General features: G+C 46.7%; 59 protein-coding genes (1 of these 59 cut by a window edge). 48 read left to right on the top strand and 11 right to left on the bottom strand.

The features are described 5' to 3' along the window. Positions 1-361 carry the 5' end (the start) of a hypothetical protein gene (locus tag VRK_RS17220; protein WP_059122518.1) on the bottom strand. It extends 530 nt beyond the left edge of the window, so 361 of the gene's 891 nt are visible here — the first part of the coding sequence; the start codon lies at positions 359-361; its stop codon lies off the left edge, out of view. 118 nt (positions 362-479) lie between these two features. Here VRK_RS17220 and VRK_RS17225 point away from each other — a divergent pair, with 118 nt between their 5' ends. From VRK_RS17225 to VRK_RS17265, 9 genes are all read left to right on the top strand, one after another. Beyond that, entirely contained in the window at positions 480-1,580 is a 1,101-nt protein-coding gene (locus VRK_RS17225) for a glycoside hydrolase family 25 protein (RefSeq protein ID WP_059122519.1), read from the top strand. Next, entirely contained in the window at positions 1,577-2,584 is a 1,008-nt protein-coding gene (locus VRK_RS17230) for a hypothetical protein (protein WP_059122520.1), read from the top strand. Before VRK_RS17225 ends, VRK_RS17230 begins: the two co-directional genes overlap by 4 nt. Positions 2,585-2,919: 335 nt before the next feature. Beyond that, complete coding sequence (gene rbsD / locus VRK_RS17235) at positions 2,920-3,339, top strand: D-ribose pyranase (protein ID WP_059122521.1); 420 nt, start codon at positions 2,920-2,922, stop codon at positions 3,337-3,339. Between the two features lie 69 nt (positions 3,340-3,408). Further along, a complete protein-coding gene (gene rbsA / locus VRK_RS17240; RefSeq protein WP_059122522.1) occupies positions 3,409-4,914 on the top strand; it encodes a ribose ABC transporter ATP-binding protein RbsA in 1,506 nt (501 codons plus the stop codon). Continuing rightward, the gene (gene rbsC, locus VRK_RS17245; RefSeq protein ID WP_059122523.1) at positions 4,911-5,891 is read left to right on the top strand and encodes a ribose ABC transporter permease; all 981 of its coding nucleotides are present in this window, start codon (positions 4,911-4,913) and stop codon (positions 5,889-5,891) included. The genes rbsA and rbsC overlap by 4 nt, the downstream gene beginning before the upstream one ends. 146 nt (positions 5,892-6,037) lie before the next feature. Then, on the top strand, positions 6,038-6,916 hold the full coding sequence (gene rbsB, locus VRK_RS17250) for a ribose ABC transporter substrate-binding protein RbsB (RefSeq protein ID WP_059122524.1): 879 nt from the start codon (positions 6,038-6,040) through the stop codon (positions 6,914-6,916). A 189-nt stretch (positions 6,917-7,105) separates the two neighbouring features. Continuing rightward, positions 7,106-8,035, top strand: a complete 930-nt coding sequence (gene rbsK, locus VRK_RS17255; protein WP_059122525.1) for a ribokinase — start codon at positions 7,106-7,108, stop codon at positions 8,033-8,035. 39 nt (positions 8,036-8,074) lie between these two features. Beyond that, entirely contained in the window at positions 8,075-9,079 is a 1,005-nt protein-coding gene (locus tag VRK_RS17260; protein ID WP_059122526.1) for a substrate-binding domain-containing protein, read from the top strand. Positions 9,080-9,399: 320 nt separating this feature from the next. Beyond that, the gene (locus tag VRK_RS17265; RefSeq protein WP_059122527.1) at positions 9,400-11,064 is read left to right on the top strand and encodes a putative transporter; all 1,665 of its coding nucleotides are present in this window, start codon (positions 9,400-9,402) and stop codon (positions 11,062-11,064) included. Between the two features lie 97 nt (positions 11,065-11,161). On the opposite strand, the gene VRK_RS17270 is transcribed toward VRK_RS17265, so the two are convergent. Genes VRK_RS17270 through VRK_RS17285 form a run of 4 tightly spaced genes read right to left on the bottom strand, consistent with a single transcriptional unit; the run spans position 11,162 to position 14,722 of the window. Further along, positions 11,162-12,037: a metal ABC transporter permease gene (locus VRK_RS17270; protein WP_059122528.1), complete on the bottom strand. Its 876-nt coding sequence runs from the start codon at positions 12,035-12,037 to the stop codon at positions 11,162-11,164. Beyond that, entirely contained in the window at positions 12,037-12,939 is a 903-nt protein-coding gene (locus VRK_RS17275) for a metal ABC transporter permease (protein WP_059122529.1), read from the bottom strand. Before VRK_RS17275 ends, VRK_RS17270 begins: the two co-directional genes overlap by 1 nt. A gap of 5 nt (positions 12,940-12,944) precedes the next feature. Next, positions 12,945-13,844 (bottom strand): metal ABC transporter ATP-binding protein, encoded by a 900-nt coding sequence (locus VRK_RS17280; protein ID WP_059122530.1) that lies wholly within the window; start codon positions 13,842-13,844, stop codon positions 12,945-12,947. Beyond that, positions 13,841-14,722 (bottom strand): metal ABC transporter substrate-binding protein, encoded by an 882-nt coding sequence (locus tag VRK_RS17285; RefSeq protein ID WP_059122531.1) that lies wholly within the window; start codon positions 14,720-14,722, stop codon positions 13,841-13,843. Before VRK_RS17285 ends, VRK_RS17280 begins: the two co-directional genes overlap by 4 nt. Before the next feature lie 528 nt (positions 14,723-15,250). On the opposite strand from VRK_RS17285, the gene VRK_RS17290 reads away from it, so the two are divergent. Continuing rightward, on the top strand, positions 15,251-15,979 hold the full coding sequence (locus VRK_RS17290) for a MaoC family dehydratase (RefSeq protein ID WP_059122532.1): 729 nt from the start codon (positions 15,251-15,253) through the stop codon (positions 15,977-15,979). A gap of 215 nt (positions 15,980-16,194) precedes the next feature. Here VRK_RS17290 and VRK_RS17295 read toward each other — a convergent pair whose 3' ends face one another. Next, positions 16,195-16,659 carry an Lrp/AsnC family transcriptional regulator gene (locus tag VRK_RS17295; RefSeq protein ID WP_059122533.1) on the bottom strand — a complete coding sequence of 155 codons (465 nt, stop codon included), beginning with the start codon at positions 16,657-16,659 and terminating at the stop codon, positions 16,195-16,197. Positions 16,660-16,845: 186 nt separating this feature from the next. Here VRK_RS17295 and VRK_RS17300 point away from each other — a divergent pair, with 186 nt between their 5' ends. Next, on the top strand, positions 16,846-17,862 hold the full coding sequence (locus VRK_RS17300) for a 1-aminocyclopropane-1-carboxylate deaminase (RefSeq protein WP_059122534.1): 1,017 nt from the start codon (positions 16,846-16,848) through the stop codon (positions 17,860-17,862). Positions 17,863-18,630: 768 nt separating this feature from the next. Beyond that, positions 18,631-19,932, top strand: a complete 1,302-nt coding sequence (locus tag VRK_RS17305) for an anaerobic C4-dicarboxylate transporter (protein ID WP_059122535.1) — start codon at positions 18,631-18,633, stop codon at positions 19,930-19,932. A gap of 74 nt (positions 19,933-20,006) precedes the next feature. Here VRK_RS17305 and VRK_RS17310 read toward each other — a convergent pair whose 3' ends face one another. After that, positions 20,007-20,696, bottom strand: coding sequence for a LexA family protein (locus VRK_RS17310; protein ID WP_059122536.1), 690 nt, complete (start codon positions 20,694-20,696; stop codon positions 20,007-20,009). 286 nt (positions 20,697-20,982) lie between these two features. Here VRK_RS17310 and VRK_RS17315 point away from each other — a divergent pair, with 286 nt between their 5' ends. From VRK_RS17315 to lysC, 7 genes are all read left to right on the top strand, one after another. Then, positions 20,983-21,837, top strand: a complete 855-nt coding sequence (locus VRK_RS17315) for a conserved phage C-terminal domain-containing protein (RefSeq protein ID WP_059122537.1) — start codon at positions 20,983-20,985, stop codon at positions 21,835-21,837. Between the two features lie 7 nt (positions 21,838-21,844). After that, the gene (locus tag VRK_RS17320) at positions 21,845-22,519 is read left to right on the top strand and encodes a replication protein P (RefSeq protein ID WP_082671427.1); all 675 of its coding nucleotides are present in this window, start codon (positions 21,845-21,847) and stop codon (positions 22,517-22,519) included. A gap of 3 nt (positions 22,520-22,522) precedes the next feature. Further along, entirely contained in the window at positions 22,523-22,900 is a 378-nt protein-coding gene (locus VRK_RS17325; RefSeq protein WP_059122539.1) for a hypothetical protein, read from the top strand. 89 nt (positions 22,901-22,989) lie between these two features. Then, positions 22,990-23,268: a hypothetical protein gene (locus VRK_RS17330; protein WP_059122540.1), complete on the top strand. Its 279-nt coding sequence runs from the start codon at positions 22,990-22,992 to the stop codon at positions 23,266-23,268. A gap of 26 nt (positions 23,269-23,294) precedes the next feature. Next, positions 23,295-23,831 (top strand): lysozyme, encoded by a 537-nt coding sequence (locus VRK_RS17335; RefSeq protein ID WP_059122541.1) that lies wholly within the window; start codon positions 23,295-23,297, stop codon positions 23,829-23,831. A 43-nt stretch (positions 23,832-23,874) separates the two neighbouring features. Continuing rightward, the gene (locus tag VRK_RS21340; RefSeq protein WP_139344115.1) at positions 23,875-24,159 is read left to right on the top strand and encodes a hypothetical protein; all 285 of its coding nucleotides are present in this window, start codon (positions 23,875-23,877) and stop codon (positions 24,157-24,159) included. After that, entirely contained in the window at positions 24,146-24,355 is a 210-nt protein-coding gene (lysC, locus tag VRK_RS17345; protein WP_197413170.1) for an Rz1-like lysis system protein LysC, read from the top strand. Before VRK_RS21340 ends, lysC begins: the two co-directional genes overlap by 14 nt. A 342-nt stretch (positions 24,356-24,697) precedes the next feature. Here the strand turns inward: lysC and VRK_RS20735 are convergent, their stop codons facing one another. Continuing rightward, entirely contained in the window at positions 24,698-24,949 is a 252-nt protein-coding gene (locus VRK_RS20735) for an Ogr/Delta-like zinc finger protein (protein ID WP_021019862.1), read from the bottom strand. A 64-nt stretch (positions 24,950-25,013) separates the two neighbouring features. Here VRK_RS20735 and VRK_RS17355 point away from each other — a divergent pair, with 64 nt between their 5' ends. The 20 genes from VRK_RS17355 to VRK_RS17450 all read left to right on the top strand — a co-directional run bounded on the left by VRK_RS17355 (position 25,014) and on the right by VRK_RS17450 (position 42,731). Continuing rightward, positions 25,014-25,358, top strand: coding sequence for a hypothetical protein (locus tag VRK_RS17355; protein ID WP_059122544.1), 345 nt, complete (start codon positions 25,014-25,016; stop codon positions 25,356-25,358). Positions 25,359-25,446: 88 nt separating this feature from the next. Next, complete coding sequence (locus tag VRK_RS17360; protein ID WP_059122545.1) at positions 25,447-25,932, top strand: phage tail protein; 486 nt, start codon at positions 25,447-25,449, stop codon at positions 25,930-25,932. 163 nt (positions 25,933-26,095) lie between these two features. Then, entirely contained in the window at positions 26,096-27,214 is a 1,119-nt protein-coding gene (locus VRK_RS17365; RefSeq protein WP_059122546.1) for a DUF2586 domain-containing protein, read from the top strand. Then, complete coding sequence (locus VRK_RS17370; protein WP_059122547.1) at positions 27,211-27,666, top strand: phage protein; 456 nt, start codon at positions 27,211-27,213, stop codon at positions 27,664-27,666. Before VRK_RS17365 ends, VRK_RS17370 begins: the two co-directional genes overlap by 4 nt. A 200-nt stretch (positions 27,667-27,866) precedes the next feature. Then, the gene (locus VRK_RS17375) at positions 27,867-28,148 is read left to right on the top strand and encodes a putative phage tail assembly chaperone (protein ID WP_059122548.1); all 282 of its coding nucleotides are present in this window, start codon (positions 27,867-27,869) and stop codon (positions 28,146-28,148) included. Positions 28,149-28,156: 8 nt separating this feature from the next. Further along, complete coding sequence (locus VRK_RS17380) at positions 28,157-28,336, top strand: DUF6890 family protein (RefSeq protein ID WP_021019856.1); 180 nt, start codon at positions 28,157-28,159, stop codon at positions 28,334-28,336. Positions 28,337-28,362: 26 nt separating this feature from the next. Continuing rightward, complete coding sequence (locus tag VRK_RS17385) at positions 28,363-30,051, top strand: phage tail tape measure protein (protein WP_157371949.1); 1,689 nt, start codon at positions 28,363-28,365, stop codon at positions 30,049-30,051. Continuing rightward, entirely contained in the window at positions 30,041-30,373 is a 333-nt protein-coding gene (locus VRK_RS17390; protein ID WP_059122550.1) for a DUF2590 family protein, read from the top strand. The genes VRK_RS17385 and VRK_RS17390 overlap by 11 nt, the downstream gene beginning before the upstream one ends. Beyond that, positions 30,370-31,575 (top strand): baseplate J/gp47 family protein, encoded by a 1,206-nt coding sequence (locus VRK_RS17395; protein WP_059122551.1) that lies wholly within the window; start codon positions 30,370-30,372, stop codon positions 31,573-31,575. Before VRK_RS17390 ends, VRK_RS17395 begins: the two co-directional genes overlap by 4 nt. Beyond that, complete coding sequence (locus VRK_RS17400; RefSeq protein WP_059122552.1) at positions 31,568-32,137, top strand: phage tail protein; 570 nt, start codon at positions 31,568-31,570, stop codon at positions 32,135-32,137. Before VRK_RS17395 ends, VRK_RS17400 begins: the two co-directional genes overlap by 8 nt. An 11-nt stretch (positions 32,138-32,148) precedes the next feature. Further along, positions 32,149-33,939, top strand: coding sequence for a tail fiber protein (locus VRK_RS17405; RefSeq protein ID WP_059122553.1), 1,791 nt, complete (start codon positions 32,149-32,151; stop codon positions 33,937-33,939). Between the two features lie 89 nt (positions 33,940-34,028). After that, positions 34,029-34,919, top strand: a complete 891-nt coding sequence (locus VRK_RS17410; RefSeq protein WP_157371950.1) for a hypothetical protein — start codon at positions 34,029-34,031, stop codon at positions 34,917-34,919. A gap of 110 nt (positions 34,920-35,029) precedes the next feature. Further along, entirely contained in the window at positions 35,030-36,775 is a 1,746-nt protein-coding gene (locus tag VRK_RS17415; protein WP_059122555.1) for a phage tail-collar fiber domain-containing protein, read from the top strand. A 2-nt stretch (positions 36,776-36,777) separates the two neighbouring features. After that, complete coding sequence (locus VRK_RS17420; RefSeq protein WP_157371951.1) at positions 36,778-37,131, top strand: hypothetical protein; 354 nt, start codon at positions 36,778-36,780, stop codon at positions 37,129-37,131. A gap of 28 nt (positions 37,132-37,159) precedes the next feature. After that, entirely contained in the window at positions 37,160-39,190 is a 2,031-nt protein-coding gene (locus VRK_RS17425; RefSeq protein WP_059122557.1) for a phage tail-collar fiber domain-containing protein, read from the top strand. Continuing rightward, positions 39,187-39,594, top strand: coding sequence for a hypothetical protein (locus VRK_RS17430; protein ID WP_059122558.1), 408 nt, complete (start codon positions 39,187-39,189; stop codon positions 39,592-39,594). Before VRK_RS17425 ends, VRK_RS17430 begins: the two co-directional genes overlap by 4 nt. A gap of 2 nt (positions 39,595-39,596) precedes the next feature. Then, complete coding sequence (locus tag VRK_RS17435; protein ID WP_059122559.1) at positions 39,597-40,484, top strand: hypothetical protein; 888 nt, start codon at positions 39,597-39,599, stop codon at positions 40,482-40,484. Then, the gene (locus VRK_RS17440) at positions 40,472-40,945 is read left to right on the top strand and encodes a baseplate complex protein (RefSeq protein WP_059122560.1); all 474 of its coding nucleotides are present in this window, start codon (positions 40,472-40,474) and stop codon (positions 40,943-40,945) included. The genes VRK_RS17435 and VRK_RS17440 overlap by 13 nt, the downstream gene beginning before the upstream one ends. After that, positions 40,942-42,534, top strand: a complete 1,593-nt coding sequence (locus VRK_RS17445; RefSeq protein ID WP_059122561.1) for a hypothetical protein — start codon at positions 40,942-40,944, stop codon at positions 42,532-42,534. The genes VRK_RS17440 and VRK_RS17445 overlap by 4 nt, the downstream gene beginning before the upstream one ends. Beyond that, positions 42,534-42,731 carry a hypothetical protein gene (locus tag VRK_RS17450; RefSeq protein ID WP_059122562.1) on the top strand — a complete coding sequence of 66 codons (198 nt, stop codon included), beginning with the start codon at positions 42,534-42,536 and terminating at the stop codon, positions 42,729-42,731. The genes VRK_RS17445 and VRK_RS17450 overlap by 1 nt, the downstream gene beginning before the upstream one ends. Before the next feature lie 19 nt (positions 42,732-42,750). On the opposite strand, the gene VRK_RS17455 is transcribed toward VRK_RS17450, so the two are convergent. After that, positions 42,751-43,053 carry a helix-turn-helix domain-containing protein gene (locus tag VRK_RS17455; RefSeq protein ID WP_059122563.1) on the bottom strand — a complete coding sequence of 101 codons (303 nt, stop codon included), beginning with the start codon at positions 43,051-43,053 and terminating at the stop codon, positions 42,751-42,753. Between the two features lie 219 nt (positions 43,054-43,272). Here VRK_RS17455 and VRK_RS17460 point away from each other — a divergent pair, with 219 nt between their 5' ends. The 8 genes from VRK_RS17460 (at position 43,273) to VRK_RS17495 (ending at position 49,810) form a co-directional block, all read left to right on the top strand. Next, positions 43,273-43,500, top strand: a complete 228-nt coding sequence (locus tag VRK_RS17460; RefSeq protein ID WP_059122564.1) for a hypothetical protein — start codon at positions 43,273-43,275, stop codon at positions 43,498-43,500. A gap of 184 nt (positions 43,501-43,684) precedes the next feature. Then, positions 43,685-45,613: a threonine--tRNA ligase gene (thrS, locus tag VRK_RS17465; RefSeq protein WP_059122565.1), complete on the top strand. Its 1,929-nt coding sequence runs from the start codon at positions 43,685-43,687 to the stop codon at positions 45,611-45,613. A 27-nt stretch (positions 45,614-45,640) separates the two neighbouring features. Beyond that, positions 45,641-46,168: a translation initiation factor IF-3 gene (gene infC / locus VRK_RS17470; protein WP_269431948.1), complete on the top strand. Its 528-nt coding sequence runs from the start codon at positions 45,641-45,643 to the stop codon at positions 46,166-46,168. A gap of 103 nt (positions 46,169-46,271) precedes the next feature. Further along, on the top strand, positions 46,272-46,466 hold the full coding sequence (gene rpmI / locus VRK_RS17475) for a 50S ribosomal protein L35 (RefSeq protein ID WP_027694124.1): 195 nt from the start codon (positions 46,272-46,274) through the stop codon (positions 46,464-46,466). A 42-nt stretch (positions 46,467-46,508) separates the two neighbouring features. Continuing rightward, the gene (gene rplT, locus VRK_RS17480) at positions 46,509-46,862 is read left to right on the top strand and encodes a 50S ribosomal protein L20 (protein ID WP_021019837.1); all 354 of its coding nucleotides are present in this window, start codon (positions 46,509-46,511) and stop codon (positions 46,860-46,862) included. A gap of 172 nt (positions 46,863-47,034) precedes the next feature. Continuing rightward, the gene (locus VRK_RS17485; RefSeq protein WP_059122567.1) at positions 47,035-48,237 is read left to right on the top strand and encodes a sugar efflux transporter; all 1,203 of its coding nucleotides are present in this window, start codon (positions 47,035-47,037) and stop codon (positions 48,235-48,237) included. 237 nt (positions 48,238-48,474) lie between these two features. Next, positions 48,475-49,005: a GNAT family N-acetyltransferase gene (locus tag VRK_RS17490; protein ID WP_059122568.1), complete on the top strand. Its 531-nt coding sequence runs from the start codon at positions 48,475-48,477 to the stop codon at positions 49,003-49,005. Positions 49,006-49,234: 229 nt separating this feature from the next. Continuing rightward, a complete protein-coding gene (locus tag VRK_RS17495) occupies positions 49,235-49,810 on the top strand; it encodes a beta-phosphoglucomutase family hydrolase (RefSeq protein ID WP_059122824.1) in 576 nt (191 codons plus the stop codon). Between the two features lie 51 nt (positions 49,811-49,861). On the opposite strand, the gene VRK_RS17500 is transcribed toward VRK_RS17495, so the two are convergent. Further along, positions 49,862-50,338 carry an FKBP-type peptidyl-prolyl cis-trans isomerase gene (locus VRK_RS17500; RefSeq protein WP_059122569.1) on the bottom strand — a complete coding sequence of 159 codons (477 nt, stop codon included), beginning with the start codon at positions 50,336-50,338 and terminating at the stop codon, positions 49,862-49,864. A gap of 259 nt (positions 50,339-50,597) precedes the next feature. Between VRK_RS17500 and VRK_RS17505 the strand changes: the two genes are divergently transcribed. Continuing rightward, a complete protein-coding gene (locus VRK_RS17505; protein WP_059122570.1) occupies positions 50,598-51,212 on the top strand; it encodes an OmpA family protein in 615 nt (204 codons plus the stop codon). Between the two features lie 103 nt (positions 51,213-51,315). Here VRK_RS17505 and VRK_RS17510 read toward each other — a convergent pair. Next, positions 51,316-51,507: transketolase-like TK C-terminal-containing protein (locus tag VRK_RS17510; protein WP_157371952.1), on the bottom strand; the 192-nt coding region annotated here is incomplete at its 5' end.

Consider the following 51,507-nt stretch of genomic DNA (forward strand, 5'->3'; position numbering starts at 1 on the left):
GCCAGCTCTGAAGAATCCCCTTGTTGGTCGCACTTTGATATGACAGTGCTGAAAAGCACTGCTCACGGTTTGCCGCCTGAATGATATTGTCAATCAACCCTTTCGGCGGTTCGATTGCTGTCCATCCTGAATCCGGCAACTGAATATTTTGTTGCAGAATCAGCGCGATTTCTCCGGTCATTTCATGCGGTGTCGTCCCGGAAAAAATACTTTTGGCCGTCGGTGGCGTCGCAAACTCAACATTCGCTACATCCTGTTGGGTATTTTTTTGATTGATGTAGGCAAGCCAAATTGCTCCAACCATGATGAGGCCAAAGAACACAGCTACAAAAGTAATCATCAAAATTGCTGACTGGCTCATCTGAATTACCTATCCATACTGTGCAACCGATAGAGTCATTATATACCTGAATGATTGTATATGCGTATGATTGATAGTTTCGTTGTAACGCCGGTAAGCATGACATCGACGGTTCAATTTGGCGTCAGGAGGGGCGGTTAAATTCGTCGAAAACACCGAGTTTCGAGGCAATGTCGTCGATAACATGGCAAAACTGAGTACAAGATTAACGGTTAGAACGGAACCCATTAGCGGCATCTGTTTATGGCAGGTGACGACAGAAAAAGCAGTGGCAGGGCAAGTGGGACCGGGAGAAGCAATGGCAGGGAATGCGATGACAGCAAGCGTCACGACAGAGAAAGGGATGGCAGTGAAAGCGGTATTATTTGCTGTTGTGGTCGGGCTATTGGTCGGGAGCTATCTGTTCCTCTCCCGGCCGTTGCTTCATTCATTATCAAGCGCAATGCCATCAGCGGCCAAATCGTCCGGTTCATTACCGGCACCAGCGATTCCGGCTACACCCCGTTCACCTCAGACGGAACAATCAATATCGTCACACCCGGAGGATCGTGATGTGGTCGTTTCGCGTGTCACCGCATCACAGGAACAAACCGAGGGAAAACGTCATCGGGTGCATGGGATTGATGTGTCTCACGATCAGGGGCAGGTGGTGTGGCGCGATGTGATTGCATCCGGGATCGACTTTGTCTATCTGAAAGCGTCGGACGGGATGACGTTTCTCGATCCGATGTTTGCCGCCAATATGCAGGCGCTGATGCCGCATCCGATTCTTGTCGGGGCTTACCACTTTTTTGAAGCCGGGGATGACCCCCACCGACAACTGCATAATTTTTTGCGGGCGACCCAAGGGCACCCACTCACGCTGGCACCGATGGTGGATGTCGAAGTGTCGCGGGGTGTCAAACCGAAAGTATTACAAGCCCGTTTGCGGCAGTTTTTAAAAGGGGTTGAAAAAGCGACAGGGTGTATACCGGTGATCTATTCCTATGGTGATTTCTGGCAGGCCTATATCGGGCGCTCGTTCAATGATTATCCGTTTTGGCTGGCTGACTATTCAGCGGAAATATCGCGACCGACAGGATTGCAGCATATTCAGCTCTGGCAGCACTCTGAACGAGGGCGGCTGCCGGGAATTCGCGGTGCGGTGGATCTGGATAAAGCCCTTGATAATATGGCTCTGGAAACGATTCGTTGTCAGGTCCGCCGGGGGGTAATATGAGTACAACCGCAACACCGAAACCGCCCGTTCAACAAAGCGCAGTGGCGGAGAAACCCTCTGTTTCTCATTCGGAAGAATCATCTTCGCCCACTCGCAAGACGGCCGATTCTAAGGCATCATCCGCTTCACAAATCAGCCGTTGGTGGCTGTTGTGTGCCATTGTGTTGATCGGGGGCGCTGCTTTTTTCTGGTGGTCCGCGCCGTCTTCTCCGGCAGGCGGTGACCCGACCGGCGATCCGTTATATCGTGCAAACTTGTTGTATCTGACCCACACGGAGCAGGAAGCCGGTGCAGAACTATTGCACTTGCTGGAGCTGGATGCCCTGATCAATGTCGCCGGTAGCAGTCAGTTCGGGGTGTCGTTTATTGTCGATATGAATGTTGAAGTGGGTCGCATTCTGAAGCGGCTGAATCAGGTTCTTGAACGGGGCTCTGAAGCGGTCGCGGTTGCTCTGGCGGCTATTGCGTTATTGCGGGTGGTGGTGATTGTTGCAGAACTGGCAACGCCTTGGCTGTTTCTGATTTTTATCGGTCTTTGCCTGAGCTGGCTGATACTGGCTCTGGTTCACCGCGCTGTTTTGCAATGGTCCGTTGCCAAAAAGTTGTTACGCCTGACAGCGACGTTGTTTTTGCTCTGCTGGCTGATCATTCCCTACGCGCTGCATTTGAGTGTTGTGGTGAGCACTGTGATTGAGAAGAATTTTACTGAGCCGACTGGCTTCGGGTATTTCTCTGCGGTTGCCGGTGAACTTCAAGGTCATGAACGTCATCATGGCGATCTGAAAGCACATGCCAAAAGCAGTGTGGCGTTGCTGCATAAGGCAACATCCGCAAAACTCCATCAGAAAGTCGAACGCGGTCTGTTGGTGGTGATTCAGTTTGCCATCAAAATGTTGTTGGGGTTGATCGTCGTGCCGCTGGGGCTTGCGGTGTTATTGCATCATCTGTTATGCCGGGTTTTACTGCACCACCTGATGGTTGAAAAACCGTTTGTGCCGGTGTAGTTCGTGGCTGCAGCCCGTATATTGATAGGCGGGAATTGAAACCGCAACAGGGCTGGAAATAGTCATCAGATTCTATACGTTTATTTTCATAATCATGATTCACTCATCAAATCACGTTTATTCAGTGATCTCCTTCAATATTTTTAGTGAGTTTAAGTGACTTTCACTGATCTGCTTCACAGTCTGAATTTTACTGGGATTCAAACTTTTCAGATTCATATATGATTTTATCGAAACGTTTCGATGAGTGTTTTTTATACATTTGATTCGGAACTCAACGGCAAAAGTTGATCATGAGACTGATCGGTGTTTTGCACGATTGTTGAGGCATTGTGATGAAAAAAAATCAGTTATTGAATTCAGAGCTCTCTTATTTGGTTGCGACATTGGGACATACGGATGAAGTGACGGTCTGTGATGCCGGATTACCCATTCCGGAAACAACATCGCGTATTGATCTTGCTTTAACTTACGGTGTGCCGGGATTTATTGAAACGGTGCGCACGTTATTGGCAGAAATGCAGATCGAAGGGGTGGTGCTTGCTGCCGAGTTTCGTGAAGTCAGCCCGCATTTACATACAGAATTGCAAGATTTACTGGCAATTGAAGAGCAAAAGACCGGTAAAACGATTCGTCGGACCTATATTAGTCATGAAGCGTTTAAGAGCCGTTCCGGAGAGAGTCGGGCAGTTGTGCGGACAGGTGAATGCACACCGTATGCCAATGTTATTTTTCAGGCCGGTGTCGTTTTTTAGTCCGGGAACAGGTAGTTCGGGAACCGATAGTAGTTCCGGCAGCATTCCAGAGTGAATTGAGGTGAAATCATGGTAGAACCCATTTTAGCGCTCAGCCAGATAGACAAAGCATTTCCCGGCGTGAAAGCGCTCGATGGTGCCAGCTTGAATGTCTATCCGGGACGAGTGATGGCGTTGATGGGAGAAAACGGCGCAGGAAAATCCACACTGATGAAAGTGTTGACTGGCATTTATACCAAGGATGCCGGAGAGATTATTTATCAACAAGAGCGTGCTGCTTTTGCCGGGCCGAGAGATTCTCAGGAAGCCGGTATTTCTATTATTCATCAGGAGTTAAATCTGATTCCTGAGTTGACGATTGCAGAGAATATCTTTTTGGGGCGGGAAAAGATCAATCGTTTCGGTCGGATCTTGTGGCAAGAGATGTATCAGGATGCCGACCGTTTGTTGGCCCGTCTGAATGTGCGTCGTAGCTCGAAAACACTACTGGGTCAACTGAGCCTCGGTGAGCAGCAGATGATCGAAATTGCCAAAGCGCTTTCGTTTAAATCGAAAGTCATCATCATGGATGAACCGACAGATGCCCTGACCGATACGGAAACAGAATCGCTGTTTAGTGTGATCCGGGAGCTTCGCGATCAGGGATGTGGCATTGTTTATATTTCGCACCGACTGAAAGAAATCTTTGAGATTTGTGATGACGTCACGGTGCTGCGTGACGGTAAGTTTATTGGTCAGCGCCCGGTTGAAGAGATCGATGAAGACACGCTGATTGAAATGATGGTCGGACGTAAACTTGATGAGCAGTATCCGCGGATGGATTCGATGACGGGTGAGATCTCGATGGAAGTGAGCGATTTGACCGGGTCAGGGGTTCATGATGTGAGTTTTGTCCTGAAACGCGGTGAAATTCTGGGGATATCCGGATTGATGGGGGCAGGGCGTACCGAGTTGATGAAAGTGATTTATGGTGCATTTCCCCGGGAGAAAGGGGAAGTGAGATTAGACGGCAAGATCGTCTCACCGAACACGCCTCAAGAAGGTTTGGCCAGCGGCATCGCTTATATCTCGGAAGACCGTAAAGGTGACGGGCTCGTTCTGGGTTTATCTGTCAAAGAGAATATGTCGCTGTGTGCCCTGAATTACCTATCGAAAGGGATGCAAATTGACCATCAGAATGAGAGAGAGGCCGTCGCAGATTTCATCCGTCTGTTTAATATTAAAACCCCTTCTCAGGATCAGATTATCGGTAATTTATCAGGTGGAAATCAGCAAAAAGTGGCGATTGCCAAGGGGCTGATGACGCGCCCCAAAGTGCTGATTCTCGATGAACCGACCCGCGGTGTGGATGTCGGGGCGAAAAAAGAGATCTATCAACTGATTAACCAATTTAAAGCGGAAGGGATGAGTATCATTCTTGTGTCTTCCGAAATGCCGGAAGTCCTCGGAATGAGCGACAGAATTCTTGTCATGCATGAAGGACGCATTAGTGGCGAGTTTGCGGCGCAAGATGCCAATCAAGAAAACCTGCTGGCGTGTGCCGTGGGTAAGCATATTCACGAGGTAGCAGCATGAGTACCAGTTCCATGAATCAACCGACACCTAAGCAACGTAAGTGGTTCAGCAAAGCGTGGCTGATTGAGCAAAAATCATTGATAGCACTGCTGTTTTTGATTCTTGTTGTGTCATTTCTGAACCCCCATTTCTTTACTGTGGATAATATCCTGAACATTCTGCGTCAGACCTCGGTCAATGCCATTATGGCGGTCGGAATGACATTGGTTATTTTAACCGCCGGGATTGATTTGAGTGTCGGGTCTGTTTTGGCGTTGTGTGGTGCCTTTGCCGCGAGCATGATTGCGCTGGAGTTGCCGGTCTTTGTTGCCGTGCCGGTGTCGCTGCTGGCTGGAGCCTGTTTAGGTGGACTGAGCGGGATGATTATTGCCAAAGGTAAAGTGCAGGCGTTTATTGCGACCTTGGTGACCATGACACTATTGCGCGGTGTGACCATGGTCTATACTGATGGGCGGCCTATTTCAACCGGATTTACTGATGTTGCTGATAGTTTTGCCTGGTTTGGTACAGGTTATATGCTGGGTATCCCGGTACCGGTCTGGCTGATGGTTATCGTTTTCGGGCTGGCATGGTATCTGTTGAATCATACCCGGTTCGGGCGTTATGTTTACGCATTGGGTGGCAACGAGTCTGCGACACGATTATCCGGTATTAATGTGGATCGCGTGAAAATCGGTGTCTATGCTATCTGTGGTCTGATGGCGGCTTTGGCGGGTGTGATTGTGACCTCTCGCCTCTCTTCCGCACAACCAACCGCTGGTATGGGCTATGAGTTGGACGCGATTGCCGCTGTTGTTTTGGGCGGAACCAGTCTGATGGGGGGGAAAGGCCGAATCATGGGGACATTGGTCGGGGCGTTAATTATCGGATTTTTGAATAATGCGCTCAACCTGTTGGATGTCTCTTCGTATTATCAAATGATTGCCAAAGCGATCGTGATTTTGCTGGCAGTTTTGGTAGATAATAAAAACAAGTAGTTCTTGTTTAACAAGTTGTTTTTGTTTAACCAAGTAGTCCGTGTTTAACCAACAAGTAATTAGCAACACCCGTATGTAGTCATACAATAATGGAATCTTGAATCGGGTTAAATGTCGATTCAGAACCTGAAAATAAGGAAAACAAGATGAAAAAACTAGTTACGCTAATCTCTACAGCTTTACTTTCGTCTACGATGTCTATTGCAGCGCAGGCGCAGGACTCCATCGCGATTGTACTGTCAACGTTGAACAACCCATTTTTTGTCAGCATGAAAGATGGTGCAGAAGCTAAAGCCAAAGATTTGGGCTATAACCTCATCGTTCTGGATTCGCAAAACGATCCAAGTAAAGAGCTTTCCAACGTGGAAGACTTAACGGTTCGCGGTGTGAAAGCCATTCTGATCAACCCAACAGATTCCGATGCCGTTTCCAATGCAATTCGTATGGCTAACCGTGCCAAAGTGCCGGTTATCACCCTTGACCGTGGTGCCAACCATGGTGATGTCGTCAGTCATATTGCATCGGATAACGTTGCCGGTGGTGAAATGGCAGGTGACTTCATTGCCGACAGAATCGGTGAAAATGCCAAAGTGATTCAGTTGGAAGGGATTGCCGGGACTTCTGCCGCTCGTGAGCGTGGTGAAGGTTTCATGAAAGCCGTGGAAAAACGTCATCTGAACCTGTTAGCCAGCCAACCCGCTGACTTTGACCGCACGAAAGGTTTGAACGTCATGGAAAACCTACTGGCAGCAAACCCTGATGTACAAGCTGTATTTGCTCAGAACGATGAAATGGCACTCGGTGCTGTCCGTGCAGTTCAGGCAGCTGGTAAAAAAGTGATGATCGTTGGATTTGACGGCACAGATGACGGTATGAAAGCGGTTTTGCGTGGTCAGTTAGCAGCAACGATTGCTCAACAGCCTGATGTTATCGGTGCTCTGGGTGTTGATATTGCCGACAAAATACTCAAAGGCGGAACGGTTAACAAAAACATTCCTGTACCTTTGAAAGTCATTAGTAACTAAGACAGATAGGTCAGCGGCTGGCTGTCGCTGACCTGCCTTTTCTCGATGATGCTTGTGAGTGAAACACAAAACAGCATTCTGAGAAAGCCTGCTATTCAATATAAAAAAGAAATCTAATATCGGTAAGGTCTGCATTTTTGCGAGAGTTCAGACCTTGCATATATTGAGCTGATTTTCGAGGAAAACCTTATGAGTAAATTAGTTGTACTTGGCAGTGTTAACGCTGATCATGTGTTGCGGGTTCCTACTTTCCCTCGTCCGGGAGAAACACTTCATGGGCATGATTATCAGGTGATTCCTGGAGGGAAAGGGGCCAATCAGGCGGTTGCTGCTGCTCGTTTGGGAGCCGATATCAGTTTTATAGCCAGTGTCGGTGATGATCCGTTCGGGGTGAATATCCGGGAAAGTTTTAAGCTGGACGGTATGGATATTTCCGGGGTCAAGATTCAGCCGGATTGCCCGACCGGGATTGCGATGATTCAAGTCACTGATTGTGGTGAAAATGCGATTTGTATCTCTTCTGAAGCGAATGCCCGCCTGACGGCTGAATCTCTGGAAAGTGATCTGGCTCGTATCGGACAAGCGGATTATTTTCTGACTCAGCTGGAAACACCGCTTGAAGGGGTGATTCGTGGCGCTCAGGCTGCCAAAGCGGCGAGCACACAAGTGATTCTCAATCCGGCTCCGGCCCGTTCGCTGCCTGATGAACTGCTCAGTTGCGTGGATATGATTACCCCCAATGAGACTGAAGCCGAGGTGTTGACGGGGGTTGCGGTCACCGATGAGCAAAGTGCCGCGCGTGCTGCTGCGGTTCTGCATGAGAAAGGGATCACTACGGTGCTGATTACTTTGGGCGCGAAAGGTGTCTGGCTGAGTGAAAACGGTCAGGGGACTGTGATTCCCGGATTCCGGGTTGACGCCATTGATACTACCGCCGCCGGAGATACGTTTAATGGTGCACTGGTGACCGGGCTATTGGAAGGGTTGTCAATGCAGCGAGCGATTCGTTTTGCCCATGCATCCGCTGCGATTTCCGTGACCCGCTTTGGCGCACAGACGTCGATTCCGGCACGACAAGAAGTTGATGCTTTTCTGGCAGAACAAGATACTGACAGATAAATCATGATGTAGACGGATAAACCACAAAGGAGAGATCACATGGCGACGATGAAAGATATTGCCAAACGTGCCGGTGTTTCCACATCCACGGTGAGCCATGTGATCAACAAGACTCGTTATGTGAGTGATGAAATTGCCGCCCGGGTCAGTCAGGCGGCAAAAGATATGAATTATTCGCCTTCTGCGTTGGCTCGTAGTCTCAAAATGAATCGAACCAAAACGCTCGGTATGTTGGTGACGACCTCAACGAACCCGTTCTTCGGTGAAGTGGTTAAGGGCGTTGAGCGGAGTTGCTATCAAAAGGGTTACAATCTCATCTTATGTAACACTGAAGGTGATGACCATCGCATGAGAGAATCGATCAACACCTTGCTTGAGAAGCGAGTGGATGGTCTGATTTTAATGTGTTCAGCGCTTGAAGGGGAGCATATTGATGCGTTTGACCGTTTTCCGGAAGTGCCTGTTGTCGTGATGGATCGCGGCCCGGTCCATTTTGCCTGCGATAAAATTCAGGATAATTCGCTGCTCGGTGGGTTTATGGCGACCAATTATCTGATTGAGTGCGGCCATCGAGAGATCGGTTGTATCACGGGACCGCTGAAGCTGCATCAGGCTTATATGCGTTACGAAGGCTTTAAGAAAGCCATGACTAACGCAGATCTGTCCATTAATCTGGCATGGATCGCGGAATCCAATTTTGAATGTGACGGTGGTGTGGATGCGTTTCAGCGTATCTGCCAGCGCGGTCGGTTGCCCAGCGCAATATTTGTCGGTAACGACATGATGGCGATGGGGGTGGTAAATGAAGCTCATGCCCGGGGCATCCAGATTCCGCAGGATCTGTCGATTATCGGTTACGATGACATCTATATTGCCAAATATATTACCCCTTCACTGACGACCATCCACCAGCCAAAGCATCGTTTAGGGACTGCTGCGGTTGAGGCGTTGGTGAACCGCCTTGATAAACACAAGACCGATGCACAGGTGGTTCATCTCGAACCGACGCTAGTGATTCGGGACAGTGTCCGTGAATATAAATAGCGTCCGTGAATATAAATCGTGTTCGTGAATATTTGCGTGATTCGAAGCTTGCCTTTCCACCTGCCATGAAAATTTAAAACATATAAAAATCATTAAATTGAATTAGTGAACCTATTGTCCTCACAAATTGAACACTTCCTTTTCCGGAATACTGATTAATGTTGCAAATTTTAACCTTTATCAAGAATAGGACAGATCGAAGGTTATAGACTGATTTCAGAACGTTTATTTTTTGCACGCTTGCGATTCAAAACTATTTTATTCAGTGCAGATAAATCTAATTTTTTCATTTTTTAAATCTGATAACGGAAGTAATAACTATGGGCGAAGTCGCACTCTCGATACTCGTCCTGTCCTTAGTGGCAGTGATTGGGTTGTGGTTAGGTGGCTTGAAAATCAAAGGTGTCGGACTCGGTATCGGTGGCGTGCTGTTTGGCGGAATTTTCGTCGGGCATTTCATCAACCAGTTTGGCTGGCACCTTGATAGTCATGCTATGCATTTTATTAAAGAATTTGGTTTGATCCTGTTCGTTTACACCATCGGGATTCAGGTCGGGCCGGGATTCTTTGCCTCTCTGAAAAGCAGTGGTCTCAAGCTGAACGGACTGGCGGCCGGTATTGTCGTTGTCGGTGGTTTGACGGCCGTGATACTCCATTTTATTTTCAATATCCCGCTGCATATTTTCCTCGGCATCTACTCCGGGGCAGTGACCAATACGCCTTCTCTGGCAGCAGGACAGCAGATTCTGCATGAGCTGGGAGAAATCGACAGCCAGGTCGATATGCTGGGGCTTGGCTATGCGATGGCGTATCCGTTCGGGATTATCGGGATTTTGCTGTCGATGTGGATTATCCGGATTGTGTTCGAAATCAATGTCGATAAAGAAGCCGAATCTTATGACAACCGCAGTCTGGGTAAGAGCAAAGACCTGTTATCGGTCAATGTGATGATCGAAAATCCGAATATGGATCAGATGAAATTTGCTGAATTGGTCACCTTGATTGGGCAGGGGGTCGTTTGCTCAAGAATGAAAACGCAGGGTAATCTCGTCGTCCCCGGCGAAGATACTACGCTTCATGTCGGTGATTATCTGCATTTTGTCAGTGACCGTCAGGAACTGTTGCACAAAGCGGTATTGATTGTCGGGCGTGAAGTATCGGAGTCGCTATCAACCAAAGGCACTGTGCTGAAAAGTGATCGAGTGGTTGTTACCAACGAAAAAGTACTCGGTAAGCATCTGGGTGAACTGAGTCTCAAACATAAACATAATGTGGTTATTTCTCGATTGAATCGGGCTGGTGTGGAGTTGGTGGCAAGCCAAGACTCGGTGCTGCAATTCGGGGATATTCTGTATATTGTCGGCCAGAAAGAAGATATTGAATATGTCGGCAAAATGCTCGGAAATACGGCAAGTAAGCTACATCATGTGCAGATGTTACCGATTTTTATCGGTATCGGTTTAGGCGTGTTACTCGGCTCGATTCCGTTCCAGCTTCCCCATTTACCGGCGCCGCTGAAGCTGGGGCTTGCCGGAGGCCCGTTAATTGTTGCCATTATTCTGGCAAGAATCGGTAGCATTGGCCGGCTTTACTGGTTTATGCCGCCCAGTGCGAACCTTGCTTTACGGGAAATTGGTATCGTGCTTTTCTTGGCCGTTGTCGGTATCAGTTCCGGTGGTGATTTCTTTACCACCATTATGGATGGTGAAGGGCTGACGTGGATGGGATACGGGATTGTCATTACGCTGATTCCGCTGCTCACCGTCGGTATGTTTGCGCGCTTTTTCGGTAAAGTGAACTATTTGACGATTTGCGGGCTCATGGCGGGTTCGATGACCGATCCACCGGCACTGGCATTTGCCAATGCGATGCATTCGACCAGTGGTGCTTCATCACTGGCTTATGCAACGGTTTATCCGTTAGTGATGTGTTTAAGGATTCTGACCCCGCAGGTGATCGCTGTGCTGCTTTGGGTGGCCGGCTGATTGACTTGTCGGTCATGGTTCGGTCATGAATCGTGGCATGAAAATACCGCCGGACGGCGGTATTTTTGTGTCTGCCCGATGCTCATGCGAGCAAAGATTAATGGGATGCGATCGTGTGTGTTTCCGGTGACTGTTTGTTGAGTGTTGTCATCCGGGTTTTTAGTTTTGAGAAGGTGAGAGCCAAGACAAAACATGCCGCCTGAACGAGTACGATACATGCACTGGTCGCGCCATCGATGTGAAAACTAATCAGAATACCGAGGACGATTGAGCTGAGTGAGACAGCCAGTGCAATCCACATCATATGGGCAAATTGTTTGGTGAGGATAAAAGCGGTCATTCCCGGAGCGACCAGCATTGCGACCACCATGATGACACCGACGGCTTGAATGGTTGCGACGATGGTCAGTGATAATAGCACTAATAAACCGTAGTGGAGCAATCCGACCGGTAATCCGACGACCCGTGCATGGCTGCGATCAAAGCAATAGAGTAAGAAATCTTTCCTGAATATGATGATAATGGCAAATACAATCAAGGATAAGGCCACGGTCTGAGTGAATTCAAAATCCTGAATCCCGAGCATATTGCCGAACAGGATATGTAGCAGGTGCTGTTCGGTTTCTATTTTGGTAAAGAGGATCAGACCCAGCGCAAACATACCCGAATAAACAATCCCCATGACGGTGTCTTCTTTGACCCGGCAATTCTCCTTGATATAACCACTCATCAGGGCACAGGCAAGGCCGGAGATAAATGCGCCGATTGGCAGTGCGATACCCAGTGCGTAGGCAATGACGATGCCCGGTAATACTGCATGGGAGATCGCATCGCCCATCAGCGACCAGCCTTTCAGTACCAGATAGCAAGAGAGTACGGCACAGACCGCACCGACAGCGAGACCGGCCCACAGTGCACGCTGCATAAATTCAAACTGGAAAGGCTCACTGAACCATTGAATGAGATTATCCATTATACCTCTCCCGGTGTGACGGTGTTGTGCGTGTGTGTCTTAGTCTTACCAGCGGAGGCTTGGTGTCTGGCATTTCTCCGGTTAGCAAGAACACCGTATTTGGGGGCAAAAACAAATGCCCCGAGAAAGATCACGGTTTGCAACAGGACAATGGTGCCGCCCGTTGCACCATTGAGGTAATAACTGAGATAGGCACCTAAAGCACTGGTGACAAAACCAAGTGTGATGGCAATGATTAATAACAGGCCAAACCGGTCTGTCAGCAGGTATGCGGTCGCCCCCGGGGTAATCACCATCGCAATCACCAGAATCGCCCCGACAGTTTGGAGTGATGCAACCGTACAAGCACTGAGAATGGTAAAAAACACGATTTTCAGTATGGTTGGTGATAAACCCACGGATGACGCTTGTGTTTCATCGAAGAACACCAGCATCAGGTCTTTCCACAGCAGTGTCAGCAGCACAAATGACACGCCGGCAATGATCAGCATTTGCATTAAGTCGGACTGGCTGACGGTTAAGATACTGCCGAAAATAATCCCTTCAATATTAATCGACGTCGGATTGAGTGAGATTAATAGCAGCCCGGCGGCAAAAAAAGTGGTGAAAATGAAGCCGATAATGGCATCTTCTTTCAAATGGGAGAGTGAGCGTAGTAATGCGATCCCGATTGAAGCCAGAAAGCCTGCGATAAATGCGCCGACAGAGTAAGGTAATCCCAGTGCATAGGCTCCGGCAACACCGGGAACCACCGAATGAGACAGGGCGTCACCAATCAGTGACCAGCCTTTGAGCATCAGAAACGCGGATAAGAATGCACACACAGCACCGACGATAGCACTACTTAAAATGGCGTGCTGCATATATTGATAGTGCAGCGGTTCGAGCAGTAATTCCAACATAGCGGTTACCTCGATGTTGACTGCGGTTGTTCGGGAGGCTGGCCGTCCCGGATCAGCGTCGCACTGTGTTGATCTTTACCATAAAAAACGGCTGGTTTCTCATGGTCTGAGAAAATGGTGACGGCGCGTTCATCCTCATCCTGATGCAACGTCTCACCGAGGATTCCGACATGCTTCAGTACCCCGCCGAAGGTGGCGATCAGGTTCTGCTGGGTGAAGGTATCCTGAATATTGCCGGCGGCAACAATGGTTCGGTTGATAAATACCACTTCATTGCAGTAATCGGGGATATTTCCCAGATTGTGCGTCGAGACTAAAATCAGATGACCTTCTTCTCTGAGTTCTCGGAGCAGATTCATAATCGCTTCTTCGGTGGTAAAGTCTACGCCGGTAAACGGTTCATCAAGTAGAATTGTCTTACTTTCCTGTGCGAGCGCCCGGGCGAGAAACACCCGTTTTTTTTGCCCGCCGGAGAGTTCTCCGATTTGGCGGCTGGCCAGATTTTCAATTCCCATTCGTTGCATCGCCTGCCGGACTTTGTCTTTATCCGCGATACTCGGGCGACGCAGAAAATTCATGAAACCGTAACGTCCTTGCATCACCACATCCCGCACCAGAATCGGGAAGTTCCAGTCAATGTCTTCACTTTGCGGGACATAGGCGACCTGATTCTGTTTGAGTGCGTGGCGAATCGGGCGCTGAGAGAGGAGAATTTCTCCTTGAGAGGTTTTGACCAATCCCATAATGCTTTTGAATAACGTTGATTTACCGCCGCCATTCACACCGACCAACGCACAGATGGTGCCGCCCTGTAAACTGAAGCTGACATCATGAATTGCTTTGAAACCATTATTGTAAGTAACACTTACTTGAGTTGCTTCAAGGGTGACAGGTTGATGAGTCATGATCGTAATCCTCTGACAATGGTATCGGTGGTAACTTCGAGCAGATCAAGATAAGTCGGAACCGGCCCGTCCCGGGTCGAAAGAGAATCCACATAAAGGACGCCCCCGTAAGTCGCTCCGGTTTCTCTGGCAACCTGTTTGGCGGGACGGTCAGAGATAGTGCTTTCACTGAACAGCACCGCAATATGATGCTGATGGATGGTATCAATTAAAGTTTTCACTTGTTGTGGCGTCCCTTGTTGGTCAGCATTAATCGGCCAGAGAAACGCTTCTTTTAAACCGTAGTCTCTTGCCAGATAGCTGAAAGCGCCTTCACTGGTGACCAGCCAGCGTTTTTCTTCAGGGATGGCTGTCAGTTGCGTGCGAATATGGTCACTCAGTTGTTTGATCTTTTCCTGATAGGCCCGGGCATTGTGATTGTATGTTGCTGCATGAGCCGGATCGTATTTCACCAGTGCCTGACGAATATTTTCTACATAGATCAATGCATTTTGCGGCGACATCCATGCATGAGGGTTGGGTTTATTTTTATAGGGGCCGGTATAGATCGAGAGCGGTTGAATGCCGTCGCTGACCACAACGGAAGGCACGTCTTTTACATTGGAGAAAAAACGTTGGAACCACTGCTCCAGATTGAGGCCATTCCACAACACCAGATCTGCGGACTGCGCTTTGATAATATCTTTCGGGGTGGGCTGATAGTTATGAATTTCTGCACCGGGTTTAGTCAGTGAGACAACCTCAGCTGCATCACCGGCGATGTTCTGTGCCATATCCTGAATAATGGTAAATGTTGTTACGACCTTAAATTTCGCCCAAGCGATGCAGGGTAACAGCATTAAAGCGCAGTAAAATGAGGTCATTAAATATTTTTTCATACAATCGCCACCTTAGGTCTGATTGAAACTTCTATATGATAATAATTATCATTTAAATTTATTTGATTGTCTACTGAGCATAGTCAAGTATTCCATCTGTCGGACCGATATCTGTGATAGGTAGAAACGATGGGGGAAGTGTAGGAGATGGCGAATGGATAAAATGATTGAGGTTTCTGTGCATGATGGCACTGATTTTGTATGTAATACAGAGGCTGGTCGTTTTTTCACCGCTTTTCGTGCGTTACACCGGGCAGGGCAATATTAAATTTCTATTACATTGATTTATAAGCTGAAAAATAGCAATGGTGTTCATTTGAAACCAATGGACATCATGAATGCAGAGAGATCATACCAGTGGTGAGCTCTCGTTCTAATAAAATGGCGTTTTATTCGTAACTTAATGAAAAATATATAAAAAACAGTGTTCAGTTAACGCATGTACGCCCGAAAGTATTTGCACCTTTATGTGAAGTGGTTCAAAATCAGGCCGTTACAGACTTCATAATAATGAAGCAAGGAGTTGAGATGAAAGTCGTCGAACTGTTCAAACAACGTGGTGAAATATTAAGCAAGCAGCATGCAGAACTGATGCAGAAGATGCCGCCGGCGATGCGCGAGTATTGGGAAGAATTGCTGACAAAAACCAATAATTTTCACCTGTTTTCGTGGATCAGAGATTTTCATCAGCCAGCGGTGAATGAAGAGGTTAGCCTGCCGAATGATGCAGAGAATGTAGCGTTAAAGCGTGAGCCTGCAAAATTCGATCAAGAATCGCTGAAGTTAACCCCCGAAGCTCAGGCTTTGTATGAAGAGCTACGGGAAAAAATTGGTGAAGTAATCCATGTTGGGGATTGGTTGCACATTGACCAAGACCGGATTAATCAATTTGGTTCTGTGACTGAGGATACTCAGTGGATTCATACTGATCCCGAGCGGGCATCAGTAGAATCACCGTTTAAGACAACCATTGCGCATGGTTTTCTGACCTTGGCATTATTGCCGAAACTGACTGATAGCGTGAATCCGGAGGTTCCGTTATTTCCGACCGCCAAAATGGTTGTGAATGTCGGTCTGAATCAGATCCGCTTTCCGTATCCGGTGAAATCGGGTGATCGTGTCCGGGCGAAAAGTATTCTGACCAAAGTAACACCGGTGCGTAAAGGGTTGGAAATCGAGCGGGAAATCCGGGTTGAGATTGAAGGCGTAAGACGTCCTGGCTGTATTGTTGTGTCAGTGATTCAACTGCACTTCTGAGATTGTCACATTGTATGTTGGTTGACACATTATATGTTGGTTGAATAAAGAGAAACGGGGCTGTGATGCTCCGTTTTTTTATGCTTTATTTTTGCCTCTCAGGCAATTATCAATAGGAGCAACCGCTGTACTGCTCTCGTATCCACCGAGTCATGATCAAGGTTTTGCTGTACTGCGATGCAATATCCTTTAATCATGACTGCAAATTCCATGAGTTAGAATCGTAACGGAGCATGGTGAATGACTTCTTTCATGACAAAGAAAGTTCGGATCTGTCGCACACCGGGCAGGGCGATCAACTGATTGGCATGAAGTTGGTTGAAATCTGCCATATCTTGCACCCTGACCCGGAGAAAATAGTCAAATTCACCTGCAACTAACTGGCAGTCAATGATGACAGGCAGGCGAACAATTGCCGCCTCAAATTCGGCAAAGCTTTCCGGAGTCGAGCGATCCAGCACCACACCGACAGTGACCAGCGTTCCCAAATCAATATCCTGCGGATTAATTTCTGCTCTGACTGACTGAATGGTCCCTTGTTTGAACAGGCGTTCGATGCGGCGGTGACACGTTGCCGGACTAATATTGGTTCTTTCTGCCAGTACGGCATTACTCGCTCTGCCGTCCTGCTGTAGCAGGCGCAGCAGTTTCAGATCGATGCGATCAAGTGATTGATTCATGAAATTATCTTTCATTTTAATGAGAATATTTTTTATAAAATATCTATTTACTACATTTTTGTAAAATATTTATTAAAAAAATGATAATAAATCGAAAGCACATTTCATTTCGGATTGAGTAATCTAAATGCATATCCTTTCAAACAGGATTGATTGGACTGGTCATCGTATAAAAGGAAATCTGTCATGAAATTGGAAAAGTTTAAACGCTATCCGCTTAATTTTGGTCCGACCCCGATTGAAAAGCTCAGCCGCCTGAGTGAGTTTCTGGGGGGCGAAGTTGAAATTTATGCCAAGCGGGAAGATTGCAATTGTGGGCTGGCTTTTGGCGGTAACAAAATTCGTAAACTGGAATATATTGTCCCTGAGGCGCTTGCCAGTGGCGCGGATACGTTAGTCACCATCGGTGGCGTGCAGTCAAACCACACCCGTCTGGTGGCCGCGACGGCTGCGAAAATCGGCATGAAATGTCGGCTGGTTCAGGAAAGCTGGGTGCCATTTCAGGATGCGGTCTATGATCGTGTGGGGAATATCCTGATGAGTCGGGTGATGGGGGCTGAGATTGAGCTTGTCGATGAAGGGTTTGATATCGGGATTCGCGAAAGTTGGGAAAATGCGATCGAAGATGTGAAAGCCAAAGGCGGTGTGCCATATCCGATTCCTGCCGGAGCATCTGAGCATCCATACGGTGGGCTGGGGTATGTCCGGTTTGCCGAAGAAGTTCGTGAACAAGAAGCCGAAATGGGCATCAAATTCGATTATATCGTCGTGTGTACCGTGACTGGTTCGACAATGGCCGGAATGGTGGTCGGTTTTGCGGCAGATGGTCGGGCGCAGAAAGTCATTGGCATTGATGCTTCAGGTACGCCGGAGAAAAACCATGAGCAGGTTTTGCGTATTGCACGGCATACGGCTGATTTAGTCGAACTGGGTCAGGAAATCACTGCAGAAGATATCATCATTATGGATGACTATGCTTATCCGGCTTATGGCGTTCCTTCTGATGAAACTAATGATGCGATTCGAATTGCCGCTCGTACGGAAGGGATGATGACTGATCCGGTTTACGAAGGAAAATCGATGCAGGGTTTAATTGATCTGACGCGCAAGGGATTCTTTCCGAAAGGTTCTAAAGTATTATATGCACACTTGGGCGGTGTCCCTGCAATTAATGCCTATAGTTATATTTATCGCAACGGCTAATTGATTAAAATCAATTTACTCATTTATATCTGGCACAACATTTGTTGTGTCAGATTTCTTTAATATGTTGATTATTTTATTTAGATCAATTTTTATTTATTTATTTTTTGGTCAATAATAACATGCACCAAAAAGGTGATCTAAGTACTGTTATTTTTGCGTTGGTACGGTATGATGAAACTCAAAATCAGGATGGATTTTTAAACTAATCTTTGTTCAGAAAGGATTCTTATATTTTAGTGACAGGTAATCATTGCATGATTTCCGACATAATAAACTAAGGATTCTTGATGATTAATATGAGAGATGTTTCCCATTTTTATCTATCCGTCTCCCTCAATCAGGTTAACCGAGCAAGCCTCCTTTCGTTTTTTCTATTGTCACTGAATATGAAACAATAATAAGAGTTATCAATTTAAGTCATCTATTTTATCTATAGGAAATAATTAAAGTTCAATCGATTGCTTCAAATTATCAATTGTTTCAAATGTAAATGTTGCGTGTTTTTTATTTGTAAATTTAGGAAAAATATTGATTTCATAAATATATTTTTGTGATAAGGAAGTTATCTATCGTTTGACTTCCTGTAACAAAAAGCAAGACGGAATTCGTAAATTAAAGTCTTTATTGAATGGTTGAGACGTAAGGGATTTTAGTTTGTGAGAGGGTGCTTGCAATGGATCTGCTATCAATTGCCCCACTAAGTCATTATTCGATATTGGAATAAAAATTATTAATTAAAATACAATAACTTAACGAGGTATCATCATGGTAGCAGTAGAGCTGTTTATTGTCCTGCTCTTCATTTTTCTCGGCGCCAGAATTGGCGGTATCGGCATTGGATTTGCCGGTGGGGCAGGTGTCATCATTTTGACAATGGGATTGGGTATGCACGCTGGTACCATCCCGGTCGATGTTATTTTAATCATTATGTCCGTGATTACTGCAATTGCAGCGATGCAAGTTGCCGGTGGTATGGACTGGCTGGTTGATCTGGCAGAAAAGTTTTTAAGAAAAAATCCGAAACAAATTACCTTTTACGCGCCTATCGTAACTTTTATGATGACACTCTTGGCGGGCACTGGTCATACGGCATTTTCAACCTTGCCGGTTATCGCTGAAGTGGCGAAAGAGCAAAAAGTCAGACCGTCACGTCCTCTGTCTATTGCGGTGGTTGCTTCTCAAATTGCGATTACGGCATCCCCGATTTCTGCAGCGGTGGTATTTTTCTCCGGGATTCTTGAACCATTAGGCGTCGGTTATCTGATGCTGCTGGCTGTTTGTATTCCAACCACGTTTGCGGCTTGTATGGTCGGTGCTTTTGTGGCGAATTTCTTAGGCAAAGATCTGGAAGATGATCCGGTTTATCAAGAACGTCTGGCAAAAGGTCTGATTAAAGTTCGTGGTGCGACCAAACGTGAGATTCTACCGTCTGCGAAGACGTCGGTTTATATCTTCGTCATTGCGATCGTTGCTGTGGTTGCTTATGCAACAATGATTAGTAAGGCGGTAGGTTTGATTACTGACCCTGCAATCGGTCGCAACCAAGCGATTATGGCGATTATGCTGATGGCAGCAACAGCAATCATTTTGTTTACCAAAGTGGATGCTTCAAAAATCAGCTCGGTTTCAACATTTAAATCCGGGATGAGTGCCTGTGTCTGTGTACTTGGGGTGGCTTGGTTAGGTGATACCTTCGTTTCCGGTCATATCAACGAAATTAAAGAATTATCTGCACATATTCTTGAACAATATCCGTGGATGCTGGCAATTACGTTATTCTTTGCGTCAATGCTTCTTTACTCTCAAGGTGCGACGACGACGGCATTGATGCCGGCTGCATTGGCTATCGGGGTTGCTCCGTTAACTGCGGTCGCTTCTTTTGCTGCGGTCAGTGCACTCTTTGTGTTGCCAACCTATCCGACATTATTGGCGGCAGTGGAGATGGATGATACCGGGTCAACTCGAATAGGTAGCTACGTCTTTAACCATCCTTTCTTCATTCCGGGAGTTGTAACCATTGCTTCAGCAGTGACATTCGGATTTATCTTCGGTGGGATGATTCTGTAACAGACTTGTTGTTTGAACTGAAGAGGGGGAGCGTGAAGCTCCCCTTTTTTTACGATTGATTATCTAACGATTATCTAAATGGGCTTCATATGGGCAATCACTGTCCCGATGATCTGACAGTTGCCATTAATCGATAAAAAACGCAGCTCCGGAGGATAGGAAGGATTGAGTGCCTTCAGATATTTCTTATTATCAATCACTTGTATCTGCTTGAATGTAGCTTCTGCCGAATCGGTCAGCATTGCAATGACAAACTTGTTGTGTTCTGGCTCGACCAGGTTCGGATCAATAAAGATCAGATCGTTTTCCTCAAACCGGGGTTCCATTGAGTCTCCCCGAACCCGAAGAATATAAGTACCGGGGCCACTATGCACCGGGCAAGGATAATATTCGTATTCGTCAGGTGCGTACGGCGTCACGGCTTCAGAAAAATCGCCGGCTTTTACCCAAGAAATCACCGGACACATGGTTGAGACCGAAGGACCGTTGCTGACGTTTGCCTGCGACGATGAGTCGGAGTGATCGGCATTGGCAGAATTGGTTCCGTATACGATCCATTCCGGTGAACATCCTAATGCTTTAGACATTGCCAGTAATAAGCGATCTTTCATACTTGACTGAATGCCGTTTTCGATCTGGCTGATCGTAATTCGGTTCAGACTCAGTGATGAATCTATCTCTTTCACCCGGGCTGTCAGCATGTCTTGGGTGAGCCCTAAACTTTCTCGTCTGGCTTTGAGCCGTTCGCCTAATTCAACAATCATAAATCACAATCCCCGTGATGACGGGATATCCTCAACTGGTTGTTTCTTGTTAGAACCCTGACCGGTGTTCGCATTCAGAGTCCTCATCATAGCCCTTTTCAATTCAAGTATACAGCTCTTTTGTAATGATTTTTACACAAATAAAGAAAATTTTATTACGTCATTATATTTACACTGAATGAAAGTTTTCTTACTATGGCTATCAAAATTGTGGTGAGGCGTTGGATCCTTACCCGTTTTTCAGTATGGCAAAGACGTGATATTTCGGCGGTTGAAAGGTGGATTGATGAGTATTAGACGGGCCAAACGGGATCAGTGTTTTACGTTGGTCGGCAATCATATTTTTCAGGAGGGACATTTATCCTTTCAGGCGATGGGGATGTTGACTTATCTGCTATCGAAACCGGATCACTGGCAGGTCAGCCCGGCTCATTTAGCAAATGTGACACAAGGATCTGCGAAGAAAACCGGCCGGGATGGCGTCTATGCCATTTTGAAAGAGCTGCGGCAAGTCGGTTATGTGATGACCCAAAAGCACGCCAGCGGAGAGATTGAATACATTGTTTTTGATGAACCAAAAACGGTTTATCCGGATGAGGTAATTCATGCTGTTCCTTGCTCTGAAACGGATAAGCCAGATCTGGCTGAACCAGATCCGGCTCAGACGACACAAGTAAGGACGGATCCAAAACAAAAACGGAATGATCAATTATTGATCCTTGCACGGCCGGTTGCAAAAGAGACCTCTGTTTTGACTGCGCAACCCAATCAGAAAGGCATGCAAGCTGTTGTTTTTCATCTGAATAAAATGGCACAAACACGCTTTCAGCCCAAAGGCCAGACAGCCGGTTTAATCATGGCTCGTCTGCAGGAAGATTTTTCAGTTCAGGAACTGATGGCTGTGATAGATCACAAAGTTCGAGAGTGGGGAAATGATGCCCGAATGCGCCAGTATCTGCGCCCGTCCACGCTGTTCAATATGAACAAATTTCCGGGTTACCTCTCCCAAGCCCGGTATGTGAACGAGAACGTGACTGCGGGACATTCACCCCGCAACTGGGAGCCTGATGACGAAGATACCGGTTGGATCGATGCGTTACATCTGTTTCCGAACGACATAACTGATTCAGTACACCGGTGAGGAATCGATGATGAAACCAATAACCTATGAAGCAATCCAGCATGAACTGAAAATTTTGTCGGCTGATGGTGCAACTTCCGCAGAGCAGCAGTCTCCGGATACTTTTGCCGCGCAGATCGTCAACATGATTTTACGTGAGTTACGGGGGATTCATCCGGGTTGGCGAGCTTCAATCCGAAGTGAACAGGAATATGAAACTCTCAAACTGAACTACGTCAAAGCGATGATGGAACAAGGGGTGAATACCATGGTGCAAGTGCAGCGCGGTTTGCGGATGGCCCGGGCGAACCCATCTGATTTTATTCCCGGACCGGGGAAATTTTGCGCCTGGTGTCTGGATGATAATGCATGGCTGTCGGCTTATCAGCGCATGATGACGCAACGCGCACCACAAAGCCGTCTGGAACGGTTAGTTCGTAATGAATGTGAGTTTGATACGCGGACATTGAGTCAGGAAAAATCCAAGCGGCTGTTTGAAAAAACTTATCACAAATGGCTACAGCGTGAACGGAATGGCACCTTACCACAGCAGCCTGCCCGATTACCTCCGCGAACCGTAACGACTGAATTTGATCGGCTACGTGGTGAGCGTGGGGTGCCGGATCCGAACACTTTAACCGGCATATTTAAACGTGTCGCTGAGCTAGGGCAGCGGCATCAGAGCAACAAAATGGGGAAATAAATCATGGAATTTACCACAGTAGAAATCAACGCCATGCGTAAAGAACTGATGAATCATGCATTCTCAGCTTTGGTTCGGCGAATGCCGATGAATAAGTGTAAAGCTTATGAATATATTGCCAATTATCTCGGTGTGAAGTACAGCACAGTGACCAATATGGTTCAGAAAGGGATTTCTGCAAAACATGCATCCGGCCTGTCTGCGATTGCGGCCCGGTTTAAAACCCGGATGTACCACTATCAATTTGCCCCGACCGATGCCATTTGTCTGGCATGGCTGGAACATGATTACCGCTGCGATAAAGGGAAGCATCCCAGTAAGCATCTGTTCAAGCATTGGGATCGGGAAATGAGCAAATTACATATTTATGAGGATGCATAAATGTTCCACAACAGATCTGGTGAGGTTCATAGCAGTGCATTCAACATCACTACAAATCGTTTTTTCTGCCGGACAGGAGAAATGCAACGATGAGTCTTTTTTCTTTTAAAACCGGACAGGGGGGAGCAGTTATTTCTGAAAAAGCAACGATGTCAATTGCTGTTGGAAGTGGTACGGGGGTTGGAGTCAGTGTTGCTCAGGGTGCTGAGAATTATCAGTCGATGATGAATTCAAGTTTACATGACATTCTGGCAGGAAACTTTGTCTGGTACGGTTCAGATATCGCTTTCCTCATTGGCACGACCTTATCCGTGATCGGCATTGGTATTACATTGATGCGTTTGTTTCTGTTTCAGTCACAAAGGTAAAAAATAAAAGTTAGATAGAGGTCAGCATGAAATATAACCGATTGATCGGGACGGTGCTTTTCGGCGCTGTGGCGATTACCGGCACACTTGAAGGTCAGCGCAATCAGGCTTATCAGGATCCCGGCGGAGTGTGGACGGTCTGTTTCGGAGAAACAGCAGGCGTGCGTCAGGATATGTCTTATAGTGATCAGCAGTGTGCAATGATGCTTGCCAGCTCTCTGAATTATCACAATGAACCACTGGAAAACCTGCATTATCAACTGCCACCAAACGTCCATATTGCCGCCCTTGATTTCAGCTATAACCTGGGAACGAATGCGCTACGCCGTTCAACCCTCTATCGCAAACTGAAGCAACGGGATATTGAGGGGGCGTGTCAGGAGTTTAATCGCTGGGTATATCTGAACGGCAAAGATTGCCGTGTGGCACAAAACCGCTGCCGGGGTATCGTCACCCGCAGAGAAATTGAAACCCAGCTTTGTCTGGGGCAGATTTCAGTCAGGGATGCTTTGATGAAACTGGGACATACCCCCTCAGATGCAGAGGTGATGTATGATCTTTAAAGGATATGTAAGACTTGGCATTTTTCTGTTGCTTGGGTGCGGAGTGGGAAGTGTCGTTCTCAGAGTAAAATGGTTGGTTGCTGAGAATGAAAAACTGACGGCTCAGGTCTCTCAATCCAGTGTACAAATTATGATGCAGAAAAATGTACTGGCTCAGGTGTCTCAGGAACGCGAACAGATGAATCAAATTCTGATCAGAAGAGCCCGGAACAGTGCTGATAATGAGGAAAAACTACGCCATGAGATTCAAACATTGCAACAGGAAATATCCGGTCATCCTTGTGTTGTCCCTGCTACTGTTACTGAACGGTTGCGTGAATCATACTGAATCCCAACCGGTCATTCAGACACAGTATGTTGTGCCGCCGGAAGGGATGATCGTTCCTTGTTATAAACCCAGTATCAGCGGCACTTGGCCAGAGGTTATCACTGAAGATATTCCCCGCCTGAAGTCTGCATTGAGCCAGTGTGCTGCGCGGGCAGATGATTATCTGCAATGGCGAGCTTCTAAAGTCACACCTTGATACGACTTCCTACAGTATTCTGAGATGGCCGGTCAGGATAATCGTATCAATCTGTTTACCTACCCATCATAAAAATCTTTCTGGTTATTCCTGAAGCGGGGACTGCTTCAGGGAACAGGAAGATTTTTTTATGTCTGATGGTTTTATATGTCAGGTTTCGCTGATGTAACTCGGTTTATTGAGGTCTTTTGGGGATGAATATGAAAGGTAATTTACATCTTGTGTGTGAGATATTACAGGGAAAAGATCCTGAAAATAGACGGGATATGCAGGCGGAAAAAATTCAGTCAGCCGGTTCAGAAACATGGTCAAAACGGCTGACTGAAAGGGAGAGAAACAGATTTAGATTAAGGATAATTCTTGTTGTAGGCTGGCGCGGCTTTCGGGAGGCAGTGACTTGATTAGGTTGCAGACTAACTGGTTGGCGGCCTTGGCTGAAGGGCTCAGAGTGTGGCTGTAAGATAGATTCATAACGAAGGTGTGACCGCACTCGGGATCACTACAACTACAGTACAGATCAGCATGACTGTTGGTAATCCGGTTCGATTTTTGGATCCGGCTTTTTTGACCACACTCAGGGCATAACACTCTCATATTTATACCTTTCCCTCTGATGAATAATTGACTCGATTATAACAACAATGATGGCATCTACCTAGTGGAATGTAAAAAAACTTACCATAAAGTGCGAACAATCACCGGACAAGCCCGGCTCTGTCTGACCTGCGTCGGTTTTTGGCTATCCAGACCATCTATTCAGACCACAATGATCACTCATTTATCCCCGTCAATCTCTGATCAAGTGACTCCGCAATGCAGCGGTGTTGTACAAAATATCGACAAAAATCCCCACATCAACGCTTATTTTCTCCTGATTAATTCCAGTCTGTTCCGTTTTACCCAGTATCCGAATCAGGCCGAATCCAACATGATGCAGCATTTTTTCAGACCGAGTATTCTGCTCTCAACCCGAATGAAACGGGGAAACAAAACGAAATTGTAATCAGATAAGAATTTGATATTAAAAATAAAATATCAAATTCAAATGGTTCTGTTTCTGGAAAGGTAACCCACAGTAAGGTGACAGTTTCATGGCTCAGTATGAAGCGGGCGACAAGCTCAGAAACTTTAAAACATTCATTGAAAGCTGTGTCGGAGATGAAATTGCACAAACCCTGACGAGCCAAATGAAGAATATTTCTCTGGGTTTGGACAGTCAGTCTTTGGGCAACGGTTGTCAGTTAATGAGACTGCGTTATCACGCCCGTCTGGCATTCAATAATTTTCCGCATCTCACCTATAGCCCTGCGGTGCTATTTGCCAATGTCGGCGCCTGGCTGATGGATCACGATCCTGACCGGGAAATGGCTGCGGTTCTGAACAATCCAATGATTGAGATGACAGCGGTTGATGAAACTCATTCAACGATTGTGATCGATGTTGAGTTTGAAGAACCCGTCAGCGTGACAGAAGACGCAGCAGGGCCGATTTACTGGCGTGGTAAACAGTGGCGTATTGATACATATGAAATCTGGGTGGCGGAAATATTAGGTGATTTCACGACAGGTCGGCGTTAAGCGGCCGGGGATTGCAGAATACTGTTTCTGATTCACTCAAACCAAAGGCGATCCAATCCCGGTCGGGATTGGATCACACCAAGCGGTTGTTTGGCATTGTAAGTTAGCGATATGACAAGCAAGCAGAGCAATCGGATGATCACATTAAATAGGAGCGGATAACATGGCGTGGCCCAGCGTTATTATTAATATTAAAAACATGATGAAAGGTCCCATTGCCGGGGTGGAATATCATTTTCTGTTTGTCGGATACGGAACGGTTTCCGGTGCAGAACGTGAGTTAACGGTTGTTGATGCTTCAACCGATCTGGAAGCCGCATTAGCTTCAGCCGGAGAATCCCTGCGGACGACCGTGATGGCTGCGAAGCTCAATGGTGGCAGTGAATGGACTGCCGGGGTGATGGTACTTGATCAAGCCGATGACTGGAAAGATGCAGTGCGTAAAGCCAATGAAACTGCAAGTTTCGAAGCATTTGTACTGGATTTCCCAGCAGCGGATAAAACCTTGCTTGAAGATGCGATTGCAATGCGCACTGAGCTGAAAAATGCACTTGGCCGGGAAACATTCGCAGTGTGCTGTCTGCCTGAAATCAATCATACCGACGCAACCAACGGCGAAACGTGGGAAGCGTGGTTAGCGAAGTCAGTTGCGATTGTTGACGGTGTTGCCAGCCAATATATTACGGTCGTGCCATCGGTTCATGCAGATGGTTCAACACTGGGTAAGTATTGTGGCCGTTTGGCCAATCAGGTGGATGCATCGATTGCCGATTCTCCGGCACGGATTAAAACCGGTAGTGTGGTCGGATCAACTGATTTTCTGACCGACAAAGATGGCAAAGCGTTAGCTCTGTCTGTATTGAAAACACTGGAATCGAATCGCATTTCCTGCCCGATGTGGTACCCGGACTATGACGGTCAATACTGGACAACCGGTCGTACCCTCGATGTGGAAGGCGGTGACTTTCAGGACATCCGTCATATTCGTGTCGCGATGAAAGCTGCCCGTAAAGTCCGTATCCGTGCCATTGCCCGCATTGCGGATCGCACATTCAACTCGACACCGCAGAGTGAAGCACAGGCAAAACTGTTTATGACGCAGGATCTGCGTGAAATGGCACTGACCGGCAATCCGGGTGAAATCTATCCACCGGAAGATGATGACATTCAAATCAAGTGGGTCAACAGCACTGAAGTTGAAGTTTATATGGCTGTTCAGCCGTATGAATGCCCGGTCAAAATTACTGTTGCAATCTATATCAGCCAAGGAGATAAAGCATGAGTGCCCGTTTTTCCGGTCGTAGCTTTGATACGACACTATTTGGAGTGTATGTCCATGTTAAAAGTGCGACAGCAACAATCAGTGATGAGTCAGCCGTTGCCTTTACTCGTGGTGTGACAGACGGTTATACCGACGGTAAAGTCAGCTGTGATGTTGAACTCGAAATGGATCTGAAACAGTTCCAGAAAGTCCATGCAGCCGCAAAAGAAGCCGGCAGCTATCGTGATATCAAATTACAGGATATCCAGTTTTATGCTCATAACGGTGAAGATGAAGACAAAATCGAACTGTACGGTGTGAAATTCCTGGTTTCCGATCTGCTTAATATCGATTCAGAAAGTGCCGATAAATCGACTCGCAAACTGAAAGGTTTTGTCACCAGCCCGAACTTTGTCAAGATCAACGGTGTGCCTTATCTGTCTCAGGCCGATACACGCAATCTCATTGGCTAATTAGGCCCCGATTCCAATCACGGGGGAACAGCCTGACATGATCAGGTTCGCATTCGACCAAGGCTGAGAAAATCATCGAGAAACCACTATGTATCAGGGTCAGCCCTGAGGGATTTCTGCGGCCTGAATTGTCGGTTGTGCCCCACTTACACATCAATTTTATATGTGCCTTGTGGCATTAAACAAAGAGAGAAAGAGAGATGACTAAAGCTGCTTTTACCATTAAACCGGTTGTTGTCACGATTGGTGAAACTGATTTTACGTTTAAACCGACTGTTAACGATGCCAACAACTATACCAACCATGTGTCTATGGACAGCAAAGTTGAACCGGCACGGACTTATCTTGAGCGCACCGTTGATGCGGAACAGAAGAGTGAACTGGTTGAACTGATGAATACGGTTCCCGGCCTGGTGATGGAAGTCTTCAGTCTGGTGCATGAATCTTCTAAAGGCGGGATTTCAATTACCCTAAAAAACTAACAGAGCGGGTGAAGCGCATTGAAACCAACGGGTTGGAACAGGCGCTCACCCTGCGGCGACATTACTTTCCCGACGGAGAGGATGAACCGCAAGAGTTAGCAAGGGCGCTCTGGCTCGATCAACATGAGAAAGAGCGCATGGAAGTCGCGGTTATGAGTGCAGTTGCGAGGTTATTTAATCACCGATGAACGATTCAGTCTTAATAGAAATCAATATGATTGATAAGTTGACTCAGCCTTTGACCGGTGTTGTTGACCAGATCAATCAGATTGTCCAAACCGCCAGTAGCGATTTTGACAAGGTAAAATCCAGTGCCTCAGATGTCATCCAGACGTTTACTGAAATGGGAACATCACTTGAACCTGTATTGACCATGGATTGGGATGTCGGAGGTATTGACTCTCTGGAAGATGTCGGTCGCATTCTTGAGCATGTTTCTGAAGCATCGAGCGAGATTCTCTCGCTCGGTCTCGGGAGTCAACTGGTCCAAGTATTTAAAGATGCTGAAGGAGGTATCAATAAATTTGCTGACAATCTCGATCAGGGGATAGATAAGGTTATCGAAACATTTGATCTGGCGAAAGCCAAGGTCAAAGATTTTTCCGGTGCTGCCAAAGCGCAATTTGCGGCGGTGTCACAACGAACCCAGAATTTCATTCAGACTGGTAAGGGACTGGCTACCTCGTTTTCGAGTGCTGGGGTCAAGGGATTTGCCAGTGTTGCCAAGGCGCAATTTGCAGCCTTGTCTCAACGAACACAATCTTTTCTCAGTCATGTGAAAAACATCGGGACGGCCTTTTCTGCCGGTGGGCTGAAAAATGGCGTCAAGAATCTTGCGGCCTCAGTCAATCAGCAATTGACCAGTATTTCGCAAAAATCAGCAGGATTGTCTGGCATGGGCGGGCGAGTACAACAGTTTCTGGGGCCTATTTCTTCCTCGCTTGATAATGTTAAAAATAGTCTCTCTCAGGGGATGGGGGAAGGCGTTGCTAAAGTCACCGCATTAGGTGAAAAGTTTCCTTTTCTTGCCGGCGGCACAGCGTTTGTTGCTGCCGGTATGACATCGCTTGATGGGGTCATGAAATCGGCTTCCGGTACTTTAGGTGGTGTACAAAGTGCGATCACATTGGTCTCTGATTCTGCCGGTATTTTCCAAAGCGTCATGGGATCGGCTTCAACAGTGATCACTACATTTCAGGGAGTGATGGGAGCCATGTCAAACGTGATGACTGTGTTTGGCCGATTGATTCCCAGCGTCTCGACTGCAATGGCGGTCATGACTAGTCCGGTAACATGGATTGTTTTAGGTATCGTCGCACTGATTGCAGCTGTCTATTTGATTATTAAATATTGGGACGATTTGGTTGCAGCCATGTCGAAAATTGAGATTTTCCAGCAAATCGGCAATTTATTTGGCTGGTTGGGTGAGATGTGGGGACAGTTTGTTTCTTATCTCTCCGGAACAAGTTTAGGTGCAGTTTTCGCTAATATTTTCAATGAGATAAAAGTATACGTTGATAAAATTATCGGAATGTTCAAATCGATCGGATCTGGTATCTCTTGGATTGCCGGTAAGCTCGGTATTTCAATTGGCAGTGATGACGCTGAAAAAACTGAACAACATGTATCAACGGAGGCTCGAGCGTCTGAGAATATTCAGAAACAGGTTCAACCCGTTACCCAAACATCGGCATCCGTCAGTGAACCTTCGGGTGGGAATGATTCAGTGATGGCTTACAAACGCCAACAGAACACTTTGCCTTCCGGCATGGTGCAAAACATGACCAGTACGCAAAGCCAACAGGTGAGTGAAGTGAAACGCTTCGGTGACATTTACATCACTGCGCCGAATGGTTTAACGCCGGATCAACTCGCAGAATGGGATGAAATCAATGTCGGATAAACAGTATATCGATATCAAAGTCGTCGATGGTGGCTGGGATATGGATGCCGGGCAGCAGCCAACCCTTTGTAGCGATGCTTACAGCATCGCGCAGGATGTCAAGCATGCCATCATGGAATCCGGTTTAGCCAGAGAGCTTCAGGCTGAACGAAATCCAGTATTACGCGCCAATGTGCTGCTGCAAATTGAACAAATTGCGGAAAACGATCCCCGGATTATTCCGGGGACAGCCACCGTAACCGGAGATGTCTCCGGTACCGTCGGGCTCTCTGCTCAGGCATATGACAGCGAGGACATTATCAATACAGAGGTGAACACATGAGTAACAGACCCCAAGCCGATTTTTTAACTATTCTGGCGGAATCCGGCGTTCCGCTGACCGAGCAGGCATTAGAAGACCAACTGAAAACGGAAGTGTCAGCGGCTGGCAGTCTATTGTCGAATGATTCTGAAATGTCACCGTTCTGGCGCTGGGTTCGGGCGGCGGTGGTCAAACCCGCGTTATGGATGACCCGCACGCTGTTGGTCACGCATGTGATGCCGAATATGTTCGTGGCAACTGCGGAGCGTTGGGCCTTAGAGCTGAAAGCGTGGGAACTGAATGTTGAACCGAAACAAGCGGTGAAAACCCAGGGTTATCTGACGATGACCAAAGAGAATATCAATGATGAAGTGCTGGTCGAACGTGGCGTGTTTGTTCAGACTCTGGCCATTGAAGGCGTCGTGTACCGAGTCAAGGTCACTGAAGATACGGTGATTCCTGCCGGACAGGTAAGCGGACAGGTTCCCGTTGAGGCTGAGCAGGCCGGTGTCGCTTATAACCTGCCGGCAGGTTATCTCAATATTCTGCCGACCGAAGTTGCCGGGATTGTTTCTGTTATCAATGAAGCAGGCTGGATTACTCGCTTGGGCGCCAATGAAGAGACCGACGAAGAGCTCGCATTGCGGCTCCAAAATGCCTTTACCGGCTCCGGTGAGTGGCATATTAACGATGTTTACCGTTCGATTATTGCCAGTGTTGCGGGCATTCGCAGTGACAATATTTTCTTCCGCAATACTGGCGATATCACACCGGGGACCGCAGAAGCCTTGATTCTGGTGGAAGTGGGAGAAACACCGCAGTCGATTATTGAAACACTGAATGACTACATCATGAATCAGGGCCATCACGGTCACGGCGATGTGCTGACCTGTAAGCCGATTCCTGAGACGCGTCATGATGTGATTGCCGATGTGGTGTTGGCAAAAAATCTGACGGTTGCACAGATGGCGGAAACGCTTCAGGAAGTCAGAGATCGGATTCGGGCCGCATTTCGTGAAACCAAAGCGTATGACGAAATGACCCGCGCAGCCCCCCAGAGCCGGTTCAGTATCTCCCGTATGGCGACGGAGATTCACAACAACATGGCTAACGTAAAATCCGTGCGCATCACGCTTGATGGTGAGATTCAGGAAGATATCGTCAGTGGCTATACGCAGCCACGTTTAAAATCTTTAACGGTTGGGGAATTAGCAGATGAGTGATCAAAATGCACCTCAAATGGACAAGATTGTGATTCCGTGGTGGGAAGACGGCGAAACAACGTCAGATACGGTGAAAGAACCTTATTTTCTGACCCGGGGCGTGACCGCGTTCCTGAATAAAATTCGCTCAGGTTTGCTGTTTCCGTTACAGCAGATTGATGCGCTGACCTGCCATGAATCCTTGCTGAACTTACTGGCTTGGGATCGTGATATTCAGCGCTTTGCAGGAGAACCGCTGAGTCTGTTTCGAACACGGGTGAAGTATGCGGCGATTAATGCCAAAGATGCAGGCAGTGTGGCGGGGTTCAAACGCATTTTTGCCCGGTTGGGTATCGGGATTGTGGATTTTAAAGAACGACAAGATCCCACTGAGTGGGATGTTTGTCTCATCCAGTTAACCGACAGCGATATATCAATGAATACCCGGTTACTCCAGACATTGATTCGCCAGTACGGTCGCACTTGTCGTCGTTACCGTTTCCAAATTGTCTATCCGTCAACGGTGACACTGGCTGCCAACGGATTTCATCAAACTTTTGTACTGTATAGTGCTTCACTATAAGGGAGGAGATCATGAGTCAAGTCGCAATTCCTTTGGCGTTTGAAAGCTATCTGCAAGAGCGAGTGCTCAACGGCCTGGCACCGGATATGAATGAGATGATCTTTGCTTATCTGCCGGACTTGGATCCGGAGCAGGTGATTGATCGCCATTTAGGATTACCCGCGCCAAGTTATTGGGTGTATCGACAGGATGTGACCCAGAAGGCAAGGCTGAACAATGATTCAGTGGCTTATTCGGTGGTGATTCCCAGCGAGGTAGAGGCGTTTACTTTCAATGCCATCTATCTGCATGACAAACAGACTGCGGATTCTTGTGGTCTGGTGGTGCACAAAAGCGCGGAAACCAAAGAGCCGGGGATGTCGAGTGTTCGCACTTGCGTGCAGCAATATACCGGTGCCGCAAGGGCAGCCAAGATTACCGTGACCCCGGAGAGCTGGCAGATCGATTATCACGCTCGTTTGTATGGTATGGATGACAACTTACGTTTGGCATGTTTTGATCTGTTCGGCACTGCGTCGTTTTTTGCCGATGGTTTCATGGTGCAGTCTGGTGATAGTCAGTATTTCTGCGCAGCCGGAACCGGTTATGTTGCAGGTCTGCGTTGTGTCAATGAACAACCGGTTCAACTCCCTGATGTTCAGGCTGGATCTAAAATTTACTTGGATGTCTGCTGGCAGGGACAGGTTGTCAGCCGCTGGATGACGAACTGGAAGTTAATCGCGAGTACCACCCCGTTAACCGACTATGTTGAAGACGGTATTCAGCACTATATCGCGCCAATCGCGCAGATTGAAGCGGATGGCCGTGTGACGGATCTGCGGCATTTAGGGTTGGACGAAAACAAGTTGCCGGATGCGACAAGTGTGGCAAAAGGTGCGGTCGTATTAGCCACCGACCATGAAGCAAATACAGGACAGGGGACGGGTATTTTATCTGCCCGGCAACTGAAGCAAGCTTTAGGTCAGTTTGGCAGTTTCGGGACAGCCATCGATTTAGGCGTAATTGAAAATAATGCGAAATTCGATCCGGTTCCAACCGGCTTGCTCCACTTTGCATCCAGTTTGATTTCCGGTACGCAAACCGAGTATCAGGGAATAAAAGTCCGACATCCCAGCGGCGATTACTCTGTCATCGCTGGCGGGTATCACGCGGGCAATAATACCTTGGTTATGTATCACTCGCTTGGAAAAAAATGGACAGAAGTCCTGATGGGGGAGGATGCCAGTACGATGTGCCCAATAGGTTCGCCCCAACCATGGCCGACAGATACCGCGCCTGACGGATGGGCGATCATGAAAGGGCAGGCGTTTGATACAAAAGCTTATCCCGTGCTGGCTGCTTTATATACGGACGGGGTTTTACCGGATATGCGCGGGTTGGCGATTGTCGGGAAGAAAGATGAGGACAATATTCTCGCTTATGAAGTCGATCAGGTGAAAAACCATGGACACCCTGATTCATCCGTTGCCAGTACCGATTTAGGTGGTAGAAATACAAATGGTGGGGGGGATCATGAGCACTATTTGTTTAGAAGTGGTAACACTGCACCTCAGTCCGGGGCATCTAATCTGTCATCCGGTAATTATCCTGTCTCGGGAACAGGAGCAAGTAAGCTGTACGAAGGGTACAACATCATGGCGACAGGTAATGTGTCTAACGTTGGCCGATCGAGTCGCTCCCCACAACATATACACTCTATGTCTATCGGTTCACACGCTCATAGTGTTGCAATTACCGCATTCGGTGCAACTCAGAACACTATCAAAAATAGGAAATTTAACTGGATCGTGAGGTTGGCATAATGTACTCAATTGTCAATAAAACATGCTGTTTAGAGGTTTCAAGAATCTCTGGTGATGGTTACTGGTTGGGTAACGGTCAAGAGCAGGTTATGCAAGGTACGGCTTTAGGAATGGACTGTACAACAGTAATTTTTATACCGAGCTGTGAAGGGATGACGGGGAAATATAATCGTGAAACCGATCAGTGGTCTGAAATTGTAGACAACACGCAACAACCATTTTGGAATCAGAATGGTTTGGAGCAGCGAGTTGATACACCTGAAAGTGATTTTCCCGAGTGGGCTATTTTTGAAAAACCACCTACATATAACCGCCAAAAAGAGACTATAAATTTTGAAGATGGTCAATGGGTGGTTTATGAAAATCGACTTGGCGAACCTTACTATGATGAGTGGGGGAATGAATTAAGAGTTACTGAATATAATTTTAAACTGCCAGACAGTCATACATTTTTAAAACCATTCAAGCCAGCTGAAGGTTATGTGATTCGATTAGTGGATGGACAGTGGAAAGAACTCGCTGATCATCTCGGTAAAACGGCCTATGCAAAAGATGCTAGTCAGCCGGATATAACAATTAGTCAACTCGGCGAAATTCCTGATGGTTACACGCTGAAAGAACGTGGCAAATTTACAGCATGGGATGAGACGGTAAATGATTGGGTTTACTCACAAGCGCTTGAACAACCAATAAAAGTCGATGAAGAAAAGCAATGGCGAAATATGGTGTTAAAAGAGGTGCTTGATCGCATCGATCAATACGAGAAAGACCAGAACTATGAGCCACATTACCGGACTTCCTCCTTGAGTGATACCGAGTATTTAGGCTTGCTCGGTTATCGGAAACTGCTGTGCGATTACCCGGACAGTGATGGTTTTCCGTTTGGTGAGCGTCCTGTTCTGTCATATCCCGAGCCGGTTGCAGAACCACCGAAGCCAACCATGATGCAGCGTGTGCTGAACAAAGTGAAGCCTCGCTGAGGGCGCAATAGACATCACAGGTCATTCAAAAGACGATGACGGCAAGGCCGACCATAGATAGCTGTAATGCTGTCGGCCTCTGCACATCGTGATTACAGAAAGGTTTTATTATGAGTCAAGTTGTTATTCCTCTGGAATTTGAACGCTATTTGCAAGATCGGCTGGTCAATGGGCTGGCCCCGGATATGAATGAGATGATCTTTGCTTATCTGCCGGATTTGGATCCGGAACAAGAAATTGATCGTCATCTGGGATTACCGGATCCGTCTTACTGGGTCTATCGTCAGGAGATTACCCAGAAAGCTAAACTCCACGATGATGCTGTCATCTATTCGGTGGTGATTCCCGGCGATGTTGAGGTATTTACCTTCAATGCGATTTATTTACATGACAAACATACCGCACATTCCTGTGGTTTGGCGGTGCACAAAATCGCTGAAACCAAAGAGCCGGAGATGTCGAGTATCCGTTCTTGTGTGCAGCAATACTCCGGTGCTGCAACTGCGGCAGATATTTATGTGACTCCGGAGAGTTGGCAGATCGATTATCAGGCTCGTTTGTATGGCATTGATGACGATTTACGTTTGGCATGTTCTGATCTGTTTGGTGCCGCTTCATTTTTAGCGGATGGCTTTTTGGTCAAGTCTGTTGATGGAACCTATGTTTGTGAAGCCGGAACGGGATATGTGGCAGGGCTGCGCTGTGTCAATCACCGCCAGACCGACATCGCAGATGTCGTGCCAGATTGCGGGATTTATCTCGATGTGAGCTGGCAGGGAGACGTGCAAAGCCGTTGGGCAAGCCAGTGGAAAATCACCGCCAGTAATACAGTTTTGACGGATTATGTTGTTGACGGTGTTCAGCATTATGTCACGCAAATTGCCCGGATTGAAACGGACGGCCGGGTAACGGATCACCGTCATCTGGGGCTGGATGAACATAATCTTCCCGATGCAACAACCCAGTCAAAAGGGACGGTTGTTTTAGCGAGCGATGAACAAGTGAATGCCGGTCAAGGCGCTGGCGTGGTGTCGCCGCAGCAGTTAAAGCAGGCATTGGGGCAATTTGGTACATTTGGTTCACCGGTGGATTTAGGCATCGTAACGGAAGATGCACAATTAGATGCTGCACCGACAGGATTGCTCCATTTTTCAGCTGGCGCCCAGAAAGAGAGCCAAGGAATCAAAATCCAGCATCCGGATGGCTATTACTCTGTGATTGCCGGTTCAGACAATCACAACAATCCCAGTGTGTTTCTATATCAGTCTATCTCAGGGACATGGCGACGACTCACCACTGACAATGACATTCAGCGCAGTTTTGTCGGGATGATCGCTGATTTTCAAATCGCTGCGCCGAGACCCGGCTGGTTGAATGCCAACGGAGGCGAAGTCTCCCGCACCACTGATGCAATTTTGTGGCAATACGCCCAAGATGCCGAGCTGATCATTGAGCAGGCAACCAAAGATACTGACCCGATGAAATATGCTGCCTATTTCGGTGACGGAGATGGCTCAACTACATTTACTTTGCCAAATTTTCATCTGGGACATTTCCGCCGTGGTGCGACATCTGGTGTGGTGCACGGTACAACACAAGGGGATGCGATTCGGAATATTACTGGTACCACTCAGGCGCAGCATGCTCAATTCATTGGCAATCCACCATATGACATTCAGGATGGAGCGTTGACATCAATACCCAGCTCCGCAACAAACATTAAGACAGCAAAAGATGGTACTTCCAACTTTTTTAGTCATTTTAAATTTGATGCATCACGTGTTGTCCCCACTGCGGAGGAAAACCGCCCCTATACCGTCAATATTGCTGTGAAAATTTTCAGAGGATGGCTATGAACATGAACAGAAAAATAACCGCATATCATTATTCGTCTGAGTCTGGCTTATTGGTCGGCACCAGCCCGGCCTTTATTGAATATGGCTATGATCATTATATCAAGCCGCAATGTGCCACATTCACGCCGCCACCGGAGTTCGATAGCGCCACCCAGCAGTGCCGTTATCTGCCAGAGAGCGATAGCTGGCAAGTTGAAGCAAGGTCTGAAGTGAAAGAAGAGCAGACTGAAACTTCGTTATCGACGCAAGCGGAGCCGTCGGGAGATGCGCCATCAATTACGGATCAACAAACGTTATCTGCACCAGCGAAACCCAGCGCCATGCGACGGCTGCTGAACCGGCTGACTTCCCGCTGAGTCACAGAGCATATCTGAATGATTAATCATGCTGACGGTTGAAAGCTTATGGCAGTTTTCTGGCCGGGCAGCAAATAAGAGGAAGGTGTTTATCATGAGTCAGGTTGTGATTCCTTTAGAATTTGAGCGTTATCTGCAAGATCGCATCATTAACGGGCAAGCCCCGGATATGAATGAGATGATTTTTGCTTACATCCCTGATTTAGATCCGGAACAACCAATTGATCGCAATCAGGGGCTGCCGGATCCGTCGTACTGGGTCTATCAACAAGATGTCACGCAGCAGGCGAAGTTAAATGATGACGCAATCATTTATTCGCTGGTGATCCCCGGTGATGTAAAAAAATTTATATTTAATGCGATTTACTTGCATGACAAGCAGACCGCCAATTCATGCGGTTTGGTGGTGCACAAAATGACAGAGACCAAAGAGCCGGAGATGTCGAGTGTTCGTTCCTGCGTGCAGCAATATTCAGGGGCGGCCTCGATTGCGAAGATTCACGTGACGCCGGAAAGCTGGCAGATCGATTATCACGCCCGCTTGTATGGTATCGATGACGACTTACGCTTGGCATGTTGGGATCTGTTTGGGGATGCATCATTTCTTGGTAATGGGTTTCAGGTTAAAGCGTCAGATGGTGGTTATCAGTGTTCTCCCGGTGTCGGATATGTGGGCGGATTACGTTGTGTGAATGACGCATTAACAACTCTCTCCAACGTGCAGGCTGGGGATGGCATCTATCTGGATGTGAGTTGGCAGGGGGAGGTGTTGAGCCGCTGGGCAACGCAGTGGAAACTGGTGGTGAGTGCCACACCTTTAACCGACGATGTGGATCACGAAACACAACACTATGTGACTCAGATAGCCGCAGTGAAAGCGAATGGCAGTATCACCGATCTGAGACATTTAGGTATTGATGAGAGTAAGCTTCCCAACGCGACCACAACGAGGAAAGGGGTGGTAACCCTGGCGACTGACGGCAATGTCAAAACTGGCAAAGGCACAGGTGCTATCTCTCCGCGGCAATTGAAACAAGCGTTGGATCAGTTCGGGGGATTTGGTCAGCCTGTCGATTTGGGCATGATTACTGATAATACTGCATTGGATAGTGCACCGACAGGGTTAATTCATTTTGCCTCTGATCTGATTACAGGCAAATCAACAGAGTGTCAGGGGGTGAAAATTCAGCACCCGGATGGTCATTACTCAATTATTGCCGGGTCAGGGAGCCAGCAGGAGTCCGCGCTCTTTTTCTACCATTCGGTACAAAATAAATGGAGTACCACACTGACACACAGAACGTTATATGTGGAGAATTTATTGAAAGGCAATCAGAACTGGAATGTCGAAGGCGATGCAGGTGAGTTAACCACATCCCCCCAGAATTTTGCAGCAGGACAGGAATTCTCCCATGGATGGTTTTGCGGCTCTGATGTGACAGGTATCTATCTTGATTCACAGACTGGCGCGGTATATGCCACGGCTGGAATGATATTCAGGGAATATCCATTATCTACCACGGCAGGATTGTATGCATCTGTCACTGATGCTAATGGCCGACAAACCTATGCCGACGCGTTGGAGACTAACGGTATCCGGCTGGCTGTTGATCAAGCGACGGGTCAGGTTCGACTTACGATTGATCTCTCGGTGTATACCTCGGGGATTAAAATTGCAGCGCTGTCTTACGGGCGTGGCTTGATTCCGGTGATTTCTGATGATGATTCAGAACGGGCAGCGCGCGGCGGATATATTTTAATTAAAGATGTTAGAAGTCGTACCAAAATTTGGCCTGATGGCACATGTGATATATCGATGAGAGCAACATCAGGTAAAGCGGCAACTGCGTATCGTAATCCATTGCCGATTACTATAAAAACTTTTTCAACTGAACTAGGTGACTCAGCAACAGCAAATCATTGGGGAGGGGACGCTGAAGTCATTATTGTTATTGATTCCGAAAATATGCCTAAAAGTAATAATGATATTTGGCTACGAACCAATCATCCAACAATCAATGTTGACACTCTAATTCACATTAAAGCGAGGGTGGCATGAATATCAGATATTTCTTAACCGATGATGGTCTGATTCGTACGGAAAAAGCCTTAAAAGTCAATCGTGTCGATTATTCAGCATTTGTGGAACTTTCTGAACAACAGATTGAAGAGTTTGTCATCAATGCACCGCCGGAAGGCAAGCAGCGAGATAGTTTGTCGTGGATCGATATGCCGGTTGTAGTCACGGCAGAATCTGAATACCAATGGGTTCAAAAAGAGCTGGCTGATGTCGATATCCAGCTCAAGTATCACGCCACCTGCGATACAAAGAGACAGCAACTGACCGCTGAAGACTGGTATGGCTATGCGATTGCTTTGCGCGATTACACCACTACGGATGACGCAGGTAATCCGGTGCTGGTGGGGAATACCCGCCCAATCCGGCCAACGGACGAGGGCTAATTATGTGGACTCAATCATCACTCACATGGCCAACTTCGGCCAACGAGATTCAAACCCAAGCGTCCTCGGTGATCAATCAGATCGGTACTGACCATGGCGAAGACCGCTTGTCCGCACTGGAAAGTGATGCTGCTTTCGGTCGCCATCCGCTCAGTCAAGATGCTCAGGCACTACTGAACCTGCGCGCAGAACTGGATCGTTTACTCACTCAAGGGCAAGTCTTGACGGTGACGCCGTATCAGTTTCAGGTCGGGGGCGAATCGGAATCCGGTGAGGTTCTTGATACCGATGCTGCGGTCAAACGTTTGGCTGAAAAACTCAGAGATTATGCGGATTCGCATCGGCCCAGTGGTCAGCTTCACGCGATTGCGGTCATGATAACCGCTCCGACCCGACAGCAGTTTGCCGAGCAGCTCAAACGGGTTACGGCGGTGATGCCGCTGCCTGAATGGTGTCAGGCTCAGCGTCACACCGAATCGTTACTGGCCGCTGATCATGAAAAATTACGCAAACCAGCGCCAATTATTCAGCCCCGGTTTAAAGCGGTCGCCCCGCTGACGACCAAGCCATTTGTTGGTATGAATGCCGCATTAGGCACGCAAGTGGCAACGTTGGAGTCACTGGCCAGTGATCAAGTCAATGTGATTGGTAAGCTGCGTCAATTGGCGGAAAAGCGTCAATCGACACTGCAAACGGTCAACGACACGCTCCAGGCAATGCAAACTATGGACGCTCAAGTCTGGTCGGTCGCTTTAACGGGTGAGCTGGCAAGTTTAAGTCACCGGTTAACGGAGATGTTGCCGCCCAATTATCATCGCTACGCGGTTGCCAGTTTGATACTCAGTGCATCACCGATGCCATTTTTCGAGGAGTTACTATGTTCGCCTTAAATGGTCAGACATTTGGATTAAAAAACCTTACCGTCAGTTTTGAACGGGAATTAAAAAGCAAAGATATGAGTGCCCAATCGTCCGGGACTGAACAAGCAGAACAGGGCGATAAAGCGGCAACACTCAATGTTTCCGGGCTGATTGCTTTTCACGATATTCACAAGCTGGAAGCGCTGCAAACCATGAGTTCGGCCAAGGATGACAAAGGCAATCGCATGGTCTACACGATTGTCGAAGAGATGGCGAACGCGTTTAAAATCAAGAAGGTCAGATTCTCCGGGCGTTTTTCTGCCGCGCAGCAGGACAATGTGATGGCTTGGCAGGTGTCTTTCCAGCTCAAAGAATCAAACAGTGTTGCTGAGCAGAAAGAAGCACGTCAAAAAGAACAGACCAAAGCTGAACCGACTCAAAATCCTCGTTTTCAGCAGTCATTGAAGCAAAATAAGGAGGCGAGCCGATGAATTTAGAAAAACGCCTCTATATTTCCGGCGAAGAAGTCCATCTGGCGCGACATATGATCAGTCTCAAACTGTCGCTCGGTGGCAAGGCGATTTTCACCATTCAGGCTGAAAAGGCCCCGGAACGGTTCGAACTGGTGCGGCTGGATATCGGTTATGAGCATGATTTGTGGATTTTCTTTGAAGGGTATATTGATAAAGTTCAGCCGGCAGAAAATGGCTTCTTCAAAATTACGGTCAAAGAAAATGCCGGGATTCTCAGTCAGCGCTGGCCGATCAGCCTTGAGCACCCGACAGCGATTGATGTGCTCGATCAACTGACAGTATTGACGGGGCTGGATTTTAAATATCCGGATGCCGGATATATGCGACAAGTGATTCCCAACTTTGTCCATCAGGGAAACGGCTATCAATGTTTGGATGCTTTGGCAAAAGCGTTTGCGATTGAAGACTGTATCTGGTTTCAGGATACGGATCAGAATATTTATGTCGGTGGCTATGCCGAGAGTCTTTTTTCTGGGAAACCAATGTCAGTTCCGGCTGAATTTACCTCACGTCAGACCAATTCTAGTGTCACGTTCGTCCCGTATCCGATGCTGCGACCCGGCCGGGTGATGAATGGTCACCGGATTACTCGGATCGATCTGATCGAAGACGATATGACGGCTTACTGGCAACCGGCCAGCAGCGAAGCGGGAGCGCGAAAACAGCAGGTTTATAATGAGTTTCCGGAACTCTCCGCAGGTTATCACTTACCCCTGTTCGGCCGGATTGAAGCGGTACGTGATGTGGTGACGAAAGGGAAGATCACCGATCCGTTCCGGCCGCGTTATGCAGTTGATGTGCAAATGCTGGATGCGGATCTTCAGGCGGATTCCTCCGTGCCGGTTTATCGTTCGATTCCGCTGCCAGTTGGGATGGGTGGCATTGAATCGGGATTACTGGCCTATCCGCTGGAAGGCATGCTGGTGGAAATTGCATTCGCTTATGGCCGCAGTGACCGGCCGATCATTCGGGGTGTTTATGGTTTCAATTATATGCTGCCATCACTTGAACCCGGTGAACAGGTACAGCAACAACGGGATGAAGTCAGTCGTCGAATCGATGGGGTTGGCAATATTAACGATAAAACCGACCAAAAAATGAGCCGTTGTGCCTATCAGATGCAGGATCAGGCACAGCATTATCAGGGCGCGTTTGGTCAGCATCAGCTGGATATTCGCGAGCATAGTCAGGAAAATATCTCGGGGAAAAAACAGATTGAGGCTTTGGGGGCGGTTGAATTGCTGGCCGGAGATAATCTGGAACTGGGCAGTCTGGGTAATCTGCATGTTGCTACCGCAGGGGATTGGATCACAACCGTCGGTCAACTACGCAATACCGTGATTCAATTGAATGATCAATTAAAAATTATGGGTAACCGACTGGAAGTGATCGAAAAAGATTGGCAAGCGTCGGCAGCGAATATGCGTTTTACCGCAGATTTGATCACGATGAATGGCGGAAAAGGCGTTGTACAAGGCGACTGTATTTGTGCCTTTACCGGTAAGCCACACTCGGATCTCTCTTCCACAGTTAAGGCAGGAAAATAATGGCACTAAGTAAATCATCACTGAAAGACAAAATTATTAACGAATTGAAACAGCAAAAATTTATCACGGAAGGAACACATGCCCGCTCTGAGGAATTGGCAACTGCACTGGCAAATGCGATCGTCGATGAAATTAAAGAAAACGCCGAGGCGATCGTTTCCGGAGGAAGCTCTGCGGGACAGTGGCCGGTGAATTAGTTCGCTTGGTACAGATTTATCATGAACGTTGAGTCTCAAACTTGATTGTTGTCATCAGCGATAACACCACCTGTTTGAGATTAGGCGGCATTTGATGCCAGAGTGTCAGGTATTCGGCGCTGTTGAGATGATCGGCTTGCGTCATCTCAGTAACACCGAGTACCGCCATAATCTGATCTCTCATTTCCAGTGTCATTGACTGGCGCCCGGATAAAACACGTTTAATTTTGGACTCGTCAATGCCGGAAATGGTTGCCAGTTGCGTATAAGAGAGGCCTTGGTTCTTTAGTAGTTTCCGAATGAAGATAACTGTGGGATGCAAAATCAATCCTTAAGACAACGCATATGATAGTTAATAATATTATCATTAAAAATATTGATTCTATTGCCGATTTTATGATGGGAAGATAGTTCGCTTATTGAACTTTTTTTGCTGCTCAGTTTGTTTTTCGGACTAATTGACAGTTGTTGGTAGCAGATCTCATAAAATTTATTGCACTATAGCAAAATGTATCAAATCAACGTTAGGCATAAGGTTATTATGAAAAATAAAATCAAAGAGTTAGAGTATATTGCTGATGAAGCTGAACTGGCAATGCTGGCACTATCCTCGATGTTACTGATGGATTGTAAAGGTGTGGCGGTTTTACAGAAGAAGATGCATGAAATTAGTCAGAAAGCCCATCAGTTGATCGCGCAGGAAACATGCCAGGGCAAAAAAGCTGTTTTCAACGCTGAGCTTAATACAGAAGAATATCAATCAGTCTGATAAATGAGTTGTGATTTCATCTCGTTGATTTAGAATAGTCGATAAGGTACTCAGGATGGTGCATCCGTATTTGCATCAAAATGGGTACTATTTTTATGTCGCGTGTTTTCTCTAAAAAACACAAATGTGCGAATTAATGAAACATGTGTTGCTTGGTGCGCAACACCACTGTAAAGGATAAATCATGCCTATTATTACTCTTCCTGACGGTAGTCAACGTCAATTCGATCATCCGGTTTCTGTTTCAGATGTTGCCTTGTCTATCGGTGCGGGTCTTGCGAAAGCAACCATTGCCGGACGTATTAACGGTGCTCGCGTTGACGCCTGCGATCTTATTGAAAGCGATGCCAGCTTAGAAATCATCACGGCAAAAGATGATGTTGATGGTTTGGAAATCGTCCGTCACTCCTGTGCTCACTTGTTGGGACATGCCCTCAAGCAACTATATCCTGATGCCAAAATGGCGATTGGTCCAACGATCGACAGTGGTTTTTATTACGATATCGATTTGGAACAATCCTTGTCGCAAGATGATTTGGAAAAAATTGAAGCGCGGATGAAAGCGCTGGCGAAAACCAAATATCAGGTAGTCAAAAAGAATGTAAGTTGGCAGGAAGCACGTGATACGTTTGAATCTCGTGGTGAATCCTACAAAATTGAAATTCTGGACGAAAATGTGGCGCGTGACGATCGTCCCGGGCTTTATCATCATGAAGAATATGTTGATATGTGCCGTGGTCCTCATGTGCCGCATATGGGATTCTGCCAACATTTTAAATTATTGAATGTAGCCGGCGCTTACTGGCGTGGTAACAGTGATAATAAAATGTTGCAGCGTATTTACGGTACAGCTTTTCACGATAAGAAAGCCCTGAGCGCACATTTGACTCGCTTAGAAGAAGCTGCAAAACGCGATCACCGTAAAATTGGTAAACAACTCGATTTATTCCATATGCAGCAAGAAGCTCCCGGTATGGTGTTCTGGCATCATAACGGTTGGTCTGTCTTCCGCGATTTAGAAGTTTTTGTGCGTGAAAAACTGACGGAATATGATTATCAGGAAGTGAAAGGTCCGTTAATGATGGATCGCGTGCTGTGGGAACGTTCAGGACACTGGGATAAATACGCCGAAGGGATGTTCACGACTAATTCTGAAAATCGTGAATACGCGATTAAGCCAATGAACTGTCCCGGTCATGTCCAGATTTTTAATCAAGGTCTGAAATCCTACCGTGACTTACCATTGCGGATGGCTGAGTTTGGTTCATGCCACCGTAACGAACCGTCCGGTTCTCTGCATGGCATTATGCGGGTGCGTGGCTTTACACAAGATGATGCGCATATTTTCTGTACTGAAGAGCAGATTCAGCAAGAAGTCACTTCGTGTATCGAAATGGTCTACGATGTTTACCGGACATTTGGTTTTGAAAATATTGCAGTTAAACTTTCAACTCGCCCTGAACAACGGGTTGGCAGCGATGAAATCTGGGATAAGTCTGAAGAAGCATTGATGCTTTCACTAAAATCCATGAATATCGATTACGAAATTCAGGAGGGTGAAGGGGCATTCTACGGGCCGAAAATCGAATTTACCCTGCATGATTGCCTTGACCGTACATGGCAGTGTGGTACAGTGCAGCTCGATTTTAATCTGCCGGGCCGTTTGGGTGCGACTTATGTCGGTGAAAACAATGAGCGTCTGGTCCCAGTGATGATTCACCGAGCGATTTTAGGATCACTGGAACGGTTCATCGGTATTTTAATTGAAGAATATGCAGGATTTTTCCCGACTTGGCTTGCACCAGAGCAGGCTGTCGTATTAAATATTACGGATAAACAATCTGATTATGTTCAGGATGCAGTGCGAAAACTACAAAAATGTGGGATTCGGGCAAAAGCAGACTTGAGAAATGAAAAGATAGGCTTTAAAATCCGCGAACATACTTTAAAACGTGTGCCGTATATGTTGGTTTGTGGTGACCAGGAAGTAGAAGCTGGCGAAATCGCTGTACGGACACGAAGAGGCAAAGACTTGGGTAAATTTAAGCTGGATGATTTCATTGAGTTGGTCCGGACCGAAGTCTCAAGCCGTAAGCTCAATCTGGAGGAATAAACTATTAAAGGTGGAAGACGTGGCCAAGTGCCGGCCAAACAAAACCAACATCGTGTCAACGGAGAAATTCGTGGTGTACGTGAAGTCCGTTTATCGGGAGCAGAAGGTGAAGATTCTCGGATTGTTTCAATTCAAGAAGCGCTTGATACGGCTTTAGAAGCCGGGATGGATCTTGTTGAAATCAGTCCGAATGCGGAACCGCCTGTTTGTCGTGTGATGGATTATGGTAAATTCCTCTTCGAGAAGAGCAAAGCGGCAAAAGAGCAGAAGAAAAAGCAAAAGCAGATCCAGATTAAAGAAGTAAAATTCCGTCCTGGAACTGATATTGGAGACTATCAGGTAAAACTACGCAACCTGCTACGTTTCCTTGAAGAAGGCAACAAAGTGAAGGTAACAATTCGCTTCCGTGGCCGAGAAATGGCACACCAAGATATCGGTGTCGATGTTTTGAATCGTCTGAAAGAAGATACGGCAGATATTGCTGTTGTGGAATCTTTCCCTAGTCGGATCGAAGCACGTCAAATGATTATGGTGCTAGCCCCTAAGAAGAAGTAATGACCGGCTTGCAAGTAATAAACCCTGCCGTCTGAGTACGGTGGGGTTTTATTCGCCCTCATTACATGGTTATTAAAATCGAAACAATGCGGAGTTATTCATCATGCCTAAGATGAAAAACAATAAAGGTGCTGCTAAGCGTTTTAAGAAAACTGCTGGTGGTGTTAAGTACAAGCACGCGACTAAACGTCACATCCTGACTAAGCGTACGACTAAGAACAAGCGTCATCTACGTCCAAACTCTGTCCTTCCTAAATGTGAAGTGGCTGCTGTTGCACGTATGTTGCCATACGCTTAATTCTTTTTTGGTTTTTAATTCGTTTAGTTTAGGAGAAGCAGAATGCCTCGCGTAAAACGTGGTGTACAAGCTCGTGCACGTCATAAGAAAGTTCTAAAGCAAGCTAAAGGTTATTACGGTGCTCGTTCTCGAGTTTATCGTGTTGCCTTCCAAGCAGTGACTAAAGCTGGTCAATATGCATATCGTGACCGTCGCAACAAGAAACGTCAATTCCGTCAACTGTGGATTGCACGTATCAATGCGGCATCTCGTCAAAATGGTCTGTCTTACAGCCGTTTCATCAACGGTCTGAAGAAAGCATCTATCGAGATCGATCGTAAGATCTTAGCTGATATCGCAGTATTTGATAAATCAGCATTCGCTGTGCTTGTTGAGAAAGCAAAAGCCGCACTTTAATTCAAAGTTGTAGCCCAGTTTTCGGAAAGGAGAGCTTTTAGCTCTCCTTTTTTGTTTTTATACGATATTAATCGTTAATCGTTAATCGTTAATCGTTTCTGTTTCCCGACCAAGTTGAGCTGGTTCAGGTTTTGTCGATTGTTTTTGAGCATAAAGGTTAAGGTATTATTGGATGAGATTTGAGCTTTTTAGAGGAGATTCAGGTGTTTACTTCTGGTTGAATGGACTGGCTGCGATGGCTTTTTCATTTATTTTACCAGTGATGAGCTTGTTTCTTATCGAAGGTTTAGGTATTGAACCGATGTATATCGGGCTTTATACCGTCGGTACTGCGATTTCTACAATTCTGATTAGTCAAATATTGGGGCGTCTGGCGGACAAAGGCATCGATAGTAAAATACTGCTGCTGATCGCAGTTGGCTTTTTGTGTCTGGCAGCATTATCGTTCTCTCAGCTGACTCAATTCTGGCAGGCGATTATTGTCGGCTGGTGTTTTATGGCATTCGGTGCGTCATCGATTCCTTTGCTGTTAGCAATGATTCGACGCTTTGCTGAGCGGTCAGGTAAAGACAGCACAAAGCTTAATTCTCAGATGCGTTCTTCGGTTTCACTGGTCTGGATTGCAGGTCCGGCACTGGCTTTTGCATCGGTCGGCACTTTTGGCTTTCGGATCAATTTTCTGCTGGCTGCTGGTATTGCGCTACTGGTTTTCTTGATGGTGTGGCGATTATTGCCGTCTGTGCCAAAGGTTGCGAAATCTGAAACTTCGCATGAAGTGGTTCCGCCTTTTCCTTATAAAGTCTGGTTTCTCGGGGTCGGTATTTTATTTGCCAATATGGCAAACAGTACTTATATCAATGCGATGCCACTCTTTATCACCAAAGAGCTCGATTTGCCAGTTTCATATCCGGGTATTTTTATGGGCTTGACGGCAGCATTAGAAATTCCAGTGATGCTTCTTTCCGCATCCTGGTCACACCGTTTCGGCAAAATACAGTTGATGATGGTGGGTTTCGTCATTGCCATGTCGTTTTATACCGGCATTCAATATGTTTCGAGTCTCGAAGGGTTGTTAGCGCTGCAACTGTTAAATGGTCTTTTTTACGGAATCTTCGTTGGTTTAGGGATTACACTGTTACAAGACTCAGCACCCAAACGGGTGGGGCAGGTTTCTGCTTTCTATACTAACGCGATGTCAGTCGGCACGATGTGTGGTACCTCTTTAATGGGGTTTGTTGCACAACAACATGGGTTTCGGAATGCAATCTATATTTCGTTGGTGGCGATTATTATTTCATTTGCTATCTTTTTGACCATTCATTTGCGTGAAAGCAAACAGGGAAAAGTTTCCGAACTACAAGTACCGCCTCTGTAAGTCACCGTTTTTCCATTTATTGCCACTGACTCCGAGTAATTGTATGTAATCAAGCGATATCACGGTAGAAAAAACTGAATATGCTGTGGCAGGATGTTGATTGCTTGCAAAAATAATAATGGCGTCGTACGGTAATCAATTGGTCATATATTTTACCGGAATGTTATGCTTGTGGGTAAAATAATGACAGTATAAATGTAGAGAACAGAGCTAACAGGAAGTTAGAAGGGCTATTAAATGGATATTCGAGTAGCTGAATATAGTGATTTTGAAAAAATTGCCGAATTGCATGCCCAAAGTTGGCAACAGAATTATCAGGGTGTTATGGAAGCCCATTATCTTCAGGATGAAGTTGAAGAAGATCGGCGTTTGATCTGGCAGGCCAGATTAATTAATCCGCCCATTAATCAGCATGTGGTTGTGGCAGAAGAAAACGGCAAGCTTTGTGGTTTCATTTGTGCGTTTGGTAATCACGATTTTGAAAAAGGCACGGTGATTGAATCTCTGCATGTTGCCTCTGAATTACAGGGGAAAGGGATTGCAAAGTTGTTGCTGAAAGAAGTCACCCAATGGATTCAGCACTATTTCCCGGATGGTGGTGTGTATATTGAGGTGATGGAACAGAATATTCGGGCCATTGAGTTTTATGACCACCTTGGGGGCTTACATACGCTGGATAGAGTCTGGCACTCTCCCTGCGGTAGTGATGTCCCGGAATGGATCTACACCTGGGATACGCCTCAGGCGATTCTGTCGGCTATCGAATAAGACTAGGTTATCGTAAGACTAAGTTATCGAATGAGATCAAGTGGGCCTGCGGGCCCGTTTTTAGTCTGTTTTCTCGTCAGAGAAGTTGTTGCCAGTGCTAAAAGTAGGAAAGAAGTTTATGAATCAGCCAGAACCTGCGGTTCACACCTCTCAATCATGTTATATCGAGCATGCCTCTCAACCCGAATTATTGACCTGCCTTTCCCAATATAAGGGACTAATTTTTGATATGGATGGTACGTTGCTTGACACCATGCCAGCTCATGTTGCGTCTTGGAAAAAAGCATCGGAACATTTTGGCTTTCCCTTCACTGCACAATGGTTGCATAGTATGGGGGGTATGCCGAGTATCAAAGTTGTCGGTGAGATTAACCGACGCTTTGGTTTATGTTTGAACCCACATGATGTTTCACAGTTTAAACAAGATGTATTTCGCTTACTGGATAACCAATATCAGCGAATTGCACTAACCTGTGACATTCTGGAGCAAGCGTACGGAGAAAGGAAGCTTGCAGTCGGAACGGGTAGTCATCGGGATAATGCACTGTCTTTATTAGAAAATGCCGGATTGCTGGATAAACTGGACACGGTTATCACCGCAAGTGATGTGGAAAATCATAAACCTCATCCGGATACGTTTCTGAAAGCCTGCCACCACATTCAACTGAAACCGAAAGAGTGTGTCGTATTTGAAGATACCGATCTTGGGAAACAAGCCGCTCATGCTGCGGGGATGGATTGTTTTCTGGTCACTGGGCACGGGTTAATTTTCTATCCGCTGACTGATGAGATATCAACTGAGTAGCGCACTATGATGAGAGCTGCATGAGCAGCTCTCTGATATAACCGATAAATATTACTGAATATCGAGTAGTTCAACGTCAAAAATGAGCATCGAACCGGGTGGAATAGTGCTGATGCCGCGATTTCCGTAGGCCAGATGTGCCGGAATAAATAAACGCATTTTCTGCCCGACAACCATCAATTGTAATCCCTCTTGCCAGCCTTTAATGACTTGTCTGACGCCAAAGGTAATCGGCTTCTTGCGTTCAACTGAGCTATCGAACATTTTGCCGTTTAATAACGTCCCGTGGTAATGGACTTTGACTTTATTCGTTGGCATCGGATGTTGCGTGCCGGTTCCTTCTTGCAGAATCTGATATTGCAAGCCGCTTTCTGTCGTGATGACACCTTCTTGTTGCGCATTTTGTTCCAGAAATGCTTTTCCTTCACTGATATTTTTTGCCGCGGTCTGGCTTCGTTTCCAGTTGCGGTAAAGAAAAATACCGGCGATGACAAACATGAAAAGAGAGAAAATATAATTTTTATCCATGGTGAATCTATTCCTTGGGTTGAATCGATGATCCCCGTTCACAATGAATCACTTATAGGCTCTTTTGGTATCTCAGAGACGATATCGTCTGAATTCGTATTTTGTGTGGGGATCTCGCGGATAGGCATATTTCAGCGAAAAGCGCGGATAAAGGCAATCTTTCTTGTTTCACAATCAGGCAAATGTCGAAAAATCAGCTATAAAGTTTTTATGATTTAGCCGATAAAGTGAGTATGTCGGAAATAAGGATCGTGAATCAATGAAGTTTATCGTTTATCTATTAAGCTTCTGTCTTTTCGGGTGTGGTTCACTTGTCACTGACCGTTTGTTCGATGACAACATGCTGGATAGAGCGCCTAAGAATAACTCAGATGTACGTTATCCTGAGTGGGGTAAGTTGCCGAAGACGGTACGCTCCGGTGTTCAGGGGCCGCAAGGGCAGAAAAGAGCCGATAACGCTTATCAGTCATTACAACGTTTTTTGCTTAATAATCGCATTGATTACGAAGTCTTACCGGGTCAGTTTATGATTGTGCGGGTCAAGCGGACCATTCAATTTGCGGTCGGTTCTGCGAATGTCACCCCGGAATCACGGCTTTGGTTAGAGAAAGTAAAAAATTATCTGGCCACTGCATATGGGCTTGAATTGGTGATTGACGGGCATACCGATGATCTGGGGGATTCCCGTTACAATGATCAATTATCGAAAAAACGAGCTGAAGCCGTCAAACGGATCATTGCAAATAACCGAGTTTCTCTCGATTCAATTTATACCCGAGGATATGGAGATGTTGTTCCGGCATGTACCAACCAGACGCAAAAAGGGAAGGCGTGTAACCGGCGTGTCGAGCTGTTCTTTATTCTTCCGACCTGATTGATTTCAATTATTTATTCGTAGGGTTCGACGCAAAAAAAACGCCAGCAATTTGCTGGCGTTTTTGTCATACAGTTTGATTGACTGTTTTTAAAGTAAGGATTTACCCTAAAGACTGCGCAACTTCGACAACATTCTCGACGGTAAAGCCGAACAACTTGAACAGTTCATCCGCCGGTGCCGACTCACCAAAGCTGGTCATGCCGACAATCCGGCCATTGAGACCAACATACTTGTACCAGTAATCTGCAATACCCGCTTCAATTGCAACACGTGCAGTCACCGCAGCAGGCAG

It is taken from the genome of Vibrio sp. MEBiC08052 (genome assembly GCF_001506075.1).
Lineage (GTDB): Bacteria > Pseudomonadota > Gammaproteobacteria > Enterobacterales > Vibrionaceae > Vibrio.

What these genes read in the sequence shown, in the direction of transcription:
- VRK_RS17320 (WP_082671427.1), top strand. Translation starts at nt 21,845, where the DNA reads ATGATGAAACCAATAACCTATGAAGCAATCCAGCATGAACTGAAAATT.
- VRK_RS17230 (WP_059122520.1), top strand. Translation starts at nt 1,577, where the DNA reads ATGAGTACAACCGCAACACCGAAACCGCCCGTTCAACAAAGCGCAGTG.
- VRK_RS17445 (WP_059122561.1), top strand. Translation starts at nt 40,942, where the DNA reads ATGAATTTAGAAAAACGCCTCTATATTTCCGGCGAAGAAGTCCATCTG.
- VRK_RS17310 (WP_059122536.1), bottom strand. Translation starts at nt 20,696, where the DNA reads ATGATTGTTGAATTAGGCGAACGGCTCAAAGCCAGACGAGAAAGTTTA.
- VRK_RS17405 (WP_059122553.1), top strand. Translation starts at nt 32,149, where the DNA reads ATGAGTCAAGTCGCAATTCCTTTGGCGTTTGAAAGCTATCTGCAAGAG.
- VRK_RS17435 (WP_059122559.1), top strand. Translation starts at nt 39,597, where the DNA reads ATGTGGACTCAATCATCACTCACATGGCCAACTTCGGCCAACGAGATT.
- rbsK (WP_059122525.1), top strand. Translation starts at nt 7,106, where the DNA reads ATGAGTAAATTAGTTGTACTTGGCAGTGTTAACGCTGATCATGTGTTG.
- VRK_RS17330 (WP_059122540.1), top strand. Translation starts at nt 22,990, where the DNA reads ATGAGTCTTTTTTCTTTTAAAACCGGACAGGGGGGAGCAGTTATTTCT.
- VRK_RS17385 (WP_157371949.1), top strand. Translation starts at nt 28,363, where the DNA reads ATGATTGATAAGTTGACTCAGCCTTTGACCGGTGTTGTTGACCAGATC.
- VRK_RS17410 (WP_157371950.1), top strand. Translation starts at nt 34,029, where the DNA reads ATGCAAGGTACGGCTTTAGGAATGGACTGTACAACAGTAATTTTTATA.
- VRK_RS17360 (WP_059122545.1), top strand. Translation starts at nt 25,447, where the DNA reads ATGGCTCAGTATGAAGCGGGCGACAAGCTCAGAAACTTTAAAACATTC.
- VRK_RS17290 (WP_059122532.1), top strand. Translation starts at nt 15,251, where the DNA reads ATGAAAGTCGTCGAACTGTTCAAACAACGTGGTGAAATATTAAGCAAG.
- VRK_RS17280 (WP_059122530.1), bottom strand. Translation starts at nt 13,844, where the DNA reads ATGACTCATCAACCTGTCACCCTTGAAGCAACTCAAGTAAGTGTTACT.
- VRK_RS17305 (WP_059122535.1), top strand. Translation starts at nt 18,631, where the DNA reads ATGGTAGCAGTAGAGCTGTTTATTGTCCTGCTCTTCATTTTTCTCGGC.
- VRK_RS17430 (WP_059122558.1), top strand. Translation starts at nt 39,187, where the DNA reads ATGAATATCAGATATTTCTTAACCGATGATGGTCTGATTCGTACGGAA.
- rpmI (WP_027694124.1), top strand. Translation starts at nt 46,272, where the DNA reads ATGCCTAAGATGAAAAACAATAAAGGTGCTGCTAAGCGTTTTAAGAAA.
- VRK_RS17450 (WP_059122562.1), top strand. Translation starts at nt 42,534, where the DNA reads ATGGCACTAAGTAAATCATCACTGAAAGACAAAATTATTAACGAATTG.
- VRK_RS17325 (WP_059122539.1), top strand. Translation starts at nt 22,523, where the DNA reads ATGGAATTTACCACAGTAGAAATCAACGCCATGCGTAAAGAACTGATG.
- VRK_RS17485 (WP_059122567.1), top strand. Translation starts at nt 47,035, where the DNA reads ATGAGATTTGAGCTTTTTAGAGGAGATTCAGGTGTTTACTTCTGGTTG.
- VRK_RS17490 (WP_059122568.1), top strand. Translation starts at nt 48,475, where the DNA reads ATGGATATTCGAGTAGCTGAATATAGTGATTTTGAAAAAATTGCCGAA.
- rbsB (WP_059122524.1), top strand. Translation starts at nt 6,038, where the DNA reads ATGAAAAAACTAGTTACGCTAATCTCTACAGCTTTACTTTCGTCTACG.
- rbsC (WP_059122523.1), top strand. Translation starts at nt 4,911, where the DNA reads ATGAGTACCAGTTCCATGAATCAACCGACACCTAAGCAACGTAAGTGG.
- VRK_RS17400 (WP_059122552.1), top strand. Translation starts at nt 31,568, where the DNA reads ATGAGTGATCAAAATGCACCTCAAATGGACAAGATTGTGATTCCGTGG.
- VRK_RS17300 (WP_059122534.1), top strand. Translation starts at nt 16,846, where the DNA reads ATGAAATTGGAAAAGTTTAAACGCTATCCGCTTAATTTTGGTCCGACC.
- VRK_RS17365 (WP_059122546.1), top strand. Translation starts at nt 26,096, where the DNA reads ATGGCGTGGCCCAGCGTTATTATTAATATTAAAAACATGATGAAAGGT.
- rbsD (WP_059122521.1), top strand. Translation starts at nt 2,920, where the DNA reads ATGAAAAAAAATCAGTTATTGAATTCAGAGCTCTCTTATTTGGTTGCG.
- thrS (WP_059122565.1), top strand. Translation starts at nt 43,685, where the DNA reads ATGCCTATTATTACTCTTCCTGACGGTAGTCAACGTCAATTCGATCAT.
- VRK_RS17335 (WP_059122541.1), top strand. Translation starts at nt 23,295, where the DNA reads ATGAAATATAACCGATTGATCGGGACGGTGCTTTTCGGCGCTGTGGCG.
- VRK_RS17495 (WP_059122824.1), top strand. Translation starts at nt 49,235, where the DNA reads ATGGATGGTACGTTGCTTGACACCATGCCAGCTCATGTTGCGTCTTGG.
- rbsA (WP_059122522.1), top strand. Translation starts at nt 3,409, where the DNA reads ATGGTAGAACCCATTTTAGCGCTCAGCCAGATAGACAAAGCATTTCCC.
- VRK_RS17395 (WP_059122551.1), top strand. Translation starts at nt 30,370, where the DNA reads ATGAGTAACAGACCCCAAGCCGATTTTTTAACTATTCTGGCGGAATCC.
- VRK_RS17415 (WP_059122555.1), top strand. Translation starts at nt 35,030, where the DNA reads ATGAGTCAAGTTGTTATTCCTCTGGAATTTGAACGCTATTTGCAAGAT.
- VRK_RS17390 (WP_059122550.1), top strand. Translation starts at nt 30,041, where the DNA reads ATGTCGGATAAACAGTATATCGATATCAAAGTCGTCGATGGTGGCTGG.
- VRK_RS17460 (WP_059122564.1), top strand. Translation starts at nt 43,273, where the DNA reads ATGAAAAATAAAATCAAAGAGTTAGAGTATATTGCTGATGAAGCTGAA.
- VRK_RS17420 (WP_157371951.1), top strand. Translation starts at nt 36,778, where the DNA reads ATGAACAGAAAAATAACCGCATATCATTATTCGTCTGAGTCTGGCTTA.
- VRK_RS17315 (WP_059122537.1), top strand. Translation starts at nt 20,983, where the DNA reads ATGAGTATTAGACGGGCCAAACGGGATCAGTGTTTTACGTTGGTCGGC.
- VRK_RS17260 (WP_059122526.1), top strand. Translation starts at nt 8,075, where the DNA reads ATGGCGACGATGAAAGATATTGCCAAACGTGCCGGTGTTTCCACATCC.
- VRK_RS17500 (WP_059122569.1), bottom strand. Translation starts at nt 50,338, where the DNA reads ATGGATAAAAATTATATTTTCTCTCTTTTCATGTTTGTCATCGCCGGT.
- VRK_RS17370 (WP_059122547.1), top strand. Translation starts at nt 27,211, where the DNA reads ATGAGTGCCCGTTTTTCCGGTCGTAGCTTTGATACGACACTATTTGGA.
- VRK_RS17295 (WP_059122533.1), bottom strand. Translation starts at nt 16,659, where the DNA reads ATGAATCAATCACTTGATCGCATCGATCTGAAACTGCTGCGCCTGCTA.
- VRK_RS17285 (WP_059122531.1), bottom strand. Translation starts at nt 14,722, where the DNA reads ATGAAAAAATATTTAATGACCTCATTTTACTGCGCTTTAATGCTGTTA.
- VRK_RS17505 (WP_059122570.1), top strand. Translation starts at nt 50,598, where the DNA reads ATGAAGTTTATCGTTTATCTATTAAGCTTCTGTCTTTTCGGGTGTGGT.
- VRK_RS17270 (WP_059122528.1), bottom strand. Translation starts at nt 12,037, where the DNA reads ATGGATAATCTCATTCAATGGTTCAGTGAGCCTTTCCAGTTTGAATTT.
- VRK_RS17425 (WP_059122557.1), top strand. Translation starts at nt 37,160, where the DNA reads ATGCTGACGGTTGAAAGCTTATGGCAGTTTTCTGGCCGGGCAGCAAAT.
- rplT (WP_021019837.1), top strand. Translation starts at nt 46,509, where the DNA reads ATGCCTCGCGTAAAACGTGGTGTACAAGCTCGTGCACGTCATAAGAAA.
- VRK_RS20735 (WP_021019862.1), bottom strand. Translation starts at nt 24,949, where the DNA reads ATGAGAGTGTTATGCCCTGAGTGTGGTCAAAAAAGCCGGATCCAAAAA.
- VRK_RS17275 (WP_059122529.1), bottom strand. Translation starts at nt 12,939, where the DNA reads ATGTTGGAATTACTGCTCGAACCGCTGCACTATCAATATATGCAGCAC.
- VRK_RS17440 (WP_059122560.1), top strand. Translation starts at nt 40,472, where the DNA reads ATGTTCGCCTTAAATGGTCAGACATTTGGATTAAAAAACCTTACCGTC.
- VRK_RS17265 (WP_059122527.1), top strand. Translation starts at nt 9,400, where the DNA reads ATGGGCGAAGTCGCACTCTCGATACTCGTCCTGTCCTTAGTGGCAGTG.
- VRK_RS17375 (WP_059122548.1), top strand. Translation starts at nt 27,867, where the DNA reads ATGACTAAAGCTGCTTTTACCATTAAACCGGTTGTTGTCACGATTGGT.